Source organism: aff. Roholtiella sp. LEGE 12411 (assembly GCF_015206995.1).
Classification (GTDB): domain Bacteria; phylum Cyanobacteriota; class Cyanobacteriia; order Cyanobacteriales; family Nostocaceae; genus Komarekiella.
Map to the genome: position 1 here is coordinate 1 of NZ_JADEXR010000018.1, position 57,671 is coordinate 57,671.

Sequence of the window (57,671 nt, forward strand, 5' to 3'; positions counted from 1 at the left end):
TAAAGTGTTTGGGTGCAGTCCAAGCCTTTTAACTGCTTCTCGTAGTGGTACATAAGCCATACCACTATCTTAGCATTTGTGAGTATATATAATCTATTGTTAGCAAATATTTAGCTATTCGCTAACCTCCAAAGGGGTATTTTACGAATGACGGGCCAACAGGCGCAATAATACTGAGTTAGTGACGACGCTAACAGAGCTAAAAGCCATTAACGCAGCAGCACCAGATGGGCTAAGGACAAAACCCAGACTAGGTAATAAAACACCTGCTGCTAGAGGAATACCAATTGTATTATATGCAAAAGCCCAGAATAAATTTTGGCGAATTTTGTTAAAAGTGGCACGACTTAGCTGAATTGATTCGACCACATCTGTTAGACAATCACGCATCAGGACAATTTCAGCAGTTTCTATTGCCACATCCGTTCCAGAGTGTAAAGCAATTCCTACATCTGCTTGAGATAAAGCTGGAGCATCATTGCTACCATCTCCTACCATTGCGACTACTGAGTGCTGAGTAGAGACGCGATTAATCGCGTCTCTATAAATAAGTGAGGAGTGGGGAGTCCCCTTTTTCCCTGCTCTTTGTAGAGCCTCAATTGCAGCTGCTTTTTTAGCTGGAGGGACACCCGCGATTACATCAGCGCTATCTAATCCTAGTTGTTTGGCAATAGCACTAGCTGCTTCTAATCTATCGCCACTGAGTAGCATTACTCGTAAACCCATCTGGCGTAACTCGTCTACGGTGGCTTGGGCATCTGGTCTGAGGGGATCACGAACAGCAATTAGCCCCGCTAAGGTTCCTCCAACTGCCACGCAAACGACTGTTTTACCATCTACTGCTAGCTCCTGCGCCACTTGTTGTGCAGTTTCGTTAATAGGAATTCCGTGCCAACTTAACCAGTCCCAGTTCCCTAACAGTACGCATGTACCTTTGACCACAGCAGACACCCCTAATCCTGGTTCCGTGTGAAAATCCACAGCATCGGGGATAGATAACTTTTGCTGTTGCGCTTCTTGTTGAATAGCTTTTGCTAGGGGATGGTAAGTGCCACTTTCTACGGCTGCTGCTAGTTGGAGGAGTGCAGAAGAAGTGAGAGGAAGAGGGAAAACGCTTAATAATTTTTCCTCTTCCCCACTTTCGTCCTTTCCCACTCCTTTAATTGGCAAGCAATCTGTAACTGTGGGATTACCTGTGGTTAGAGTCCCAGTTTTATCAAATACTACAGTGTCTAGCTGATGGACTCTTTCCAAAACGTCGCCGCCTTTGATCAACAGACCGCGTTCTGCACCCATACCAGTCCCCACGAGAATGGCTGTTGGTGTAGCAAGTCCCAAAGCACAGGGACAAGCAACTACCATAACTGCGATCGCTAGCTTTAAGCTGGTTAACAGTGCTGTTAGCGGTAGCGGGGCGTAATCCGTACTGAGTGTTGAGTGTTTGCCATGTGCGGAGTGGCTGAGCATTTCTATGCCGCCAGGCATAGTGACATCAGGCCAGATGTGAGTCCCGAAAAAGTACCAAAAAGTAAATGTCAGTATGGCTGCTGCTAACACTCCGTAGGTAAAGTAACCAGCTACTCTATCTGCTAATTTTTGTACCGGGGCTTTCCGAGTTTGGGCAGCTTCCACCAGGGCGACAATTTGAGCTAGAGTTGTATCATTTCCGGTACGCGTTGTCTGGATAGCGATCGCCCCGGACTGGTTTAGTGTCCCCGCTGTCACCATATCTCCTGGTTGCTTAATCACTGGCACTGCTTCCCCAGTCAGCATTGACTCATCGACTGTTGTTTGACCAGCCACCACCTCTCCATCAACGGGGATTTTATCTCCTGGTAGTACCTGCAACCATTCACCAACACGCACCTGCTTAGCTGGAATCTCTACACTAAAAGACCCCGCGGCTACTTTTTCTGGGTTAGCAATCAATCGCGCTACCTGTGGCTGAAGTGCCAGCAATTGTCTAAATGCAGCAGCAGCACGACCTCTAGCTTGTCGCTCTAATGTCCTTCCCAGGAGAATAAAACCCAGCATCATCACTGGTTCGTCAAAGAAGCACTCCCAACCCATCTGGGGAAAGAGTAGTGCCACCAAACTAGCGGTGTAAGCTGTTAGCGTTCCCAATCCGATTAGAGTGTTCATATTGGGCGCATTTCGCCGCCAACCTAGCCAGCCATCTACTAAAATAGGGCGGCCAGGAATTAGCAGCGCTACCGTTGCTAGTCCACAGTGAAACCAGATATTATTCAACACTGGCGGCACTGAGCTACCAAAATGTCCCATTCCAGACAGTACCAGCAGTATCCCAGCAATCACCAACTGCCTCAGTGAAGAGTGCATTTCTTGGCGTTGTCGTTCTGCGGGGTCTTGTAAAGCAGATGTTTCATCGGCTATGCCGCTAGCTGTTCGGGGTTGAGTCGGAAACCCAACGGCTGTTAGTCGTTTTGCTAGTGAATCTGGATTTACCGCACCAGCTTCCGACTCTACGACTGCTACTTCTGTCGCCAGGTTAACACAGACGCTCTTGACTCCTGGATATTGGCTGAGCTGTCGCTCTACTGCATTCACACACGCAGCACACTTCATGCCCCCAACATCCAGAATAATTTTCTCTGGGATTGGAGGAATTTCTGGGGTAAGCTTAGTTTTTGGGACAAGTTGCATGGCAAGTGTTTAGGTTCGCTACGAAAATTCAACGCCTGCTAAAAGCGCCTCTAATTCGAGCTTAGGCGAAATATCGAACTACGACTGAATGTAAACTATATTAACTTTATTAAGTTATGGAAATTAGCTATGGGATTCCTATTTGATTTTTGAAAAAACTGCGTACACCTCTAACTCCGTTTTTTCCTATTCCCCATTGCCCCTTCGCCCCTAATCCCCAAAGAGCGCCACGTGTTCCCCAGAGGGGGCCCCGAATTCCCCATTTCCCATTCCCTGTCTCTACGAGTCAGTTCACGAATCAAATCGGATTACTATAAGTGTCAACGATAGTTCCAGCGGATGTAAGTCACATAAATAATAGCTCCAAACTGTATTGGCATGATGATAATCAGGCTTCTTAAGAAATAGTTAATTTCCAAATGCGACATAGCACTAAAATATCCTAAGCCAAATAAGAGAAACATGACCCAGGTAAGCTGTTTAGGTTTAAGTGTGAGCATATAGGGATTAAAACCAACCCTGTTTATTCACAAAGTAGGTATCAACGAATTCTTCATGAGGCTTGTTTAAATAGATCATGCCTTCAATCAAACCAACAAGTTGCATAATTATCAAGGTAAAACCATAAGTGAAAGAACCCCCGATTACAGAAATTGCCAACATTATGAAGCCTTCTTGGGCATATCCTAATATAAATTTATGAACACCAAAACCGCCGAAGATAATGCCACAGTATCCAGCTAGAAGTTGTTTGGTAGGGTGACTGGGGTTAAGATTTGCCATATAATTGTTTCTCCTTGATAAGTCAGATATAAAATTAAGTTTTTTATTGTAAGGCAAGCAAGTAGACATATTTGCTAATTGAATATATTGTGACTTGTTTGCATTAGAAGAACGTCCTAAGATCAACCAATAAATCCAGTGTGGCAATATTCTCAAGTTAAAACTGGAAAGATTATAACGAAAGATAACGCTCAATATAGCCTGAAACTACTGCGCTTTTAGATGACTGTTAGTAGGTTTAATTGCAAACCTTGGGACGTCAATTTTGCTGATTTTCAGGCAAGAGATTTATCTTGAGAAGAATCAACCTCAATAATAGGCAAAAATTACTATGTCACTGTCTACGAGTTCATCAGTATTATTTCCGGACTTTTGTTTGAGATTGTAGCAATTACGAGAATAGCCATTTTAGGAAGTGCAAACAGAGATACGCAAAAGGTATCTTCAATTTTTCACTTCCTTTTAGGTTGCTTATTCCTACTTACATAAGTGCAAACAGAATTTGCAATTTACATAATTAACAGTAATAAATGACTTGGCAAGGCAATAACATCCTGACAACGGCTAAATTAACTTAGACGATACTAAGTGCTGAGCTAGATAGTTGGTTATCTACTTAACAGCATTGTTGGAGTTACTTTTGCCACCAGCATATTTGGCGCTAAGTTAGCATTTCTTATGCTTATTACTAATAATAACCAGTAAAATATTGCTACATATTGAGATAAAATCAGATATTTCAATTTTTGGCAACCGTGGATTAAAGTACTAATTACTACTGCTTCCCAAGAGAAATAAACTCAGTAGTGTACCACTATTCCAGAGGCTGTGGAGAAGCATAGGAGCGAAGAGGTTGCGCGATCGCGTGTAAACTATTCCCAACACGATGCCCAATGCGGTCAGCGGCAGAATTTCCGACAAGCTAAGGTGAGCAATGGCAAATAACAAACTACTCACAAGAATTGCTCCCCACACAGGTAAGTAACGAGTCAGGGAGGGTAACAAAAAGCCGCGGAATAGAAGTTCTTCAAAAAATGGAGCTGCGATCGCAGCTGTAAAGAAAAATATACCAAGTGCTACACTATCTTGGCTTTCTAGGGCCAGTTGCAACAGGGGGTTACTACCACCCTGCCCTTGCCATAATTGTTGATTTATCAGTGACACTACCACAACTATGGGTATAGCTGCACAATAGCCCCCCAGTCCCCACAAAAACCACTTACCCTGAAATTGAAAGCGAAACCAGAATTCTGGTAAAGGGAAAAAGCGCTTGATAGAGAAATACAGAACCGACAGCGCCCCTGAAGCCACTAGCAGATAACTGACCAAGACATAAACAGCCTGAATTCGTACATTCCCAACGGGACGCTGGATGGGGATTAAAGATAACACCAAAGGCACAAAAAGTTGTCCCATCAAGAAAAAGCCGAGGACGAAAACCTGCAAAATCGTTTCCGCATCCCAGGGCGTAGACCAAGTTAAATCAGCATTTTGAGCTAATAAGGCGGCTTTTCCCTTCACCAAGCGCTGACCAACTAAAAAAATCAGCAGCATCATCCCAATCAAAGCTGCTAACGTAGGAATAGTGCCAATAATTGCTAATTTAAACAAAGCTTGGGTTGCGGCTTCTTGTTCTACGGCTTTAATTGCTGATAGCGCTTCTTGACGTTGCTGAAGTTGGTATAGTTGAACCAAAGCGCTATAGCGAAACCAACCTTCTAAATTTTTTTTAATCAGTTGTTGAGCATTGGGTAATAGACGAGGAGGATTACTCCACAGTCCGAGCAACACAGCAGCAGTATCCTGAAATTCTGGATTGATATCTGAGCGTTGCTGCAAATCTGTCCAAGTCTTGAGAGCTGTATTCGTCTGTCCTTGCTGTGCTTGTAAAATTCCCAACCGCAAGTCCAATTCGCCTAGTAATTTTTGCAGTTGCTGGAGTGACTGCTTTATCTGTTGCTGTTGGATTGGGCCAGAGGTATTAGTCGCAGGAGAGACTTCCGTTAGAGGTTTAGGAGGCGTGAGAGTAGTCTGAGATTGAGAACTCAATTTTGCCAGTTGATTTTTGGCTTTGTCCAAATTAGTTTGAACCGATTTACGCGCTTCTTGATACTGCGTCGTAGCGTTTTCTAGAGGTTTATCGCCCAGTATTGCTTCTTGAATTCCTTGAAAATTATCGTTGTTGCTATCCTCTGCTTGCCACGCTTGTGCTTGCAGCCCTATATTTGTTTGGTACAGTTCCAGGCGACTTTGGAACTGAGGTTCTTGCCAACTGCTGAATAAAGACACACCGGAAGACCCGATCGCTATCAGTGTCATTACAATTAAAAGCAACCGCTTGATTGTCATCTATCCCCCTTTGACTAACCAGTGGAGAGTGCGTCCCCCTTGGGAATTATCGCAAGAAAAAGTCAGAGGTGGATAAATGTTATCAATATTATGAATCTGCGTAAGCTTTTAGCGATCGCTCCGCACATCCCTACCATGTTAAATTACAACCCGTTGCACTGCTTGCCCTCAGCCGAGGATCTGCCCGACTCTGACGATGAACCTGTAGATAATGAACTACAAGATTTGATTCCTAGTTTGCTCAAAGCTATTTTGGCTTGGATATGGGCAAACCGGATGGATTGGTTTTTTGGCGTTGATATGGGTATTTACTACGATCCTGAACAACCACCAATTGTGCCTGATGGATTTTTGAGTTTGGGAGTCGAGCGAGTTTTTGATGAGAACTTACGCTTAAGTTATGTGTTGTGGGAAGAAAAGGTGATGCCAATTATGGCGCTAGAAGTTGTTTCCCACAGGCGACGTAGTGAATACACCAGCAAAAAGAAACTTTATGCTGAGATGGAGATTTTATATTACGTTATCTATAATCCCCAACGTCGCAAAAAACCGCCCTTAGAAGTTTATCGCTTAGAGAATGGTGAATATGTATTGCAGCCAGGAAATCCTGTTTGGTTAAACGAGGTAGGTTTAGCTATTGGTTATGAACGTGGAACCTATCAAGGAATCACGCGGGATTGGTTGTACTGGTATGACGCACAAGGAGTCAGATATCTGACGCCAGAAGAAAGGGCTAGTGTTGCTGAACAACGCGCCACTAATGCTGAACAACGTGCTCAAAGACTGGCGGAAGAATTACGAAGGTTGGGGATAAATCCTGATACTTTGAGTTGAGTGTTGTTGGGCGATATTTGCTATGCTAATAGCGTTGAGCAAGAAGAATTATGTAAAAGGCTTTCTCCGAGTTCAGTAAGGAGATTAAATTAATAGATTACAAGCTTTTAATAGTTTTTATAATAATTAGTAAGGTGGGACAAACCCACTTATTTACTAGCAGAATATTCCCCCAAAAAATAAAATTTTATTCATATTTTAATGGTTACGTCCAGTATTTATAATAAAAATATTTACTAACTTATCCTATCTTCTCCCGCACCCAAGCGCGAAATGATTTAAGCAAAGCTATTTCCCCAATATTTTTACTTTGCTCAATGAATCTGCTGATGTCATTCCTTGATATGAGAGGAAAAGCAATACTAGACTCACACTCGACATATTGCCCCTCTACTAACTGATAAAATTTTAAATCTTGCCCGTTATATCTCCAAAGTTCAGTTATACCTAGCGCTGCGTAAATACCAAATTTGTTAACGGAACTGCTGGTAATGTCGATTTCAATTGCCAAATCAGGCGGCAGATCTGTTTCTAAATCTAAAGTTTCTCTACCTCTAATAGCTAGTTCATTCTGGATATAGTAGCAAGTATCTGGTTCTATTCCCCGCTTTGATATTTTCCTTTTCAATGTTGTAGAACCAGCACTTCTAATTTCAATTCCTAATTCTTCAGCTAAAGCAATGATAAAATTCCCAAAATTACTTTTGGGGTTTTCGTGTTCAAAAAGTGGGGTCATAATTTCTAAAGTGCCACAATCATAAGCAAACCGAGAGCCTCTATCTTCAGCTGTATCTCTCAGCAAGGCTTCAAAGGTTTCCCAGCTAACGTTATGTAGCACTGTTCTTTGTTCAGCAGGCGTTGACTTGACAAGCATATTAAAATACTTCTTCCGTCATAATATTAGATAAAATTCCTAAAATTTTACCTACGTCACTAATATAATATTCACTCAAGTCGATTTCAACTACTTGTCCAATGAGCTTCAAAAACTTCCAGTTAGTTCCAGTGGTAACAGTACCATAAATTGTCTGAATATTATTGCCTTCACGTTCATTAAACAATTTAGCTGCTAACATCTCTGCTACACACTGACCTAATCCGGCATTGATATTTTCTTTTTTAGCTTCTACAATTGTGACAACTGGTGCGTTAAGAATTAGTAATTCTGGCGAACGGCTAATAATAAAATCGCAATTCCCATTTAAGCCTTGTGCTATATCAACACTAAAATCTATGCCTGAAAATAAACTTATTTGATTATTTAAATATTTTCTAATAGCGATTAAAATCGGCGCGATAATCATTTCCGAACGAGATTTTTCAGTATTACTAGCAAGAGCCAAAGGTATATTTTCACGCAATACTTCTGTAAGTAATAGTGGACACTCTACTTCAGTTACAGATGCAAATATATCAATTTTATCAGCAATAGTTAAACCAAAGGTTTTTCTAACTTTGTCTAGAGTGAAATCACTGTATGACATTTTTGCTGCTCCTGTAAATAACTCAGGTAGTTAAATTATGCCAACTATAAGTATCCATAATTGGCACAATTAGCATCTAAACATGGTCTAGATCTAACTTGAAAAACCAGCAAAAAAGTCAAGGGTTTCCTTCAATGCTTTGATAAAAATATCAATTTCCTCACGGGTATTGTAAAAAGATAAACTTGCCCGTGCGGTTGCAAGAAGACTTAAGTAACGGTGTAATGGTTGAGTGCAGTGATGTCCAGAACGAATGGCAATGCCTTCTTGATCTAATAATGTAGATAAGTCGTTGGCGTGGACTTCTCCTGCTGTGAATGCAGCTAAAGCAGCTCTATCTTGCCCTTGAGCATTTGGTTTGGGGCCGTAAATCCGAATTTGAGGGATTTGCTCTAGTTCTTGGAATAAATAAGCTGTTAATTCAGCTTCGTAGGCGTGGATTTTATCCATACCTATGTTGGTAAGATAATCGATTGCAGCACCAAGAGCGATCGCTTCCCCAATTGCAGGTGTACCGGCTTCAAATTTATGCGGTAATTCTGCATAGGTAGAATGGTCTAAAAATACCTCTGCAATCATCTCACCACCACCAAAAAACGGGGGCATAGATTCCAACAATTCCAACTTGCCATACAAAAAGCCTATCCCTGTTGGAGCACACATTTTGTGCCCAGAAGCAACCAGCCAATCACAGTCTATCAGTTGCACATCTACAGGAATATGGGGGATACTTTGGCAAGCGTCAATTAAAACTTTAGCACCGTATTGATGAGCGATCGCAACAATCTCCTGCACTGGGTTCATACAACCCAAAGTATTAGAAATATGCACCGTTGACACCAATTTTGTTTTGTCAGAAATCAGCTTTTTAAACTGTTCTAAATCAAAAGTTTCATCTGGTGTTAGTTCCACAAATTTCAACACTGCACCAGTCTTTTGCGCCACCAGCTGCCACGGTACAATATTACTGTGGTGTTCCATCACCGACAGAATAATTTCATCGCCCTGCTGCAAATTGTCCATTCCCCAACTGTAGGCTACCAAGTTAATCGCTTCACTTGCGTTGCGGGTGTAAACAATTTCCTGACGCGATGCAGCATTAATAAACTTGGCAACTTTGTCTCGCGCACCTTCATAAGCATCAGTAGCTTTGGCACTGAGGGTATGAGCGCCTCGATGCACGTTAGCATTATATTGCTCGTAGTAATCGCGCAGGGTATTTAATACAAGCAAAGGTTTTTGCGATGTTGCAGCATTATCGAGATAAACCAAAGGTTTCCCATTGACTTCCTGACGCAATATCGGGAAGTCAGCGCGAACTTTATCAGCAAGAGTTTTTGTAGGAGTGAAAGTCATTGGTAATGAAAAACTAGTAATTAATAATTAGTCATTAGTCATTGGGTAAAGACTTGAGACTATTGACAGTGTTTAACAGGATTTTTTGCACAGACAGAACTGGTATTTGGTTGATAACTTCGGCGGCGAAGGCGTTAATTAACAAATTGCGAGCATCATTTTCATCAATTCCTCGGCTTTGCAGATAGAATATTTCATCATCCTCCAACTGGCTAACGGTAGCACCGTGAGCGCATTTAACATTATCCGCTGTAATTTCCAATTGGGGTTTAGTATCAACTCTGGCTTTAGATGATAGCAGCAGATTCCGATTCAATTGAGCTGCATCTGTCAACTGTGCTGGCTTCGGAACAAAAACTTTGCCGTTGAACACTGCATGAGCGCGATCGCCTACAATACACTTATGTAATTGCTTAGTTGTACCGTGAGGATAGTTGAGTGCGATCGCACTGTGAGTATCCGCCAACTGCTTACCAGAAATCATCGTCAAAGCGTTGAGAATAGTTTGTGTTTGCTCACCAGTTTGCAAAATCTCTAAATTGTGCCGCGACAGTTTTGCACCTAAAGTTATTGCATGACAAGTATATCGACTATCCAAGCTCTGAGCGATCGCAGTCTTCCCTATATGAAAAGCCTCTGCACCTTCTTGCTCAACCCTAGTGTGACTTACCTGAGCATTTTCACCAACCCAAATCTCCGTAACCGCATTTGTGAGGTAAACCTCTTCTTTCTCCGCGCTCTTTGCGCCTCTGCGGTTCGTATATTCTTCAACCAAAGTCACACTACTACCCATCTGCGCCACCACCAAACAACGTGGCTGCGAAATCGTCGGCGTCTCACCAGCATCCGAAATAAACAGTAGATGAATAGGCGTCTCAACTACTACATTCTTCGCCACCCACACTACAGCTACATCAGTTATCCCAGCGGTGTTGAGAGCAGTAAATACTTCCTGCGCTCCCTCAGCTTGAGCCAAATACTGTCTAACACCTTCCTGCTCAGATTCAGACAACCCAGCCAAATTACTTATTACAACACCATCTGGCAAATCTGCAACTGCTGATAACTCCGGCGCATAAATCCCATTAACAAACACTAAACGGCTGTTAGCAGCTTCTGGTATCAGCGCCGGGATATCAGTTGGTATTGATTGCGTCTTTACATGAAATTGCACTTGTTGCAGAGATGACAAATTGGTAAATCGCCATTCTTCCTCACGAGTAGTGGGGATAGTCGAGTGACGTACCCAATTAGCAGCGCCATCGCGTAATTCCTGCAACCACCCCTCTGTTCTAGTTGTGATTACTTGATTTAATAATCCAGTTAGATAAGCATCTTTATCCAACAGAGTAGATGTCAAACTGACAGCATCCGAATTAGGAATGGGACTAGGAGATACTTGAATAGTCATCACACACCCACCTCAGTCGCAGCATCTTTCAAAATCCAGTCATAGCCACGGGCTTCTAATTCCAACGCCAAATCCTTACCGCCACACAAAAGAATCTGCCCGTTTGCCATCACATGCACGTAGTCTGGAACAATATAGTTAAGTAACCGTTGGTAGTGGGTAATCAAAATCGTGGCATTTTCTGGACTTGCCAACTGATTTACCCCATTAGCGACAATTTTCAGCGCGTCAATATCCAAACCCGAATCAGTTTCATCCAGAATTGCTAATTTCGGTTCCAGCAAGGCCATTTGCAGAATTTCGTTCCGCTTCTTCTCGCCACCAGAAAACCCTTCATTCAAACTGCGACTGAGGAAAGCGGGATTCATCTTTACCACATCCAGCTTTTCCTCAATTAAATCGTCAAAATCAAAGGCATCTAATTCTTCTAAACCCTGTGCTTTGCGGCGAGAATTGTAAGCCACTCGCAAGAAATCTAAATTGCTGACACCCGGAATTTCTAGCGGATACTGAAACGCCAGAAACACACCAGATCTTGCCCGTTCTTCTGGTTCCAATTCCAGCAGATTTTGCCCTTGAAAAATGATCTCACCACCAGTCACCTGGTATGCTGGATGTCCAGCCAACACTTTAGAAAAGGTACTCTTACCAGAACCATTCGGCCCCATAATTGCATGGATTTCACCAGAACGTACCTCAAGATTAAAACCCTTAAGAATCGGTGTTCCATCAACTGTAGCTGTCAGATCCTTAACCGACAGCACAACTTCGCTATTTTCAATAATCATGTTCTCTCTCTTTTCTGGTTCGTAGTAGGCGCTAAAGCGCCTGTTTGCAGTCTGAAACTGCTGACTACAAGCGTTAATCAACTGAATATTTTTGTTTCGCAGTAGATGATTTAGCGCCTTTCCTAGCACTCAAATACTAACTACAAGCGCTACCCGACACTGCTTTCTAACTTCAAACTCAACAGCTTATCAGCTTCCACAGCAAACTCCATCGGTAGCTGGCTGAAAACATCTTTGCAGAAACCGCTAACCATCATCGAAATTGCATCTTCTGAAGATATACCCCGTTGAGCGAAGTAAAACAGCTGATCTTCCCCAATCTTGGAAATTGAAGCTTCATGCTCCACTTTCGCAGTATTATTTTGCACTTGGATGTAGGGGAAAGTGTTCGCGTGGGCATTATCCCCAATCAACATCGAGTCGCACTGAGAATAGTTTCTTGCCCCTTGTGCTTTCGGGTTTACTTTCACCAAACCCCGGTAGCTATTGCTAGATTTACCTGCGGAGATTCCCTTAGAGATAATCGTACTGCGAGTATTTTTGCCAACGTGAATCATCTTAGTGCCAGTATCGGCTTGCTGATGATGATTTGTCAGCGCTACCGAGTAGAATTCACCCACAGAGTTATCACCCACCAACACACAGCTGGGATACTTCCAAGTAATCGCTGAACCTGTTTCTACTTGAGTCCAAGAAATCTTGGAATTTGCGCCCTGACACAAACCGCGTTTGGTAACGAAGTTGTAAATACCGCCTTTACCATTAGCATCCCCAGCGTACCAGTTTTGCACAGTGGAGTATTTAATCTCGGCGTTATCGAGGGCGACGAGTTCCACTACAGCTGCGTGTAACTGGTTGCTATCGTACATTGGTGCGGTGCAACCTTCGAGGTAGGAAACATAGCTACCTTCTTCGGCAACAATCAGTGTCCGCTCGAACTGTCCTGTATCGCCGGAGTTGATACGGAAGTAGGTAGACAGTTCCATCGGGCATTTGACGCCTTTAGGAATATAGACGAAGGAACCATCGCTGAATACGGCGGCGTTCAAAGCAGCAAAGTAGTTGTCTGCAACGGGAACAACGCTACCCAGGTATTTTTTTATTAGTTCTGGATGTTCCTGCAATGCTTCGGAGATTGAGCAGAAAATAACCCCATCTTCTGCTAGCTTTTCCTTAAAAGTAGTGGCAACGGAAACACTATCGAAAATTGCATCAACAGCAACGTTTGACAGTCGCTTCTGCTCAGACAAGGAAATGCCTAGCTTCTCGAAGGTTTCCAAGAGTGTTGGATCAACTTCATCTAAGCTGTTCAGCTTTGGTTTTTTTTGTTTTGGAGCTGAGTAGTAGATGATATCTTGATAATTTATTGGTGGATACTTGACACTTGGCCAAGTTGGTTCCGTCATTTTTTGCCACTGGCGATAAGCTTTGAGGCGAAATTCCAGCATGAACTCTGGCTCGTTCTTCTTAGTGGAGATCAAGCGGATGACGTCCTCGTTTAGTCCACGCGGGATAGTGTCGGCTTCAATGTCGGTGACAAAGCCGTACTTGTAGGGTTGGTTGACTAAGGTTTTGACAGTGGCACTCATCGGTAGTAGTCTCTTAACGTTCTGTGTTCAGTTGAATCTCTATGGCAGTCGCTACAACTTTGGGAACTAAAGGAACGCGCTGCCTCTTAAGGATGGGAGACGGGCTTGTTTTTAGCCGATTCCCATCTCGCGTTACGGAATGGTTACACGGCTGTTAGAATGGAGTGGAGAGTAAAACAACAACGCTGTTGTTTAATGTATCTTCATTTTACGCTAAATTAACAACAACAATGTTGTTAAAGTCAAATTTTCAAAGAAATTTTTGGAACGTTCGCGAGCGTCTCGCAGAGAAGATGGCGACTACCCACCAATCCTCAACAAAGCAAGATATCCTAGAATATCTCCTGAAACACTCACAAGCAACGGCTTTTGAGCTAGCCGAAGTTTTAGATGTTAGCCCCCAAGCAATTCGTCGCCATCTTAAGGATTTGGAGGCGGAGGAACTGGTTTTGTACTCGTCGGTGCAGGCACAAAAAACTCAAAGCGCCGATTTACAACCTAGACGCCCAGGGGATGGTGAGTCAGCGCTGCAAAGCGTTGTCGGAACTTCAAGCGGCAATCTAAACTTTAGAGAGGGTTTTCCTCACCAAGCGACTGCGAACCTAAAAGGCTTACCCCAAGCATCTGAAGTTCGAGGGATGGGACGTCCACAGCACGTTTATCATCTGAGTCGTCAGGGACGCGATCGCCTGCAACGAACAATGAATGATCGCCAAAGCGATCGCTATGGTGAATTTGCCGTTTCTCTGCTGGATACATTAGCAGAAACCGTAGGGCGTGACCAAGTAAGTTCGATTTTACGAAAACAGTGGGAGCGCAAAGCACAAGAATATCATGACCGCTTGGGTCATGGTTCACTACAAGAGCGTGTGGCTAACTTAGTTAAACTGAGAAAAGCTGAGGGTTTCATGGCTGAGTATCACTCTGTAGATGCTGACTCCTCACCAAACGAGAGTTCTGAGAACACGTTATGCGATCGCTTTATCTTAACTGAGCATCACTGCGCGATTTCCAACGTTGCCGAGTCTTTTCCCAGCATTTGCGGTCATGAACTAGAAATGTTTGCCGCCGTTTTACCAGATTGTACAGTAGAGCGTACCCACTGGATTATCAACGGTGAACATCGTTGCGGCTATTTGGTGCAAGCTCGCAACCAAAAGTGTAATGAATAAATAAATTCGTGTTCATATTTCAGTTTAATATACAGGTAATAACTAAGTGGTAAATCCTATTACTAATTAGTTATTACGCATTAACTATGAACGACTAAGTTATAGATAAAATTTATTTTATGGATTTGCCATCACAGCAACCGTCAGCACAGTTTTTAACCCTGGACGAATCAGCAAAAGTAGACGCTGCTTTGTTATCTTCTCCAGAAAAGTTTTTAACAAGATTGACAATTTCATCACTGAAGCTGTTGAAGCATATTGCTCAAGAGTACAATATTGCCATTGAGGATTTGACCACACAGCAAGTAATTGCCTGGTTTGAAAAAGATAGCAAAATTAGGAGAGAGCAGGGAATTGAAGCTTCATATCTCAAATGGTAAAGTTAATTTAAAATAAAAAGCACCTTGAACCAGGTGCTTTTAAAATTCATCACAATTGCGTTTCCAGACAATCATTTTAAGTATTATAAGTGTTAACACGTGGACTGCGAGCTCCAGCGACAGCTCCAATCATTGACGCTACTAAACCCAGCAAAGAACCGAACACAAACCACCACAATCCCGAACGCAAATTAGCTGCTGTTTCACGAGCTTGTTGGGCAGTTATGTTTGCTTGCGGTACATTGACACCACCTTGCTGTTGTACCTGGTTTATCACTTCCCCAGCGTTAGAAGCAGCAACACCGAAAGCACCAGTCACTCCACTCGCGAGTAGCCATGAGCTAACTGCCAAAGTTGTAGCCCAAAGAATTGCGCCGTTGAGAAGAGCTGTATTACGGTTCATCGGCCCACAAGCACGGGCTGTAACCCAACCACCAGTAAATAGGGAAATTAACAAAGCGATCGTTGACCAAAGCCCCGCATTACCCGCAGCATTAGGTGCAATCGTTCTGGGCGCACCCGAACCTTCAACAGCACCGGCTGCAACTGCACCAATAATAGCACTCAAAATTAATTGAGTAGCTAATGAAACTAATAAACCAGAAATAATAGGCCCCCAACGAACAAGATCATGATATTCAGTTACTCGACTCACGACCGCAGGCTCAGGAGGAATAACATCGCCTGCCCGATTTACATATGACATAATCTAACTTCTCCGTTGCTGCTTCAGCAAAACTTTCTTCATCTGGTAATTGATGCTTATGTTTAAAATTAAGTTGCTGTCAGGGGTTTTAACATCTATCAATAGAAATAATTCATAACTATATCTCTAGACAATTCATAACTATATCTCTAGGAATAAAAATTATATATACATTAAAAAACTAACTAAAACTCATCTTAAATATTTATCTTTTCTTCATAAAATTTGCAAGCAAAATTAAGTACATTTATTAGCTGCTGTAATAAAATCAATTCGCAATTCGCAATTAATTCAGCCACCCACAAGGGGTAGGGTTTTTATCTACCTTGAGAAACAAGGATTTTTTCGCCCACTAGGGGCGAGGTTTTTAACAACCGCTTTTTCTGATAAACACATTCAAATATTTGAATTTTGAGTAGATGCAAAATTTTGTAGATATTTGGAATAAAAACTATAAACAAACTAATTAGAAAACCAAGAAAAGATTAACGCATCTTCACGGCAGTGCCTGTAGCAGTAATCAGCAATAAAACTCCTGACTGATCAATATTAATTGTGCCAGTATCAATTTCAATTCCGATCACAGCATTTGCTCCTAAACGTTGTGCTCGTTGTTCTAATTCTTCTAGTGCCTTTCTTTGACCTTGTTCAAATAGACGCTCATAGCTAGCAGTGCGTCCGCCAATAATATCTCGAATACCAGCTAAAAAATCTCGTAGAAAATTACTGCCATAAACTATTTCCGCTGTCACAATGCCTAAATATGAGTCAATAACGGCTCCTTGAATCACATCAGTAGTAGTTATAATCACAACTTAGCCTCACAGATATAGGTTGATATTTTTTGTCAAGCGGTTATAACAAATCTTGAGCAACTGTAACTCACGGTTACACATACAAAATTTCCCTGTGCGAGTTTCAAAACCTCGATCAAGCTTGGCTTAGTAGACTTGACTCGTAGAGATAATACCTTCGGTGAGTATAGGAGTAGACAGATTTTATCAACATTTTCTCACACAATTTTAGATTAGTATCGTCACTATAATCTCATATTTATGATCATTTTAAATAGAGATCAGAATTTAAAGGAACATTTTACTTTTTAGATTGCTCTGATCGTTTAATGACTAAAAAAGGATAAAGTATAAGTAATTAAAAAGGTGGAAAAAATCAGATACAGAGTTAGTCAGTTATCAAGTTAAATAACAAACAAGAGTTAATGTTGAATACTTTTATAAATAGGCGTCTTGTCTTTCTCAAAGGAAGTAAGATACCGATCATTTTTGTCTAAATAGCAAGTAAAACTACGGATTTAATTAAGTATATTTTTGGCAGAACCTGAATGATATGATCAGGTATACCTAATACTTAAGATTTCAGTAAAAACTCGTAATTATAGTGCCGCTTGTAGGAAGGATAAAGATAGGATGAATTATTAACATTTCATAAATGCGAATAAATACAGTTTTCAAAGTTGAATATTTTTGTTTTAATGTACAAGAAAAAAATTCACTACTAGATCGGGAAAATTACAGTGTACAAGCCGAAATCATTAGTATTTAGTGTTTTTTTATTAGGATGTTTTGCCGTTACTATACCAGCGATCGCTCAAGCTCAGGTATTGGTGGTGCAAGCCAGAAACCCAGAGTTAAAGCAACTACTAGAGAACGGACGCAGGTTAGTAGATACTGGCGATTACAGTGGTGCGATCGCTGTTTATCAACAAGCAGCTACCATAGATCCCAAGAATGCCAAAATTCATTCTGGTATTGGTTACTTATACGCTCAACAAGGAAATTACCGAGCGGCATTAGCTGCTTATCGTCGTGCCATTGGCATCAACCCTAATAATAGTGATTTTTACTACGCGGTGGGTTATATCAAAGCCAATTTAGGAGACACGGCTGGGGCGAAGGAAGGTTATCGTCGTGCAATACAACTAAACCGCAACAACGTTAATGCCTATTTGGGATTAGGTGTGACGCAATCCCGTCTAGGAGACTATGGTGCAGCAGCCTGGGCATATCAGCAGGCTGTCAACTTAGATCAGAACAATGCCCAAACTTACGAGTTAATGGGGTCGATGTATAAACAGCGACGGCAAACTAAACAAGCAAGCAGCGTCCTCCAAAAAGCTCGTGACTTGTACAAGCGCCGCAATGATCCAGACGGCGTAGACAGGGTAGAAGCCATGCTCAGACAGTTAGGGAGATGAGTTTAATCTAACTGGCGTCCCGTTAATTCCACAAAAATATCTTCCAGGTTAGAGGGACGCGCCATCATTCCGGTTTTATCGGGCTGTTCATTCAAGTAGTTGTTTGCTTGTTCCAGAGAGGGGAAAAACAGGTATTTCCAGTTACGTGCGCTATCACTTCCGGCTTCGCTAATACCCAGTTGCTTCATCACCAAACCTTCACCGTGAGCAGAACGCAGCTGTTTTAGCGTTCCCAAAGAAATTAGTTTACCGCCATCCATGATCCCGATTCGTCCTGGCTGATTAGAGCCAAAGGCATCACACAAAAATTCCACCTCATCCATGTAATGAGTCGTTAGTAGTATCGTCATCCCTTGCTTATTTAAATCTCGAATAATTTCCCAAAGGCGTCGTCTGGTTTGAGGGTCTAATCCTACTGTTGGTTCATCCAAAAACAGAATTTGCGGTTGGTGCAATAAAGCTCTCGCTATTTGTAACCGTCGTTTCATACCCCCAGATAGGGTTTTTACCAGATCATCGCGTCTGTCTACTAACTCAACATACTCTAGCCATTGACGAATTAGTTGCTGTCGCTGCGGGTTAACTATGTGATGTAGCCTCCCATGCAACTCCATATTTTCCCATACGGTTAAATCAGTATCTACACTGATTTGCTGCAAGACTACGCCAATACTTTGTTTTGCCAGTATGGCTTGACTCACTACATCATAACCACTTACTTCTATCCGTCCTTGGGACGGTTTTGTCAGTGTAGTTAGCATCCGAATTGTAGTTGATTTACCCGCACCATTAGGGCCAAGCAGAGCAAATATTTCCCCCGCTTCAATTGTAAATGAGAGGTCATTCACTACAGGGACGTTGTTGTAGAATTTGTAGATGTTTTCTAGCAAGACAGCAGCAGTCATTTATCCCTTAGCTCAAAAAGTTGATAAGTCACAGTAAGAGTATTGTGTCAGATGCGATCGCACCTTACTAGCCTGTTGTGTAAATAAATACGTTTATCAAGCAAAAATCGTTATTATTTATAACTAAATTTTGCTCAATTTTTTATACAAAAATACTTCAATAATTATCAAGGTATAAAACTTAACTATGCTTTAGAAAAAAATTATTAGCAGATTAATTGTGTAAATAAAAAATCAGAAATAATATATTTTTTTTGATAAAGAAGTTTCATGGCTGTTGCTTTTTTAAAGCGATGAATCACATGTAGAGACGTTACATGTAACGTCTCTACAGGGTTTCGGGTTTTATTTTAGCTTACCTTATCGTGGGAATGTCTTCACTAAGTCATCCCCAGGAATGACTGTAGTGTAGAAAAGATAGTCATTATTGGCTAAATAACGGCGGTCTTGTTTAATTATCGCCATAAACTCTCGATGTCCCTCACGCCTACGTCCTACTAAACAACCTGCACTAGCATTCTTGATATCATTTGCAGGCGCATCATAACCCCAGTGTTGATTTACTAGGAAAAGACCTGTATCAAGTTTGTCGCCAGTTCGTTGAAAGTCTTTATTGAAATCTCGGTGAACAGTGATGGGCGCAACTTGTACTAATGCTTGATGACGATCTGCATTGCCATGCCAGCCCACAGCCCAAGCTTTATATTGCCCAAATTTAATTCTGGCAGCTCCTTCAGTATTCATCGGATTGAAGGTATAGTATCTGCCTGGTTCAGTTGTAGCTTGCCAGTGATTTACAATTTTGGGAATACCATCTACTACTTCAATGACAATCCGCCGATCATTAAATTGATTGGGTGGGTCACTGTTGAGACTCCAGTCTTCATTGATTCCTTCTATATAGACAATATTGTATTCTCTTAGGTTTGTAAACACCTGATAACTTTTTGCCTGCATGTATTTAATAATCCTGCTGGCAATATCACTACCTAATTTTAAAGGCGGTTTAGGTAGTTCCTCTGGTTTAGTTTCAATTAGTTTTTTAGCTGTAACTTTTCCTAAAAATTCGCTTTCTTCAGTCTTTGTTAAGTCTTGAAATTTTTTGAGAGCTGCCACAGAAACTGGGCCAAACTTACCATCAGATGGAGGTTCTAAGAGTCCCAAGCCAATTAACAGTATTTGAATCTGACGAGTCAAATCTACGTCTTGAGCGATCGCCTCAAATCCCCATTTATCTTCTTTTCCCAAAAAATCTTGTAGTTTCATATTGCACCTGTCTTCATTTACCTACTCCTAGGTACAAACGTCATTTTGGCAATTGACGTTGTTTGAAACTATACTCTTATATAAGAGAGTATGTCAAAATTTTTACTATAAGACTCTAAAAAAATTAATATTTTGTATAAAATAAAGTCAAATTGTTAAGGTGAGTTATCTCAGGATACTTTTGAGAGTATAGCAGTATCTTGTACTTGTGCCCATAACAGTTACGATAGGTATCACTGAATGTGGTTAATTTATCGTAGATAATTTTAGCGATCGCACATAGAAAACATCTAGTTTTTGCCAGTGTCTTTAAACTTCAAATTTGCTGAATCAGCAAATATTCTGTATCTGAAAAATTCACATTACTATTGATTATATAGTAATCCGATTTGATTCGTTAACTGACTCGTAGAGACAGGGAATGGAGAATGGCGAATGGGGCATGGAGAAGAAGTAATAAAGATGTACTGAATTTTTTTCACAAATCAAATATGATTCCTATAGTAATCTGATTAGCGTTGAGAATTAACATCAATTTGGAAAAATTGATGAGTCAAAATAATTAGTAACCTGCTTTTTTATCTACCAAAATTTTTAATAAATATTTACAATACTACTTTAAGGCGATTGGAAATCGCGGCTACACAAAGGTTCGCCAATAGCGTCTCGCAGAGAAGTCCGCCGACGCGGACTCTCCCAAACCCGCCTGCGCGGGTTTAGTTTGTATAGCCCCAGACTTCTAGTCTGTTCGCGTAGCGTGCGCCTTAGGGCAGGGCGATCTGCCAAAACAGGATACTCCCTTCCCTCATTTCCCCCCACTCCTCCTAAAAAGCAGCAATAGCCCTGTAACTCTGATTGAGTACGGTAAACCGTATTTGTTCGTTAGTTCACAAAGATTAATTTAATTGTTAAGTTTAGTTACATAAATTAAAAAATAGCGACTAACCAGGAGAACTTATGAAAAGCAGTAGTAACCTTGACGAGCAAAGCAGATTAAACAACTTTGCGATGTTTGACGACAAGACATTTAGCGCACGCGTCTACGCACCTCAGCCTGAAATGTATGTCAGACAACAACCTCAGCTTGGTTTTACTGAGTATGCCGAAAAGTTAAATAGTCGCTTGGCGATGATTGGGTTTGTCTGTTTCATAGTTCTGGAAGTTCTGACTGGTCATGGTGCGATTAGTTTTTTGACCAGTTTTTAATCAAGTTTCTCAAGCTCCGCCAGAAATAAGATTTACTTAGTATTGTTTAATATTGTCATGGAAGCTACAAAGCAATTGGTTCGTTTTTTAGAAGAAGAGTTAGGCATATCTGGCAAAGCAATTTCTCTCGCCTTGCGATATTGTGAGAAAACCCCCAACTTATTGCCCATGACCCTCTGGCAGTATGGACTAGTGACGCTGGATCAATTAACCCAAATTTTTGACTGGCTGGAAACAGTGTAAGCAACTAATTCAACTATTTGAGATAGAAACGCCTTTTCGACAGTTTTAACAAAAAAAGCAAGAATTCTATAGAGAACATTGAAGCTCTATCCCTTTATTAAGTGGGATTCTCCTAACTTCTGATTCTTGACTTTTCTCATCATCATAGGACTAATATTTGATTTTTGAAAAAAATTCAGTAGACCTTTATTACTTCTTCCCCATCCCCCATCTCTATCGTAAGGATTGGTAACATCAATGACCATTAAAGAACAGCCAAAGCCGCCTCGGTTTCGGATTATTGCAAACATATTGCTATCAGTATCAGGATTATTCCTGCTTTTAAATCTGTTTTTGCCTGGTTTATTTGCGTCCGGGCCAGCTGGCGTTCCCTATAGCTTATTTATTCATCAAGTACAGGAAGGGGAAGTTAGCCGTGTTTCTGTCGGACAAAATCAGATTCGCTACCAGCTAAAAACCGAGAATGCTGAACCGGGTGCGGTGTTTGTAACTACACCAATCTTTGATTTAGAGTTGCCTAAACTGCTTGAGTCAAAAGGAGTTGAGTTTGCTGCTGCGCCTCCGCCTAAGAATACTTGGTTTACAACTCTCCTGGGTTGGGTCATTCCACCATTAATTTTTATTGGTATTTGGCAATTCTTTATCTCCCGTGGTGGTGGTGGACAGCAAGGCGTTCTCTCTATTGGTAAGAGCAAAGCCAAGGTTTATGTTGAAGGCGAATCGGCAAAAATTACCTTCGCAGATGTAGCTGGGGTTGAAGAAGCTAAGACTGAGTTAGTAGAAATTGTAGATTTCCTCAAGACTCCGGCACGTTTTACCCAAATTGGGGCGAGGATTCCTAAAGGCGTCCTGTTGGTGGGCCCTCCAGGGACAGGTAAGACACTGTTGGCTAAAGCCGTAGCCGGAGAAGCAGGAGTTCCATTCTTTAGTATCTCTGGTTCCGAATTTGTAGAATTGTTTGTCGGTGTCGGTTCTTCCAGAGTGCGCGATTTATTTGAGCAGGCAAAGAAACAAGCTCCCTGTATTGTATTTATTGATGAATTGGATGCGATTGGTAAATCTCGTAGTAGTAATGGTTTCTACGGTGGTAACGATGAACGGGAGCAGACCCTCAACCAGTTATTAACGGAGATGGACGGGTTTGCAGCGGGGGATGCAACGGTGATTGTACTTGCAGCTACGAACCGCCCGGAAAGCCTTGATCCTGCTTTGCTACGTCCAGGTCGCTTTGACCGCCAAGTATTGGTAGACCGTCCTGATTTATCTGGTCGTGAGGCAATTCTCAAGATTCATGCTCAAAAGGTGAAATTAGGAGATGATGTAAACTTAAAAGCGATCGCAACTCGTACTCCCGGTTTTGCTGGCGCAGATTTAGCAAACTTGGTGAATGAAGCAGCATTATTGGCGGCTCGGAATCAACGTCAAACAGTTGCTCAAGAAGACTTTGCCGAAGCTATTGAGCGCGTAGTTGCAGGTTTAGAGAAGAAGAGTCGGGTGATGAACGATACCGAGAAAAAGATCGTCGCTTACCACGAAGTCGGTCACGCAATGGTGGGAGCGTTGATACCCGGAAGCGGTCGTGTAGAAAAGATTTCCATCATTCCTCGTGGTATGGCAGCTTTAGGCTATACTCTGCAACTACCAACCGAAGACCGCTTTTTGATGAATGAAGAGGAACTGCGGGGTCAGATTGCTACTTTGCTAGGAGGACGTTCCGCCGAAGAGATTGTGTTTGGCAGTATTACAACAGGCGCTTCCAACGATTTGCAGCGGGCGACTGACTTAGCAGAACGAATGGTGACAACCTATGGTATGAGTAAAGTATTAGGGCCACTGGCTTACCAACAAGGTCAACCAGCAATGTTTTTGGGCAATGGTGCGCCCAATCCCCGCCGAGCCGTGAGTGAAGACACAGCCAAAGCCATTGATAGCGAAGTCAAAGAAATTGTGGAAAAAGCCCACGAACAAGCCCTACAGATTCTCAAGCAGAATCGAGATTTGTTGGAGGCGATCGCCACTCAACTCCTAGAAACAGAAGTTATTGAAGGCGAGAAACTACACAGTCTACTCAGCCAAATTCAACCTGTAGATAAGGCAACTGCTGGTTCTGTTGCATCTTAGTTCAATCAACTCACTTCACACGCTGATTGCAAAACTAGCGGAATCCTTGTATTGGATTCCGCTTTTCAGTATGTTTTGTTATACACAAAGGGTCAAGAGTCAGAGGGGAAAAACTTACTGCAACTTCCCCCACTCCCTAGGGGCAATTTATTGGATTGAGTAGACGCGTAATCCTGCAAAAAAGCACGTCACACCGAGCGTCTTACCACAGGCTTGAGTAGAGTGACGGCTTTCCGTACTCAACGAGAGTGAAAATATAAAATAATAGATATATGAACAAACGCTATTTTCTTGAGGCTAGTGCAGCAATAGTTGGCACAGCACTGTTATCACGCTATATCAATTGGGGTTCAGAAAAAATGACAACTTCTAAGAGTGGATTTGAAATTACCAAACCTGAAGAAGAGTGGCGCACAATTTTAACGCCAGAACAGTTTCAGGTGTTGCGTAAACATGGCACAGAACGCGCTCACACCAGCCCACTCGATAAGGAATATGATCAAGGCACTTATGTGTGTGCCGCTTGTGAATTGCCACTATTTACATCGGACACTAAATTTAATAGTGGTACTGGCTGGCCCAGCTTTTTTAATCCGATTGAGGGAGCGATCGCTTTTACTGTAGATAGGTCGTTTCTCATGACCAGAACTGAAGTACATTGCAGTCGCTGTGGTGGTCATCTGGGCCATGTGTTTGATGATGGCCCTGCACCCACTGGTAAGCGCTACTGTATGAACGGTGTTTCGCTGAAGTTTACTCCCGCCTAATGAGATGCGATCGCTCTGTCCTATATCTGAATATCTGACGATTTAGATTGGCGGTGCGATCGCTTGACGTAATTACAAATTCAACTCAGATATTTTTTTGGTGGGGGGAAAGAGCGATCGCCCCGAACTGATCACAGTGTGGACACAAGTTCCTTTAAGCGATCGTGTCCATCCCGGAAGACTGGCCAACCATCTCCCACTAGCACCGCTTCGACTTGACTCAGTTGGGCCAACCTGCGAACAGAAGCAACTGCCTCTTCTCGATTCATTAGTTTATCATCTGGCAAAATCGTTAAGCTACCTGCTTTGCGTGCTCGCACTAAATCTCCTGTAATCAAGGTTGTTTCCTCCAGCAGTAAAGCTAGTTCACCGGGAGTTTTGGAGCCTTGGAGTTCAATTACCTTGAGTCCTGGTACTAATTCTTCACCATCACAGAGCCAGCGATCGCAAAATACAGGGAAAGAATCTTTTTCTCCTACAGGGCCAGCTATCTTGGCATAGGTTTGATCGGCAATTTCTTTAGTCGCCCTGACATGCTCGGAGTTGGTTAGTACAATCCAAACTACACCACCGAGGGATTTCAAGTGATTCCAATCATGGTTTGATAGGGCTACTGGGTCAATCAAGATGTTGCCATCGGAACGAATCCAGGCAATCCCATTGAAATCAATATTTCTTGCCGGATTGAAATTAGACCAGCCATATAGATCAGGACGGTGCAGAGATTTCATGATGATTTTGGACTAGTACCTTCATAGTTGACTATTAATCTCAATAATTTAGTATATAGATTAACGGTTACATTCCGTCTAGATCTGGAATTTGAGTATACTACTATAAATATATCAAGATGGTGAAAATTCTCAGATAACAGCAACATAGATAACGCTTAGGTACTTCCAAATAAAAAAACATCCCAAAACTGACACAAAACCCCTCTCATTAATCCAACATGAAACATCCATAAACACATATCTCCCACAACTGACAAGGAGAAACTATGACAACTTACGACAACATTTTGCAAGCAATTGGTAGAACTCCATTAGTCAGGCTTAACAGCATTACACAAGACATTCATACTATTTACGCCAAAGTAGAATATCTCAACCCTGGCGGGAGTACTAAAGACAGAATTGCTCTCACCATGATTGAAGCCGCAGAAAAAACTGGTCAATTACAACCAGGTGGCACAATTATTGAAGCTACCGCAGGCAATACAGGTGTAGGACTAGCATTAATTGCAGCCGTCAAAAAATATCGCTGCATTTTTGTAATGCCTGATAAAATGAGCCAGGATAAAATCAACTTACTCAAAGCTTATGGTGCAGAAGTAGTTGTTACTCCCACATCTGTAGCACCTGACTCACCAGAAAGTTATAACGGTGTAGCAGAAAGACTTGCCAAAGAAATACCAGGAGCTTATAGACCAAATCAATTTGAAAATCCACATAATCCTTTAGCTCATTACTTAACTACAGGCCCAGAAATCTGGTCAGATAGCAATGGTAAAATTGATGTTTTTGTTGCAGGTATGGGCACAGGTGGCACCATTTCAGGAGTTGCCAAATATCTCAAAGAGCAAAACCCAAATATAGTGATTGTTGGTGCAGATCCAGAGGGTTCAATTCTTTCCGGTGACTCGCCTAAATCTTATAAAATTGAGGGAATTGGTGAAGACTTTATTCCTAAGACTTTTAATCGCCAAATAGTTGATGAAATGATTCGAGTTAGTGATAAAGAGTCTTTTAATATGGCTCGTCGTCTAGCACGAGAGGAAGGCTTATTAGTGGGAGGTTCCTGTGGTACAGCGGTAGCCGCAGCCCTAAAATATGCAGCTCGATTATCGCAGCCCAAGTGTATTGTAGTATTGTTACCAGATACGGGAAGAAACTACATTAATAAAATCTACTCTGATGTTTGGATGCAGGAAAATGGTTTTTGGGAAGGAAAAACAGTAAGAGCGATAAAAATTGGCGAAATTTTAGCTCAGAAAACAGATTTTCCCTCTATTGTTGCTGTTAATCCCCGCGATACTTTAAGTAAAGCCACAAGCTATCTGCAAAAGCTAAATATATCTCAGTTACCTGTAATTGATAATAACCATGTAGTCGGAAGTCTCAATGAAGCATCTTTGATGAAATTTCTTCATGATGGGATCAATTTTTCTAATCAGGAAGTTTCCGCAGTTATGGGTAAACCGCTACCGATTCTTGATGAAGAAGTCGAGGTTTCCGAAGCTTATCGAGTGCTTCTATCGGGGACAACAGCAATTATTATTACGCGACATAGTGTTCCAATTGGATTAATTACCAGAGCCGATTTAATTAGATATTGGATTAGTCTAACCCAGGAATAAGTAAGATAAAAAAATGGAATTTGAAACTAGAGCAATTCATGAAGGACAGCAACCAGACCCCCAGACAGGTGCGGTAATTGTTCCCATTTATTTAACTTCTACATACCAACAAGATGCCATCGGTAAGCATAAAGGATATGAATACTCTCGCACTGGAAACCCCACCCGTACAGCCTTAGAAGAGGCTTTAGCCTCAATTGAAAACGGTCAATTTGGCTTAGCATTCGCCTCTGGTTTAGCTGCTACAACAACGGTATTAAGTATGCTAAAAAGTGGCGACCACATTGTGGCTGGCGATGATTTGTATGGTGGTACTTATCGTTTATTAGAAAGGGTTGTGAAAAATTGGGGAGTAAATACTACCTATGTAGATATTGATCACATTGCTGATTTTGAAACTGCTATTCAACCTAATACCAAGTTGATTTGGATTGAAACTCCCACAAATCCTTTACTAAAAATTATCGATATTGCAGTAGTGGCAAATATTGCCCATAAGAATAACATTATCTTAGTAGTTGATAATACCTTTGCTAGTCCTTACTTTCAAAAACCGTTAGATTTAGGCGCTGATATTGTAGTTCACAGCACAACTAAATATCTAGGCGGACATAGCGATATTATTGGTGGCGCAGTTATCACCTCTAACGAGCAACTATACACTGAACTGAAGTTTTATCAAAACGCGATCGGAGCAGTTCCCAGTCCCTTTGATAGCTGGTTAGTGCTGCGAGGTATTAAAACCCTAGCTGTAAGAATGCGTGAACATGAAAAAAATGCTTTATTTTTAGCTAAATTTTTAGAAAAGCATCCCAAAGTCGAGCGAATTTATTATCCAGGTTTGCTGAGTCATGAACAACATCAATTAGCAAAAGAGCAAATGTCTGGCTTTGGGGGGATGATTAGTTTGGAATTAAAAGGCGGCTTTGCTGAAGTGGAAAAATTTGCTTCTCGACTCAAGTTATTTTTGTTAGCTGAAAGTTTAGGAGGGGTAGAGTCGCTGCTTTGCTATCCCGCAAAAATGACCCACGGTTCTTTACCAGAAGCAGAAAGGCTAAAACGCGGAATTAACGATAATTTAGTCCGTCTTTCAGTCGGAATTGAGCATCTGTTAGATTTACAAGCTGATTTAGAAAATGCCCTATCTTCAAGTTAATATAAGTTTATAAGTTATTATGTTTAGCAATCCTTTATCAAAAAAATAAGACATAATTCCTGAGTAATAAATAAGCATAAATTTTGCTCTCCAGGTTAAAAGCTCGCCATCTGGAAAAATCCCTACTTCATCAGGGGAGTTTGTAAGCCTTAATGTGTAATAATTTCCGTTAAAAAGGCACTAATTGTATGTGAGATTAGTTCTAATTTCCGGTAATTATATCGGGATAGTAGGCTTATAAATCTGAGATAAAAAATACTATTGACTCCTTAAAAAGATAGGACTAGTGTTGTAAGTAGTCCTTCTAAGGACACTCTCTGTGCATCAAAAAATCAAGAGGTATTTCCTATGATGATGATGATGACCGAATCCATGACTACCGAAATGCAAACTTGCATGAAAGCTTGCATGGAATGTCACAAAATGTGTATGGAAACTATGGCTTACTGCATGAGCAAAGGCGGTAAGCACATGGACATGAGCATGATGAGCATGATGCGCGATTGTTCTGAAATGTGCATGATGTGCATGAACATGATGATGGGCGGCTCTGAGTTCATGGGACGCACTTGTATGCTTTGTGCTGAAATGTGCGATCGCTGTGCAATGGCTTGTGAAAAAATGAGCGATGATCAGATGATGATGGAATGTGCTGCCGCCTGCCGCAAGTGTGCAGAATCTTGCAGAGCTATGCAAATGATGCCCGCTTAATTCCACTACCCAGCAGAAGTTTCTCTGCAACCTAATATTCAAGCGCTCAGGCTCATCGAGTCTGGGCGCTTGAAGTTTTTAAGGGTTGATGGATACGCACAACTCAAATTGTCATTAATTATTCTCTTCCCCTGCTTCCCTATCTCCCTATGGTTTCCAACCTGCTAGTAAATTCGGGTAAGCGGTTGGTGTGGGGAAAATTTTCTGGAAGCCAGTCTGACGCTCTTGGGGCTTTTCTTTGCTCATGTTCCAGAGGCTTTCATAGAAAAAGAATGATACCCCGGCGAAGTTGCGATCGCGTATTTTTTGCACTTGTGTCTGAATTTGTTGCATTGGTACAGATCTATTTTTCAACCCAGCCAAAATACCAACACTCACTGGGATATGGCTTTTTGCTGCTTTCACTTCTGGATACTCTAATTCGCTGATAAAGACATTCAAGTCATCTCGATATATCTGCAAAACCAGTTCTTCGATAATTCCCAAACGTTCCCATTTTTGCCAGTCGGCTAAAAAGTAGTCGTAGGAAAAGCGCTGCGGATTAGGCGCAACAGAAACCAGACAATCTTTTTTAGTGGCTTTGATCGCTTTAAATACCCGCTTGGTAAAGTTGGTAATTTTGTTAGCTCTCCAACGCACCCATTCTGGATCTTTATAGTTTTTCGAGGGTGCTCTACCACGGTGTTCTTTTTTGTAGAGTGCTACTGTGTAAACATCGTATCCTAATTCTGATGGCAAGCCGAAATGGTCATCAAATTGAATGCCGTCGATATCGTAGTTTCTGACGATTTCAATGATTAAATCTTGGATAAATTGTTGTACTTCTGGGCGAAAGGGATTTAGCCAAACGCGGTTATGTGTCCCTTCCTTAACAATCCGCGTACCGTTGCTGCGACTGGTGAGCCATTGGGGACGATTTTTAGCTAATAGAGAATCCGCTGGTGCCATGAAGCCAAATTCAAACCAGGGAATGACTGTTAATCCTTTTTGATGTCCCACATCGACAATTTCCTTGAGTATGTCTCGTCCTTGCAATCCGGGTGTGGGATCGAGCGATCGCCCAATTACTTTGGCTGCAACTTTGCTGGGATACAATGTATACCCCCAATTCCAAACCGCTGGGTATATAGTATTAAAATTGAGTTCATCAAGGCGTTGCAAAGAACCCTTGAGGCGATCGCTCGAAAACAGCACATCACTATCAATGTTTGTTAACCACACGCCTCTTAACTCAGATGCTGGCGATCGCGGAGGAATAGTTTCAGCGTTCAAGGGAAACGATAGCATTACCGTAGCTACCATGCTCAAGGCAACAATCACGGCAAACAACCTGGGCTTTATATCTTGAGGAACCTTCCACCAAGCATATAACTCAGCACACCACTTTACAAACCTTTTTATCATTAGCTACAGACATCATCAAATTATGAACAATGACTGGGACATCTAGACAGAAGTTGCACACAGACACAAAGCGTCTTCTCTTTATAGATCACTTTACATAGACCGGTAGTTAGTTAAGTTTTCTCCTACTTCCTGAATGTTTGTTGTTAATTTTTTACTGAGTAAATATTTTAACTAAATTCACTAAGCTGCTACTAAGTTGCTTTTATATGTAACAAACCAGAGGATACACTGATAACTTTACTGCTCACCCTCTGCCTGTTTCCTCTCGTTCATTGAAAGCGACGGGGCGACAGGCTTCGGGCATTGGTAGCTTATTCCCCATGCCCCATGCCCCATAACAAATGCCCTTGTGAGTGAATTTTTTTATACTTTGTTGATATGATCTCCTCATTATTCCTTAATAGTAAATGTGAGATAATACACAATATCTTTGATTATTAGCCGATACGTAAGATTATGCTAAGTATTACAGAGAAAATTTCATCAAAATTATGTAGATCACATTTTTAAATAAAAGTTAACAGAGTAGAGTAACGGATATTACTCAGCTATTTTTAAAATAAAAGCAGGATTTTTAATGATCAGCTTAAGGAATTCAGAAGACAGCAGAGTCAGCACCACAGTAGCCATCAAGCGGCTCGCAAGAGCGATGACAGTTTCGGCTGGAGAGTTTTCACTGGTATTAGCATGTTGTAACTGTGTTAAAACTCAGCAGCAAATATTAAATTCGTTAATAGAATTTTCACCAGCAAACATCCAAGACATTCTGCTCACACCTGAGATTGAGACGCTGTATACAACTATCAAAACTAAAATTGGCGATACTCAACCTGAAGCTTTAATGGTGCGGGGTTTAGAATCTGTGTTAGCAATTAATCAACTAATCACCAGTACTAATCTTATCCGAAATGAGTTTCAAAAAAAGTTTCGGTTTCCTTTGGTGTTGTGGATCAATGATGAAATTCTTCGTAAGCTAGTCTGGCTAGCACCTGATTTCAAAGACTGGGCGGCCAGCACTATTAGATTTGATGTAGCGAGCAACCAATTAATTGAATTTGTTGTAAAGGCTAAGGAACAAACAATCAGTACATCTGCGTCTATCTATACATCAGCCGGTGAAGACAGATCCCAATTTAATCCTAGCTAGTTCAGTATTGGGATATCTACTTTTTTGGGTATTGCTGAATCATGGAAATGATGCCAATAAATGTAGATTTGTTGCGAAGCAGCATAAACCCCTAAGTCATCTCCGATAAGTTAACAAAGATTCAATTCAAAAAGGTCAAATTTTATAAGTATGGCTGGCTGAAAACACTTTAGAGATAGCCGCTTTGGCGAGGTTTCTCATACTTTAGGTAAGTGATGAAAGCCGCCGAGGTAGGCTTTAGCTTACTATGATGTTTTCTTTTTTAGGCTCAAGTAAACTGTCAATCTACTCATCTACAAGGCTTGTACAAAGTGCCTTGGCAAAGCCTCTCGTAGAGAAGACTGCGGCTGCTTTACCTCCTGCCTTCTTGTTTGACTAAATATATGCTAATTACTGGTTAATCCCAAATTTGGATTATATTACTATGAAATATCTCTTGAAAGGTAACTACACCAGCAATCAAGGACGAATTGTCACTGCTTGGTTTTTGACTGCCATTTTGTCTGCTGGTAGCGGATTAACACTAATTAAAAGTGCCTCCGCTGCTTCTGCAAACCTCTCGCCAGAAACTGGGAGTTCCTTGCGCTTAGCCTCTACAAAGAATCCTACTAGCAACCTACCAGCAAATTTACCACAATCTGTCAAAAACGCCGTTTTGCAAGCTGCCTCTGTACGTTTGCAATTGCCAATATCTCAACTAACTATTACCGAAGCTCAAGAGCGAACTTGGAACAATGGGTGTTTAGAATTGGCTAATGCTGATGAATTGTGTACCGAAGCTTTGGTACCAGGTTGGCGGGTGGTTGTTGCGTCTGCTAACCAAACTTTGGTGTATCACACCAATCAAACAGGTTTCGCAATCAGACTAAATGAAAAGGCTAGCGAAACTAAATTGGCCCCTGTGCCAATTCCCACAAGTGAGTTACCACCACCATTAGACCAAGGTATAGTTTTTCGGGAAATCTCTAGTGGAGGTATAGCTGGTAGAACCTACGAAACTGTTTTACTCAATGACGGGCGCTTGATTCGGGTGCGAATTGGTGATGCTAATGATTCTGAGCGTAGTGTTCGCCGCATTTCTGTGCAACAGGTAAAACGGTTTGAACGATTACTAAAGAGAAGGGAATTTAGTAAATTTAAAAATCTGAGTTATCCAGCACCCAGCGGTTCTGCTGATTTTATCACCTATACCCTCACCAGCCAAGAGGGTACAGTTCAGTACAACGATATTTCTCAAGAGCACTTACCGAGGAAGTTAAGAGCAGTAATCACAGTTTGGAATCAGATTAGAAGTAACGCACAGTAAACTACCCACCAAGCTGAATACAGCTATTGTGGGAGTCTCCTGGAGGTTTGAGATGATGTTTGAAAAGTATTATTGCTAATATCAAAACCTCAGAAACCTACCCCCCCTTCCCTACAACGGAATGGGGGTTTCAAAGCCTCTCGACCTTTCGGGAATATTTAGTTGAAGCGGGAGCAACAGATAGATTTCCTTTTAGCCTATAGCGATAGAACGAACGCCTCAGTAGTTGAGAATGATGTCAAAAGCCTAAGTTTTTTAAAGTTATTTTGGCAGACTACTAGTGTAAATATGCTAAACCACCTGAAAGGTTATTGGTGGGAGTTTAGCACCAAGTTAAATGAATCTGGGTTTGCCTGTGGTGAATGATATTTCGTAACTGAAAGTTGTGCAACCATCTCTGCACGAGATGAAACCTCAAGCTTACGGAACATTCGTTTTAAGGCTTGCTTCACTGAATTTTCAGTAATCCAAAGTTGATTCCCAATTACTGCGTTAGTTTGCCCTAAAGCAACCAATTCTGCAATTTGCAACTCACGAGGGGTTAAGCGATCGGTTTTGAAAGATTGGTGCTGCAATTCTCCTGCGGAAATACCTTGTGAACCAACTGTTGCAGCCCAAACAGATAAGTGCAAACAGATGGCACTCAAATCGGTTAGATTTGGTGTATCAAAGGCAGGCATTGACTTTTCACGGGTGCAACCCACTACGCCTACTAATTGATTGCGATTGACGATCGGCCCCGCCATCACATGCCAATGATCGGGGCGGGGACAAATGGTTTTCCAAGCCTTTGGTGATGTCACTAATGCTTCGTGGACAGGCGCATGACGCTCCACTAAATAACGCGCCACAGGATTATGTTCAATGGATAGTACAATTTTCAGAATTTTCTGAAGATTGCTATCGGCTAAGGGCAGTTGATCAAAGAAAAAAATTCCCCATCGTTTCGCAGCAAAATACTCACCAATTTTGGGCACGACTTGCGATCGCAGATCATGCTCACTACAGGCTTGGTTGATGGCTTCAAAAAGAAGCTTCAAGGGACTTGTCATAAGTGAAGTTGACTGAAGTGTACCCGATCGAGGTCTAGAAGCATTGCAGTACTCAGCCTATATTAGCTTTAATCTCAACAGCACTTTGACATGACAGTCAATTCGGAAGTCCATTCCGTATGGCGCAGTTTATCGCCCATCCATCAGCAAAATGAGCAAGTTTAAGAGGTAAAAATGAGCCAAGATAAAATCTTTAGCCCCTTCTTCGCATCAGTGTTTTTGACACTCCTGGTCTGGGTGTATATGTACATCCGCCGTATCAGTTTCATCATAAGTAGAAAGATCAGCTCGCAAGACCTTACTGTATCTAACACACTAGCGCAAATCTCGCCCCCATACGTATCCAATCCATCCGATAACCTGAAGAACCTGTTTGAGATTCCGGTAATTTTTTATGCGCTCGTACTATATCTGTTCATCACGAAGCAGGTGGATGCAGTGTATGTAAACGCCGCGTGGGTCTTCGTTGCGTTTCGCGTATTGCATAGTGCTGTGCATTGCACATTCAATCTAATGTTGCTTCGGTTCTACCTCTACTTATTTGCCACGCTTGCGGTGTGGTTCATTGCGATCCGCGCAGCCCTTGTCCACTTCAGCGCATAAGTATTAATCTACCAATTATGTTTTCATAGTACACAGCGATCGCACTCTACAGAATTATGGGGCATTGGGCATGGGGCATAAAGCACTCGATTTCTTCAACCAAGCTCTGCTTCTTTTGCGTGCTGTGGGCGATCGTTACTGGTGAAGATGGATATTTAAAAAGTATTATTGCTAACATCAAAACCTCACAAACCTAACCCACATAGCCCCCATTACTTTGTAGGTAATGGAGGTTTCAAAGCCTCTCTCCGTTTGGGGGAAGGGAACTAGAAAAGCTAACTCGCTGCTAAGTTACCCCAACTTACATAGGGCAGTTTGGCAGCCCTTGCGCGAACTTGGTTGACATTAGCCACCAACTGACCGCAAGCGTCCCAAGTCCCAGAAATGAATGTGCTTCTAGTACCTTCACCGATCGCAACTGAGGCAGTGTAATCACCAATTTGCACTTGCAAGGTTTCCAAGTTTATGGTGATTGCTGCTTGAGAATTGGCAGCTACTAGTTCTTGAACTTGTTTAACAGTAGCAGCATCAGCTGTAACGCAGGGTATTCCCATTGCGACGCAGTTACCGAAAAAGATTTCCGCGAAGCTTTCGCCTATCAAAGCTTGGATTCCCCATTTAGCGATCGCCTGGGGTGCGTGTTCCCGTGATGAGCCACAGCCAAAGTTTCGATTGACTATTAAAACTTTTGCCCCTTGATACTGTGGTTGGTCAAATGGATGTTCACCGTTTAATGCTTTGCGATCGTCGATAAATGCGCCTTCGCCCAAACCATCAAAGGTGACGGCTTTTAAATAACGAGCAGGAATGATGCGATCGGTGTCTATGTCATTACCCACTAAAGGTACACCGCGCCCGGAAACCATCTTAACTTCACTCACCATAAACTTCACCTTTCATAGCCTGTTAGCTTTTACAAATACCCCATGCCCCATGCTCCATGCCCATTTAAAATTACAGCAACTCTCGCACATCAGAAACTTCGCCTTGAATCGCAGCAGTGGCGACCATCGCCGGACTCATTAGCAATGTGCGACCGGAGGATGAACCTTGTCTTCCTTTAAAATTGCGGTTGGAGGAAGAAGCGCTAATCTGCCTTCCCTGTAGTTTGTCGGGGTTCATGGCTAAGCACATAGAACATCCCGGTTCACGCCACTCAAATCCGGCTTCCTGGAAGATTTTGTCCAATCCTTCAGCTTCCGCCTCTTGCTTCACCCGTTCGGAACCGGGAACAACAAAGGCTTTAATTCCCTGGGCGACGTGACGACCTTTGGCGATTTTGGCAGCTTCCCGCAGGTCGCTAATTCTGCCGTTGGTGCAGCTACCAATGAAGCAGACATCAACTTTAGTGCCCTTAATGGGTTGACCTGGTAACAAATCCATGTAGCGGTAAGCTTCTTCTGCAATGAATCGGTCTTCTTCAAGCAGTTCTTCCGGCTGAGGCACTAACTGGTTGACGCCGATACCTTGACCGGGAGTGATTCCCCAAGTAACTGTCGGCGGAATATCATTAGCGTCGAATACCACCACATCATCGTATTCAGCATCACTATCACTCTTGATGGATTCCCACCAAGTCACTGCTTGATCCCATTCTGTCGCTTTGGGGGCAAAGTCTCTACCCTTGAGGTAATCGTAAGTCACTTGATCGGGATTGACATAGCCGCAACGGGCACCGCCTTCGATCGCCATATTGCAGACTGTCATCCGTTCTTCCATATTCATTTGCTCAAAGGTAGTACCTGCAAATTCGTAAGCGTAGCCCACGCCACCTTTGACGCCAAGTGTGCGGATGATATGCAAAATGACATCTTTGGCGTAAACACCGGGGTTCAAAGTGCCGTTGACTTCAATTTTGCGGACTTTCAGTTTGGCAAGGGCGAGAGTTTGGGAAGCCAAAACGTCTCTGACTTGGCTAGTACCAATCCCAAATGCGATCGCCCCAAATGCCCCATGACTCGAAGTATGGCTATCTCCACAAGCGATGGTCATTCCTGGTTGAGTTAGTCCCTGTTCTGGAGCGATGACGTGGACTATACCTTGACTGCCAGAGCCAATATTGTAAAAAGTTATGCTATTTTCTTGACAATTTTGCTCAAGTGCTTGGATCATTTCTTCTGCCAAGCGATCGCTAAACGGGCGTGCCTGATTTTCTGTGGGCACAATATGATCGACTGTGGCCACAGTCCGCTCTGGAAACAGTACTTTTAGACCCCTCTCGCGTAGCATAGCAAAGGCCTGTGGACTGGTGACTTCATGAATGAGATGCAGTCCGATAAATAGTTGCGTCAGCCCTGAAGGAAGTGTAGCAACGGTGTGTAAGTCCCAAACTTTGTCAAACAGGGTTCCTTTGCTCATACGTCAATCGGTGTTTAAAGATTCGGATCTCTTATGGTATCAAAAAAGAGCCGAGCATCTTCCATAACAATAAACTTCTTGCAAAAGTCCTAATTTCAGACTCTTTCTCTGTGTGAGGTAAAAAAATTTATGCGATAAGTCTAATGAGCATCTGTCCTCAGAAACCTTAAACGTAGAATTAATAATGTATAAGATTTAGGCTAGACTAAATCTTTGCATATTTAGCAGCCAAATCTCCTAAATGCCATTAGGGGATTTGTTAGCAATAGATTATATTCCCTAAAACTCCAAGCCATGCCTGAAATGGATTTAAGCGTTCAGATACCAGAGGTAAAACTAATTACAGATTTGGGGGAGATAGAAGCAGCCAATCTACATTGGAATAGCAAAGTTATTCTTGGTGATTGTCTGAAAGTATTGCAGCAGATGCCAGAGGGCATAGTTGACTTGATTGTTACTTCTCCTCCCTATGCTGACAGCCGCAAGAAGACCTATGGTGGCATTACACCAGATAAGTATGTTGCTTGGTTTCTACCAATCTCTCAAGAATTAAAAAGAGTTTTAAAACCAGGTGGAACGTTTATTCTTAATATTAAAGAAAAAGTTGTTAATGGACAAAGGCATAACTATGTAATCAAGCTAATTTTAGAAATGCAAAATCAAGGTTGGTTATGGACTGAAGAGTATATTTGGCATAAAAAGAATAGCTTCCCTGGTAAGTGGTCGAATCGTTTTAGAGATTCTTGGGAACGATGTATACAATTCAATAAACAACAAAATTTTGAAGATTTTCCTGATGACTGGGAACATTGTATCCAGTTCAATAAACAAAAAAAATTTAATATGTATCAGGAAAGCGTTATGGTTCCTATGGGTGACTGGGCTAAGTCTAGGCTGAAGAACTTGAGTGACACTGATAAAAAAAGAGATAATTCTAAAGTTGAAAGCGGTTTTGGTAAGAACATATCAAATTGGTTGGAAAGAAAAATGGCTTATCCAACCAATGTTCTACATTTATCAACAGAGTGCGGTAATAAAAATCATAGTGCGGCATTTCCTAAATCTCTACCATCTTGGTTTATTAAATTATTTACTGAGCAAGGTGATACAGTACTAGACCCATTCCTCGGTTCTGGTACAACGTGTGTAGCAGCAAAAGAGTTAGGTAGAAACTATATAGGTATTGAGTCACAGAAAGAATATTGTGAGCTGGCTGTTTCAAATATTGAGAAAGCAAAACTCAACACTCAACTTACAACCTTGACACCATCTATGAGTACTAAAGACCAAGATAATGTTAATGCAAACTATGAAGATTATTATGAATATCTGATACAACATGTTCTCACTCCCTTCTATGACAAAAGGTTTGAGAAGCTGAGTAAACTTAAACTTAAAAGTATTCTCAAGCGCAAGAATCCATATCTATTTAAGGCAAAAAATATAGAATTTGCTAAAGATTTCGTTAAGGGTATTGTAGATGCTTTTCTTTCGTCTCAAGAAGAAACTATTTTTGGCAATTTATTAGAAGAATTTGCCATCTATATATCTGAAACATTATATGGTGGTTTTAAATCTAGACTTAATAGTGTTGATTTAGAGTTTCAGAGAAATGGAATTTACTATGTAGTAGGAATTAAGTCTGGAACTTATTGGGGTAACTCTGACCAGATAAATAGGATGAAGGACAATTTTAAAAAAGCTAAACAAGCTTTAAAACAGCAAGGTGTGACAGATGAAATTATTGCTGTCAATGGTTGTATGTATGGAAAAGACCGTAATCCTTTCAAAGAAGATGCAGATATAGATAAATCTTATTATAAGTATGCTGGGCAGGAATTCTGGAACTTTATTTCAGAGGATGAAAATCTCTACCAAGAAATAATCGTACCAATTGATCAGGAAGCTAAGAAGAAAGATGAACTATTTAAGACTACATACCAAACTAAAGTTAATGAAATGACCTTTGAGTTCATGCAATATTTCATGAATAATGGTCAGATAGATTGGGTTAAGCTTGTAAATTATGTTTCTAAGAAAGGTGATATGAAATTAGAGCCTTCGCCTAAACAAATGATGTTGGATTTGGAAGAAGAAACTTCAGATTTAGAAGATACATTAGACTTTGCAGATGTTTTAGACTCCGAAGAAGCTTAGATGTCCAAACCAAACTCGAAAATATTTACCGTAAATCAGGTGCGATCGCAGGAAACTTCCCAAATTCACACTCAATCCAAGCAGCACGTTTGCCCTGCGATCGCATAAATTCAACGACCTTACCCCAAGTCGTCCATTCGATGGTGCGATCGCTTTAAAATAAAACAGCTTTTAGCTTCTGATACAAGTAAAACCCAACATCATGTTTAGGTTAACGTTGGGTTTCACTCAATTTAACTAGGCTGGTTATCTGGTGGTATTTGTTCCGGTGGTACTTCTGCTGGGGGAGCAAGTACCGCATCTGGAGCAATTTCTTCTACAGGAATCGGTGTTTTATCCTCAACGTCAGCATCTGCTTGAGCTGCTTGCACCAATTCAGGAGATGGGGGATTGGGTGGAATCGCTTCCGGTATACTCTCGATTTTTGCTTCGGTGTCGGTAGTAGCAGCCGCGTCCTCTGCTGGTTGTTCTGGTATGGGAGTAGTTTTGTCTACAATCTCAACAACAGTTTGCTCTGTTAGTACAGAGGTAATATCTTCAGGTTTGGGAGTGGGTATTTTTTTACTTGCATTCTGTCGCACCTTGCCTTTAACGCCACCGAAGGTATTACTAAGACCCTGTTGCAACTGAGCAACTCGTCCCTGAACAGACAACTTATTGACCTGTTCCTGAATGCTAGTTTTTACTGTCTCAGAACTCGGTACTTGGGTTTGTTGTAGCAGTGGGGTTAGTTGCCGACGTAATGAAAGAGTTTGCCAGCCAAACCAAACCAAAAGAGCCACACTAGCCACATGACCCAGCAACAACCCTCCAGAAATGCGTGGTGCAAACACCCATAATACTAGAGCGTAAAAAAGTCCTACACCGCTCCAGATAAAGTCATTCTTACGGTGGATTTCTGGAAAAAAGAAAGCTGCCATGTAAATGGCTAAACTACCAAGACCGACCACTAAAGCTAGGACATATGCCAGCATTATTTGGTTACTCCTTATTGCGTCTTTTGACTAGGGATTGGGTATTGGGTATTGGGTGTTGGGTATTGGGTGATATTAGGAAGAAAAACTAACTTTAATGAATTAAATTTCTTCCTAGTCCCTAGTCCCCAGTTCCCAGCCCCCAATCCTCAGTCTCATAAATAACAATTTTGCAAGTCAATTGTTGATTTAGATACAAATTAAAATTAATTATCTATGTTAATTGTGGATTTTTGTCGTTTATATCAACTCTTAAGGTCTTCTTTAGGAGAGAAGCGAAAATCTCGGACTACCCTTAAAGATAAAAGGATCTGCAAGAGTTAGCCAAACATAGTTTATGACACTACAAAGCTTTGGTGTGATTGGTTTAGCCGTAATGGGCGAGAATATTGCTCTAAACGTCGAGCGTAATGGCTTCCCAATTGCAGTTTATAACCGCTCCAGAGAAAAAACGGATGCGTTTATGGCGCAGCGTGCGCCAGGACGGAACGTCAAAGCCGCCTTTACCCTAGAAGAATTTGTCGCAGCATTGGAACGTCCTCGCAAAATCCTGGTGATGGTGCAAGCTGGTAAGCCAGTAGATGCGGTGATTTCTCAACTCAGACCCTTACTAGATGAAGGCGATATCATTATTGACGGTGGCAACTCTTGGTTTGAAGATACAGAACGACGCACTCAGGAATTAGAACCCGCTGGGCTTCGGTATCTTGGCATGGGTGTCAGTGGCGGTGAAGAAGGGGCGTTAAATGGCCCTTCTCTAATGCCTGGAGGTACCAAAAGCTCCTACGAGTATCTATCGCCAATTTTCAACAAAATTGCTGCTCAAGTCGATGACGGCCCTTGCGTCACGTATATTGGCCCTGGTGGTTCTGGTCACTACGTGAAGATGGTACATAACGGCATTGAGTACGGCGATATGCAATTGATTGCTGAAGCCTACGACTTGCTGAAAAATGCCGCTGGACTTGACCATACTCAGCTACATGAGGTGTTTACTGAATGGAACACCACCGATGAACTAAATTCTTTTTTGATTGAGATTACGTCCAATATTTTCCCCTACATTGACCCTGAAACCAATCTACCCTTAGTCGATTTGATTGTTGATGCAGCAGGTCAAAAGGGAACTGGACGCTGGACTGTACAGACTGCGTTGGAATTGGGAGTTTCCATTCCGACAATTACAGCGGCGGTGAATGCCCGGATTATATCTTCTATTAAAGAAGAACGGGTGGCAGCATCCAAAGTTCTTACAGGCCCAAATGGCAAGTATGATGGACAAATCAAGGATTTTGTCAACAAAGTGCGGGATGCTCTCTACTGCTCAAAAATCTGTTCTTACGCTCAAGGGATGGCGTTGCTATCTACAGCTTCCAAAACATATAACTGGAATTTGAATCTGGGTGAATTGGCGCGGATTTGGAAAGGTGGCTGTATTATTCGCGCTGGCTTCTTGAATAAGATTAAGAAGGCTTTTAGCGAAAATCCAGCGTTACCTAACTTGCTATTAGCTCCCGAATTTAAACAGACTATTCTCGACAGACAAACAGCTTGGCGAGAAGTGATAATGACAGCAGCAAAATTGGGAATTCCAGTGCCAGCATTTAGTGCATCATTGGATTATTTTGACAGCTATCGCCGCGATCGCTTGCCCCAAAATCTGACTCAAGCACAACGCGACTACTTCGGCGCACATACTTACCTGCGTCTTGATAAGCCCGGAAGCTTCCACACTGAATGGGTTCCTATTGCTGAATCCGAGAAGTAACCCTTCATGTCTCAACATCCGCAGATAGTGAAAGTTTAGAAAGCTTCAAAATTTAGATTTACCAGTGGCTCTGAGTTTCAGAGTCACTTTTTTTAATAGTGCTGACTACTTAATTGCTGTTAGCGTAGCCCCAGGGCGAATTACGTTAGCGCAGCAGGAGCGTCATTACGAATTACGAATGAAAAATTGGTACTAGGAGTTGTTATTACCAAGATATTTAGCTTTTAATTCCTCTAATTCTTCATCTAATTTGGTGGTGCTGGAAGGCTGAGGTGTTGGATTTGGCGATTGTATTTTATTTGATTGTGGTTTTGCACCACCCAAGAATTGAGTTTTTATTTCCTCTAATTCTTGGTCTATTTGACTAGGAGATTTCGTGACAAAGGGAGGTGGAGAAGGTGGGGATTGATTGATAGGTTTTGCTGGTATCCCTGGCGTAGCAGCTACTGGTGAATGTTGATTTAAATCTTTGAGGACTTCATTTGCTGTTTGATAACGCCGAATCGGGATACTTTCGAGCATCTTGTCGAGAATGCGACTCAACTGATTGTTGAGCGGAGTTTGCAAGTATTGCTGCCAAACCCATTTATCGTTGTTGATATCATACGAGTCGAATGGCGATCGCCCAGTTAATAGATTAATACAAGTCGCGCCTAAGCTGTAGATATCACTAGCAAAAACAGCCCTACCTCTAATTTGCTCAGGGGCGACATATTCGGGACTACCTATACTAGTTCCAGTTCTATTTAGAGCAGTACTGGTGGCAGATTTAGAAGCACCAAAATCTACTAGAACCAATTTGCGATCGCTCTGGCGTAAAATAATATTTTCTGGCTTAATGTCGCGGTGAATGACTTGTCTGGCGTGACAAAATTGCAGCACTGGCAATAAATCATTCAATAATTGCCGAATTTGCGTTTCACTGAAAGCACCTTTTTGTGCCAATTCTTGGGCTAAGTTTTGCCCATCTATAAATTCTTGTACAAGATACTGCCGATCATCTTGAGTAAAATATGCTAGCAGTTCGGGAATTTGGGGATGTTTACCCAATTCATCCAACTGTATCGCTTCTTGGGTGAATAACTCCACGGCTTTTTGCACCGTGTTAGTACCTTGGGCTTGGGGATAAAATTGTTTAATTACACAGCGGGGTTTGGAGGGTTTATCCTCATCCACAGCTAAGAAGGTTCTACCAAAACCGCCTTGTCCTATCGGTTTGATGGCACGGTAGCGTTCTTTAAGCAGTAACTTGACACCACAAGTCAGGCAAAACTTGACATCATGAGAATTTTCCGGTTTTGAACAACGGGGATTAAGGCAGTAACTCATACAGGCGTAGACACCAAGTGGCTTGTCGTCAGACATCGCTTATGTCTTTATTTTGCCCTGTTCCAGACCAAAGGTAGTTTATTAATGGATCTAGTTAACTTTTATATTCGCCAATCATCCAGCTTCAGGCTGTAATAGTGTTTTGGCAGAAATATTTTACAAATAATGATCACGTAAATAATGGTAATATTTTTTACTATTGTTTACCCTGCACTCGATCTGCATGACTGATGATCAGATTATCACTTAAGGAAGCTAAAACTAAGCGTGTCCACAAGCTATAAAGTATGTGTAGATAAAAGAGCGAGTATTTTGAGCAAAAAATCTGTATGACAAGCTACCAAGAATCCCTAACTAGCGAAGAGTTGACCAATAACTTAATCGCCGAGACGACAAGCATGAACTATGTAGAAATAATTGAAAATGTCATCGACTCTCTAGAACAAGATGACAGTGCGATGGTTAGCCACACCCCAGAGGGTGGCTATCTCTGGAAGTTTAAATACGGCAGTGTAGAAGTATTTATACAACTTACTGGGAAAAGCGATGAAGACACTATAACAGTTTGGTCGGTGGTGCTTCAGTTACCTGCTAAAGATGAACCCAGGTTGCTGCGATATCTATTGGAGTTGAACTGCTCTAGCACCTTTGAAGCCCGGTTCGGTATTATTGAAAATCGGATAGTTGTCATATCAACACGTACCTTAGCTGAGTTGTCGCCTGGTGAAGTATCTCGGTTGATTACCATTGTGGCCACGATCGCTGATGACAACGATGAAGCTCTACAATCTGAGTATGGTGCAGCTTAAGCAATTTTAAATTTTGCGAAAATCCGCACGCGACTAGCTCAACTTTTCAAGACGTATTTCATAGATGGGAGTCTGCTGCATCGGATGCATAGCAAGCAGGTTTGGCGACTAATTCCTTTACTAGAAGCTACTGGCAATGTACAGATGGGGATCGACCGTTGGTTACTAGAACAGCACTATTCCCGAAAGTATCCCCCAACTCTGCGCTTTTATACTTGGTCGCCACCCGCCATTTCTCTCGGCTATCATCAACGTCAATATCCTGAACATTGGCAACATTTGACTTGGGAAGGCAAAAAACTGGATTTAGTGCGGCGTCCTACGGGAGGACGAGCAGTACTGCACCAAGGTGATTTAACTTACGCTGTCATTACATCTGGACTAATGGGTAGTCGCCTCCAAGTATACGAAAAAATTTGTGAGTTTTTGATTCAAGGCTGGCGATCGCTCGGCGTAGAATTACATTACGGTACAGCTGGGCGAGGCTATATCCACAACCCTAATTGTTTTGGTACTGCTACTGGTGCAGATTTAGTTTTGCCAGATGGCGCTAAACTCATTGGTAGCGCCCAACTGCGACGTAGAGAAGCAATTTTGCAACATGGTTCCATCCGTTTACAACCAGACGCGGAACTATTTGATCAAGTATTTGGTACAGAATCTTTTACCACCGTACAACTGCCTCAAAGTTTGGATATTGAAACGATTATTGCAGCTTTAATTACCGCAGCTAGTGATTGTTTTGATATGCAAATAGTTGTCCAACCTCTTTCTGAGCATGAGTGGCAAGCAATTTTGGAAAGTAGTTCTCAGGTCATTTGATAGAAAATAAATATCACAAAATAGGCTTACCTTGTTATTTTTCTCTCGTACCCCGGATTATTGATCCGATACCATTTTAACTCATATAACCAGTCTAATGAGCGACAGCGCCACCAGCCACTTTTACCTTTTTGAAGAATAGAATAGCAATTCCACTGAGTAATAAAGCAATGCCAATAAAGTAAAAACAGTCGTTAAAAGCCATTACAAAAGCTTCCCGACGGACTAGATTAGAAATGGATGCGATCGCCTGATTTTGTGCTGTACTAAAATCTGCTCCTCGACTAACAAAATACTGTGTCATTTGGTCAATTCGCTGTTGAGTTTCTGGGTTAAATAGAGATACTGCTTCACCTAATCTATTTGAATGAAATTGCTCTCTATTAGTTAATAAAGTTGCTAAAGATGCAATTCCTATAGAACCACCCATATTACGCATCATATTAAATAAACCACTCGCTGAACCTGCTTCTTTTGGACTCAAACCGGTAGTGGCAATAGAGGTAAGCGGCACCATAATTAGCGGTTGTCCCATTGCTCGCACAAGTTGAGACCACCTTAATTGATCTAATCCTGTTTGATAAGTCATTCCTGCGTTCATAAATGCACTTATAGCGAACAAACTTACACCGACAGCAACCATTAAGCGCACATCAATGCGTTGCATCAATTTGGGTAGAAACGGAATAATAAATAATTGAGGAATACCCGACCAAATTAATACTTCACCAATTTGCAGTGCATTATATTTTTGAATTTGGGCTAGATACAGCGGTAATATATAAATTGATCCATACAATCCTACTCCTAAAGACACATTTACAATACTAGCTAAACCAAAGTTACGATAACGCAAAAGGCGCAGGTTAATAAATGGTTGTTTACGAGTTAATTCGATAAAGAAAAATAGCGTTATAAATATTGCTGCTATCACGCTTAAACGTATAATCAATGTCGAGCTAAACCAATCTTTGCGGCTACCTTCTTCTAAAACAACTTGTAAGGAACCTAATCCAATCGCCATTGAAATAATTCCCCACCAATCGCCTTCTTTTAACAAATTAATTTGGAGTCGGTCTTGCCTAATTCCATACCAAACGCCAGCTAGCATCAATATTCCTGGAATTACATTTATATAAAAGCTATATTCCCAACCGAAGTTTTCTGTTAACCAACCTCCTAATGTAGGGCCAATTGATGGTGCAAAAACTGCTGTAATAGCAAAGGCAGCTAATCCAATTGCTTGCTTTGATGGAGGTAAAGTGGTTAAAACAATCGTCATAGCAGTCGGGATTAAAACACCTCCTGCAAAGCCTTGCAAAGCACGGAAGATAATCATGGAATTGAGATTCCATGCCCAAGCGCAGCATACTGAAAAAAAGATAAATAGTACAGTATTGACTAATAGATAACGCCGTAGGGAAAACACCCGTGATAACCATCCCGTTAAGGGAATTACCACAATTTCTGCGACTAGATAAGCAGTAGAAATCCAAGAACCTTCTTCTAGAGTTGCTCCTAAAGTTGCTTGAATATCTTGCAGTGAAGCGTTGGTAATCTGAATATCTAAAATTGCCATAAATGCGCCAAGCATACTGGCTAATACACCAATCCAGGTTTTCAGCGGTACATGATCTGGCGGTACAGCAGGATTTTGTCCTTGCTGACGAATTGCACCGGCATCAGCCATATTATTGCTCCAGTTTCAAAATTAAGACGAAAAAAGGTAATTAAATCTTAAGCAATATTAAAAATCCATAACTTACATATTAAAAAAATATTGCGTTTCGTTTTATTAACAGATAATTATATTTATCTGTTTGAAGGCAATTTGGTATTACTTGACTTCTACAGCAACTTCCGCAGACATCCCAGGAGTAATCCGCGATTCGTAGCCTTGAATGCTCTTTTGGTCAAAAACTACTTTTACAGGGATGCGTTGTACGATTTTGGTAAAGTTACCCGTAGCGTTATCTGGTGGCAATAAGGCAAACTGAGCGCCGGAAGCAGGCGAAATACTATCAACATGACCAACAAAGGTGTGATGAGGGAAAGAATCCAGCTTGATTTCTACTTCCTGTCCTGGCTGCATCTTTTCTAGTTGGGTTTCTTTGAAGTTCGCAATTACCCAATACTCGTTATTGACAATCGCCATTAGCGGTGTTCCCACTTGTAGTCGGTTCCCAACTTCCACGTTTTTTCTGCCCACGCGTCCAGCACTAGGGGCAGTAATGTTGGTGTAAGATAATTGCAATTGTGCGTCCTTGAGAGAAGCTTCAGATTGGGCGATCGCTGCTTTTGCCGCTTCGTACTGACTGCGTTTTACTGTTGTGTCTTGTCCGCCGGCAGTAGCTTGTTGCAATCCTCCCCTAGATGCTGCCAATTTAGCTTGGGCGTCAGTTACATTTTCTTGTGCTTGTGCCAGTTGAGACTGCGCTTTAGCTACACCAACTCTCACTGAAGCTAACCTGGCTTGTGCTTGTTCTACTCCCTGAACAGCGGCGCTTTTTTGCGCTACGGCTACATCATAACCTGCCCTAGCTGTGTCCAACTGCTGGCTAGGAATTGCACCTTCTTTAAATAGGCTGTTGTAACGGTTATAGTCAGCTTGCGCTTTTTCTAAATTGGCATTTGCCTGAGCTACTTGCGCTTGAGCGGTGGGAATTCCAGCTTGGGCTAACTTAACTTCAGCTTGTGCTGCTGGTATCCCTGCTTGTGCTTCCTGTACTGCTGCTCGTGCGGTAGAAATCGCTGCTACAGCACTGCTGACATCCCCCTGCGCCTGAGCTGTCTTACCAGTGGTTGTTTGTGCAGTTAAGGCAATATTCGCTTCTGCGGCTTGGGCTTGACTACGGGCATTCTGTAAGGCGGCTTCTGCTTGCTGCACCTTACTTTGATAGTCTTGTGGATCAAGCTTTACTAACAATTGTCCTGGTTGCACTAGTTGGTTATCATTCACCAGCACTTGATTGACGGTTCCCGGAATCTTACTACTAACTTGGTGAATGTGTCCTGCAACGGTGGCGTTGTCTGTTTGCTGGTGGGTAGAGGCGTATTGCCAGTAGTGATAACCAAAAGTTCCTGCGGCGATCGCACCCACTCCTAATCCTGCCAAAATCAAAGCGATGGGTTTTTTACTTTTTGGTTTAACCTCTTTCCTCACCTCTGGCTGGGGATTTACCTCGGTTGCAGGGGCTTCACGAATTACAACGGTTGCTTGTGCGCTTGTAGATGTCTCATCTGCTAAAGTCTCTGAATTAGTAATCATTTGTTTTTCTAAAATTGCAATTTTGTTTTTGTTGCGTCCGTTTAAATTAGTAGCGCCCATGACTGTTAACTCACTTGTTTGATTGATGGTTATTTAGAATACGTAATATTTAATCAAGAAATTTTCTTAGACGTTTCCTTAGTATGCGTAATATTTTTTCATAATAAACCCTAATAGCGCTTCCTCCGGTCGGGTGATTGTGGAATGCTTTTAAAAGAGGTTAGCGATCGCCTGATTCAAGAGTTGCGAAAACAGTTCACGATCAGCCAAGGAAATACCCTGCATTGCTTGATCACGCAATTCTACCGAAATTGGGGGTAAAACCTTTTCTAGTTCCTTGCCTGCATCCGTTAGCCATATCCGCCAAATGCGGCGATCGTGAAGGTCGCGTTCTCGACGCACTAAGCTGCGTTCTTCCATGCGGTCTAGTACACCAGTTAAAGTCCCTCCCACCTGTTTAAGTTTATCCCCAATACAAGAAGTTGGTAATCCATCTTCTTGCCACAAACAGCATAATACTAACCAGTGAAATGGCGTCAGTCCAAACGGTTCTAGCTTCTCAGTAAACTTGCGACTAAGCAACTGTGATAACAATTTAATTCTATAGCCCATACTGTATGGTGCTAGAACTTGCTGCCATGACTCCACAGTTTGGGAATGATCGGATGTAGAAACCATTTCAGAAATTGCTTAGCGTACGTATTATTATGATAACTAGACTAATGGATTATGGCAATAAACCTCAGCTACTGCCTGTTATATCTCTATAGATAAAGGGGGGATGCTCGCCGCTATGTTGGTAAACTAGTGTCTCTGTACCTGCTTGATTGTAACGATGTACCCACTCCATTATTGTCTGAGGGTTCAGCTTTGAATCTTCAGAGCTGGGGTTTCTTTAAGATACCATGCTGTCAGTCGGTTAATTTGCACCTGAATTTTCGATTTTGAACCGCAGCTAATTATCCAAAAAATTCTAGCGAATCTGCAAGGAAGTTTTCTACATACCAATCAAAAAGCGTCTGGGAGTGTTGCCGTGTTTCCACCCCAGACGCTTTTTGTTCTCAACTTGCTCCTCACACAAATATAAAGTAACACTTGTTCACTCAAAAGTGAGTATATATAAGTGACACTTTCAAAAGTGTACATACAAATAATCTAATTTCTAGTAATAAATTAAAAAGCGCTTGGGAGTGTTGCCGTGTTTCCACCCCAGGCGCTTTTTATTCTTAACTTGCTCCTCACACACAACTGTAGAATATCACCGATTTATTTAAAGAGCAAGTATATTGAGTGACACTTTCAAAACTGTACAAATAATCTTATTTTTAGTAGCAAATTAAAAAGCGTCTGGGAGTGTTGCCGTGTTTCCACCCCAAACGCTTTTTATTTCTTAACTTGCTCCTCACACACAACTGTAAGATATCACTGATTTAATTAAAGAGCAAGTATATTGAGTGACACTTTGCCAACTGCACATCTTACAGCCAATAACTTAGTGTAAAAAGTGACGCATTGATGTAAACACCATCACTAAACCCAGTTCGTTAGCAGCTTTGATGGAATCTTTATCCCGCAAACTTCCCCCTGGTTGAACAATGGCAGTAATTCCTGCTGCTGCTGCTGTTTTGACTGAATCATCGAAGGGGAAGAATCCATCGCTAGCTAGAGTTGCGCCTTTGGCTTTGTCTCCAGCTTTTTCCAAGGCAATTTTCACTGAGCCGACGCGGTTCATCTGACCAGCACCCACACCCAGAGTAGTGCGATCGCCACTTATAACAATTGCATTCGATTTAATATGTTTGCATACTTTCCAAGCAAATAGCAATTCTGCTAACTCACTAGCGGTGGGTTGACGTTCGGTGACAACTTGCCATTGACTAGTATCAGCGATCGCATCATCAGCAGCTTGGATCAGGAAGCCACCGGCGATCGTTTTTACTGTTTCCTTGGGGCCACTGCTTAAATCTGCTAGAGTTAAAACCCGTACTTTCGATTTAGCAGCCACAATTTCTTGAGCATCCGCATCACAACTTGGTGCAACCACACATTCTAAAAATGTTTTGGTTAACTCGCTTGCTGTATCAGCATCAATCGGACGGTTCAGGGCGACAATTCCACCAAAGGCAGAAACAGCATCAGCATTAAAAGCCTTTTGGTATGCTTCCACAATCGTCTTGCCTAGTGCTGTACCACACGGATTTGTGTGTTTGATAATTGTAGCTGCTGGGGTATCGGTGAACTCAGCAATAATTTGGCGTGCGGCTTCCAAATCAACTAAGTTATTATAACTGAGTTCTTTGCCTTGGAGTTTCGTCGCGTCTGCCCATCCCGTTGGGGTAGTACCAGTTTGATACCAAGCGGCGCTTTGATGGGGGTTTTCGCCGTAGCGCAGAGATTGCAATTGTGTACCGCTAAGGGTGTAGTTTTGTGTTCCTGCAAGGTAAGATGCGATCGCTTGATCGTAACTAGCAGTGTGCGAAAATCCTTTTAATGCTGCCTTTTGGCGAAACTCTAGGGATGCTACGCCCTTATTTTGCCGCAATTCCTCCAAATACTCGTCATACTGTGCTGGATCGCATAATACAGCAAGATGGGCGAAGTTTTTCGATGATGCCCTTAGCATAGCAGGGCCACCGATATCAATTTGCTCAACCGCTTGGGATAATGTCACCCCTGGTTTAGCGATCGTTTCCTCAAAAGGATATAGATTCACCACCACTAAATCAATCGGGCGAATTTGGTTATTTTCTAAATCTGTAATATCTTGAGGAACATCTCGCCGCGCCAAAATTCCGCCATGAATTCGCGGATGTAGGGTTTTGACTCGACCACCTAAAATTTCTGGAGAACCCGTGTAGTCAGCAACTTTCGTAACTGGTAGCCCCGCATCTTTGAGAGCTTGGGCTGTTCCCCCACTGCTGATTAAATCAAATTCAAATTCTTCAACCAAGCTACGGGCTAAGTCAGTTAAACCAGTTTTGTTAGATACACTCAGCAGGGCTAGACGCGCCATTGATCAATTCCTTAAATGTAGGCTATGAAGCGAAGGATCTCAAGTTTTGCATAAGCCTTGGTTCACTTCAAGACCATTAGGAATCATTATGAGGTACGGTAGTGGCGTAGCTAATCTAATTATTTAAAGGTTAATTTCCAGTGTAATTGAACAGTTTGAGCTAGCAAAGTTAACGATGAATCCTTACAGAAGAAGGATAGTTCTGATGAACCTTAGAACAAAATGAAATAGAGTATAGTCGCCTTAAACGTAAAAAATGCTAAGGTAATATAATTCACCAACCTGCAAACTAAAACCCAGATCGTGATCTCTTCCACCTTCAAGCAAAGATTTCAAGACTTAGCAAACAACATTGAGCAAGATTTCAAGTTGCTAAAGGAATTCGAGGATGCACTACGCTACGAAACTAATCCTCGTGTTAAAGCTGCATATCGCCATGATATTAAGCAATTGAGAGAGTCAGCAATTCTCTACCAGCAAGAATATGACGAACTTCAGGAAATTATAACTACTGATGAATCAGTCACAAATATACAGAGTCTAGAAATACAGTTGCATCAGATAGATACCAAGTTAGATATTTTGTTGAATGGTCAGGATGATGTCTCTGAAAACCTTTATCAAATGCGACAAACATTGTTAAATCACTATGACGATGCTGAAATAGCGATGATTGCATCAATTGCAGAGCAATTAAGCCAGACACAATTGACCATAACACAAACTTTTGTGGATGCACTAGAGGGCAATCAATTATCGGAAGTACAAATTCAGGAGATGTTGGCAGTATTGGAAAAACAGATCCCTTCTCTACCTCCTAGTCAGGCAGTAGTTGCTGAAATTATCAAAGCAACTGAGCTAGATGCCAAGCATAAACTAAAAATTACTCTGCCTATAGTTCCTTTTATTATTGATTACGAAGGTGAGTTGGAAATAGGAAGCGGGTTCAATGTCAAATTAGCCTGGGAACACTTAGTAAGCAAGTTACGAAATAAGTAAGCCATGGATTTTCATAAACATCTTGAAGAACAATTGAGCGAAGATTTTAAGCTGCTGAAAGAACTAGAAGACAGGCTACGTTCTGAAGATGATCCGCGTCGTAAACGCAAATTTAACGATGACATCAAAGAAATCAAGCAGCAGATTTTTCATAGACAAACAGAACTGAATTATCTGTCTATTTCTTCTATTGGTGTCCCTCCATCAGAATTAGCAACTAAAGAAATTGATATGCAGCGTTTTACTAATAATGTGTCTATAGTCAGTAATAAACTTATGTCGGTGGAACCTAATCAAGCTATCGAATTATTTTATTGCTATGCTCACGAAGATGAAAAATTGCGAGAGCAGCTAGAAAAGCATCTTAGTAGTTTGAAACGAGAAGGAGTAATCACAGACTGGCATAACCGAAAAATTGGAGCAGGAAAAGAATGGCAAAATGAGATAGATACTCACCTAAATACATCTCATATAATTTTGCTACTTATTAGTCCAAATTTTATGTATTCAAATTATTGCTGGGATGTTGAAGTAAAACGGGCTATGGAACGGTATGAAGCTCAAGAAGCTAGAGTTATCCCAGTAATTCTTGAATCTGTTGATTGGATAAATGCGCCATTTGGAAGGCTTCAACCCCTGCCCGAACGCGGTAAACCTGTGAAAAAATGGGGAAATCGCAATGACGCATTTTTAAGTGTTGCTAAAGGTATTCGGATAGCAGCAAAAGAATTAGCAGAAAATTTATAAAAACATACCTATTAAAATTGCATTATTAGAATTGAATAAATTATCAGTATATGAAAACAAGTACTTTTTCAATATAAAAGTAATTTTTAGTTAAGATTAATAGGTAATAATATCAATGCCGTTGAATAAGCTTGTCAAAGTTTTTTACTGCTGCTCCGACTCTGTTCAAGATGAACAAATGCGGCAAAAATTAGAGAATCATCTCAAAGATTTGGAGCGACAGCGTGTGATTACTAAGTGGCATAGAGGTATGATTAGCCCTGGAAGAGAATGGGAAGTAGAGATTGATACGCAATTGAAAACGGCTGATATAATTTTAGTGCTAATTAGTTCGGATTTTATGGCTTGCGATTATCATTGGGAAGTTGTGATAAAACAGGCTATGCAACGCCATAGGACTAGACAGGCACGGGTTATCCCTATTCTCCTTCGCCCCGTGCTTAATACTTGGAAAGTTGCATTAGATAATCTCACTGCCTTACCAGAAGGTGAGAGAGCTGTTACTTGTTGGAATCCGTATGATAATGCTTTTGCCAATATTGCTCAAGGTATAAAGAAAGTAGCCGAGGAACTTACCGATCCTACCTTCCATATTAAAAAATATTCTCAGCAGACCAGAGAAGTTGTAATACCTGTTCTAAAGGCTGCTGGGAATGCTTTGATATACATAATAAGAGAAACCTTTTTGTACTTATTTCAACCATCAAGAACTCGTCGGCATCGTAGAGTAAGCAAGATTCCCATAAGACTACTTGTTTTAATTGCAGTATGTGGAATGTTTATACGCTTATTTTTTCAACAATCTAATCTGTCAGGAATTTCTTCATCAAACATCCCTGAAAGTTTTTTATCAAAACCTAATTCTACTTTAGATTCAACACAAAAAGTAAATTATACGGGATGGATATGGTTAGGCATAATTAAAAATAGTTCCGGTAGTTTATCTGTTGGAAAACCACTAATTGTTAAACAAGAAAATATTGAAGAATATCCTAGTATTGATCCTCCTGTTGTTCCATCACCAGGAGCAATAGTAACCCTTAAATACATTGTAAATTTAAGAAAAGAAAAATCTTTTGCTTCGGAGATACTTAATGAACTGCAACGAGGAGAGAAACTAGTCATACTTAAAATAGAGCCAATAGCAAAGCCTACTAGTAATTCAGCCTATATTAAATTGAGGGCACAAGTTCGTAAATGTAATCACACTTGTGATAAGTAACAATTAGGGTGCTATCGAATATTGCTGTTTATTCGTTATAATTGCACTCTTGTACAATAACCAAGTGCGATTTTGGCAATTTTTGCGTAAGTCGTGAAAGTCTAAGAGATTAACCAAGCTTAGAGAGCGATCGCACGTTAAAATCTCTTACGGAAAAATGTGGACAGCATTACCGACTATGGATATCTGCACTCGTGTACCTACAGATAATGCCACATCAGTCGTCGTCCGCGCATGGAGTTCTTTACCAGAGGGAGTTTGCAAACAATATTGGTACTCGCGTCCTAAAAAGCGGCGGGTGCGGATGACTACGGGTGCATTATTGGTTGGTTTTAAAATAAAGTCTTCTTGGCGGATCATGATTTCGCCAGTATCGTGGGTGTGGTTAGCTGTTAGCTCAAAACTACCAACTTCTGTTTCCCATAAATTACCTTGACGGCGAGCGGGGAGGAAATTAGCTTGAGTGACAAATTCCGCCACGAATCTTGATGCTGGGTGAGTATAGATTTCTTCTGGTGTGCCTATTTGTTCTAAATGTCCTTGTCGCATCACACCCACTATATCCGAAATAGCTAGCGCTTCTTCTTGATCGTGGGTAACAAAAATTGCTGAAGTACCTGCTGCTTTGAGAATGTCTCGGACTTCTTCGCGCAACTGCAACCTCACTTGGATATCAAGATTGCTTAAAGGTTCATCCAAGAGCATGAGTTGAGGTTGGGGTGCTAGGGCGCGGGCGAGAGCAACCCGCTGCTGCTGTCCTCCAGAAAGTTCGTAGGGATAACGTTTTTCTAAGCCTTCAAGTCTCACTAGAGCAATGGCTTCGGTTGCACGTTTTTGTATTTGCTGTTTAGTGAAATGTTTCAACCCAAAAGCCACATTTTCTGACACATTTAGATGAGGAAACAGTGCATAATCTTGAAAAACGATGCCGATGTCGCGCTGTTCTGTAGGGATGTAAGTAAAGGCATCGCAAACTATCTGTCTACCAATTTTAATTTCTCCTGTTTGCAGCCGCTCAAAACCAGCAATCAATCGCAACAGCGTAGTTTTACCGCAACCAGATGGGCCAAGCAATCCCAATACATGTCCTTGTTGCAACGTCAAAGATACCTTATCTACAGCGGCAGAGGCATTTTCTAAAAACCGCTTGGTGACATTCTGTAACTGTAGAATTGCTTGTTGCATAAGTAGATAAAAGGGGGTGGCTTAAAACTTTGTTTGTGCTTGGGTTTTATTTATTACTTTCTCTTTTTTGACGTTTTCTTGGGATAGCACCAATAAAGTTGAACCCATAGAAACCAATAACATAGCTAGTGAAGCAGCCGCAGCATCGGCAAAATCAACATTTTCTGTGGCTTGCCAAATTTGTACTGCTAAAGTACTAAAACCTATGGGTGCTAGCAGCATAGTTGCAGGTAGTTCTTTAATCGCTGTCAGAAACACCAACACTGCACCACTCAATACACCAGATTGTACTAGAGGTAAGGTAATTTCTCTTAAAGTTTGCCAAGCTGTCCTACCTAAGCTGCGTGCTGATTCTTCTATTTGGGGATTTACTTGTAAAAGACAACTGCGTACTGTTCCTAAGGATTGCGGTAAAAATAAAACTAAATATGCAAATATCAGCATTGGTAAAGTTTGGTACAGTGCTGGCAGATAATTTGCCCCAAAAAATACCAGGGATAAGGCAACAACAATTCCTGGTACACCAAACCCGATGTAAGAGCAGCGTTCAATAATGGCGGTGATTTTACTTGGAAAACGTACTGATAAAATTGCGACTGGTAGGGCAAAAATAGTAATAGCCAAAGCCGCTAGTCCAGATGCCCCAACTGAGTTGAGAATGCTAGGTAGCAAATTAGGAAAGTTGTAGCCATTGCTGAGTCCGCGAATTAGCCAAAATAGGGTAATGCCCACTGGTAGCAGCACACCCAAGCTAGTAATGCTTAGACAAAAGCCGAGAGCGGGCCATTTCCAAATTCCCAACTTGACAATTTTTGGTGGACGTAGGGAAGCAGAACCACGACTATAATAAGCAGCACGCGATCGCATTCGATATTCTAGCCATAAAATTAGCAGCACCAGTGTCACCAACATTAAAGATAAAGCTGCGGCTGAGTTACGGTTAAAACTAGCTTTGTATTGCAAAAAAATTGCCCTTGTAAAAGCATCAAACCGCATCAATGAGGGTGTACCAAAGTCGCGCAAAGCGTACAAAGCTACTAATAATCCACCTGCAATTATCGATGGTTTCAACTGTGGCAAAACCACCCGTAAAAAGGTTTCTCTACCGCCATAACCCAAACTGCGGGCAGCTTCCTCTAAGGATGGATCTATACCTTGTAAGCCAGAGCGTACACTCAACAGCATATAAGGATAGGTAAACAAAGTGATTGCCAAAACTGTCCCAGGAAAACCATAAATGGAAGGTAGTTCTTCTACCCCCAAAGGTTGAAGCAACAACTGCAAAAAGCTACCCCGTGGTGCTAAAGTCGCAATTAGGGCAAAACTGCCTACATAGCTAGGAACTGCTAAGGGCAATGTTGTCGCCACTAACCAAAAGCGTCGTCCTGGTAAGTCTGTCCGTACGGTTAAAAATGCTAACGGTACGGCAATTAGTGTTGAAAATAACGTTACTGTTGCTGCCATCACCGCACTGTTGAAAAAAATCATGAGATTGCGAGGACGAGAAATCAATTCCCAGAACTCTTCCCCGCCAATACCCATCGTGCGGATGACTAAGTATAGTAATGGCAGAGCAATGGCAATTGCTACTACTGCTGCCGCTAAGGTGAGAAATAATGGAGGACGAACCGATTTCAACTGCTTGCTCAAAAAATTTCTTTTTTTCCTGCCTTAATAGATGACTCTCATCAAATAACTTGTGTTTGCTGCAAAAGCTTGAGTGTTGCCTCCAAATCGCTGAGGTTACTCAAGTCAATTTTTTTACCTTGTTTTTGAATTTGTTGGAGAGATTTTAATTGACCTTGAGGGGCAACTTTTGAAGTTAGAGGATATTCATAAGTCTTATTAGCAAAATAGTTTTGGGCAGTTTCATTTAACATGAATTCTACAAACTTTTGGGCAATGTTGGGATGTTTGGCACTGTTCAAAATCGCTACGCCTGCTACATTTACCAACGAACCAAGATCATTCGTAAAATGATGTGCCACTGGAACTTGCGGATTTTTTTGTTTGAATTGTTCTAAATAATAATGATTAACAAATCCTACAGCAATTTCGCCACGGGAGAGAGCTTCTACTATTGATGTGTTATTAGAATAAACTTTGGCGTTGTTAGCTTTAATACCTTCTAACCACTGCTTAGCTTTCTCTTCTCCTTCTATAACCCGCAAGGCTGTAACAAAAGATTGAAACGAACCATTTGTGGGTGCCCAGCCAATTCTTCCTTTCCATTTGGGTTCAGTAAAGCCAAAGATAGACGCTGGTAATTCCCCTGGCTTTACTAATTTAGTGTTGTAGTCTACTGTACGAACTCTGCCACTAATACCTAGCCATTTCCCGTCTGGTGAACGATAGGCACTATCTACTTGATTCAGAAGAGACGTAGGTAACGATACTGCTTTATTTGCTTTTTCAATAGCTCCGAGTGCGCCCGCATCTTGGGCAAAGAAGACATCTGCGGGACTGTTTGCTCCCTCTTCCAAAATCGCTGATGCTAACTCAGCGGTATCGCCATAGCGGACTTGTACCTTAGCGCCAGTTTGTTGCTCAAACTGCTTAATTAGCCCCCCGACAAGTTTTTCGTTACGTCCTGAGTAAACGACTAGCTCTTTTTCGATTTCACCGCTAGCAGTCGTACCAGCTGGTGTAGTCTGTAATGAGGGCGATTCGGTAGTATTTGTGGGAGTTTGATTAGGATTACAAGCGATCGCTAACCCACCACTAACAGTTGCTAGTCCCACTAAATAGACAAATTCGCGACGCTTCATAACCTTCCTCCACTAGAACCAACATTATTGAAGTAATATCTTTATTGAAGCTGATTATTATTAATGCATAGAATTTACATCACCACACACTGAATTATGAAAAACTCCATCCCCTTGTGGATGGAGTTTTTGGGCATGGGGAACTTGCCCCCCTTTGGGGATAAGGGTCAATGGGGGATGGGGCATGGGAAAGAAGCAACCAATGCCCCATGCACTATGCCCATAAATCAAAAATCTTGCCTGAAAGCAACTACATACAAATGAGAATTATT

At 41.6% G+C, this 57,671-nt stretch carries 51 protein-coding genes; 23 read left to right on the plus strand and 28 right to left on the minus strand.

Features of this window, described 5'->3' with window-relative positions; all coding sequences use genetic code 11:
- Positions 1-141 precede the first annotated feature (141 nt).
- The 3 genes from IQ246_RS06230 to IQ246_RS06240 form a co-directional block, all read right to left on the minus strand.
- Entirely contained in the window at positions 142-2,664 is a 2,523-nt protein-coding gene (locus tag IQ246_RS06230) for a cation-translocating P-type ATPase (RefSeq protein WP_194001140.1), read from the minus strand.
- A 507-nt stretch (positions 2,665-3,171) separates the two neighbouring features.
- Positions 3,172-3,447, minus strand: a complete 276-nt coding sequence (locus tag IQ246_RS06235) for a TM2 domain-containing protein (protein ID WP_194001142.1) — start codon at positions 3,445-3,447, stop codon at positions 3,172-3,174.
- Between the two features lie 768 nt (positions 3,448-4,215).
- Positions 4,216-5,796 carry a CPBP family intramembrane glutamic endopeptidase gene (locus IQ246_RS06240; RefSeq protein WP_194001144.1) on the minus strand — a complete coding sequence of 527 codons (1,581 nt, stop codon included), beginning with the start codon at positions 5,794-5,796 and terminating at the stop codon, positions 4,216-4,218.
- Between the two features lie 135 nt (positions 5,797-5,931).
- On the opposite strand from IQ246_RS06240, the gene IQ246_RS06245 reads away from it, so the two are divergent.
- The gene (locus IQ246_RS06245) at positions 5,932-6,630 is read left to right on the plus strand and encodes a Uma2 family endonuclease (protein ID WP_194001228.1); all 699 of its coding nucleotides are present in this window, start codon (positions 5,932-5,934) and stop codon (positions 6,628-6,630) included.
- Between the two features lie 241 nt (positions 6,631-6,871).
- Here the strand turns inward: IQ246_RS06245 and IQ246_RS06250 are convergent, their stop codons facing one another.
- From IQ246_RS06250 to sufB, 6 genes are all read right to left on the minus strand, one after another.
- Entirely contained in the window at positions 6,872-7,504 is a 633-nt protein-coding gene (locus tag IQ246_RS06250; RefSeq protein WP_194001146.1) for a Uma2 family endonuclease, read from the minus strand.
- Between the two features lies 1 nt (position 7,505).
- Positions 7,506-8,114, minus strand: coding sequence for a hypothetical protein (locus IQ246_RS06255; RefSeq protein ID WP_194001148.1), 609 nt, complete (start codon positions 8,112-8,114; stop codon positions 7,506-7,508).
- A gap of 93 nt (positions 8,115-8,207) precedes the next feature.
- Positions 8,208-9,470, minus strand: a complete 1,263-nt coding sequence (locus IQ246_RS06260) for a cysteine desulfurase (RefSeq protein ID WP_194001150.1) — start codon at positions 9,468-9,470, stop codon at positions 8,208-8,210.
- A 34-nt stretch (positions 9,471-9,504) separates the two neighbouring features.
- Positions 9,505-10,881 (minus strand): Fe-S cluster assembly protein SufD, encoded by a 1,377-nt coding sequence (gene sufD, locus IQ246_RS06265; RefSeq protein WP_194001151.1) that lies wholly within the window; start codon positions 10,879-10,881, stop codon positions 9,505-9,507.
- A complete protein-coding gene (gene sufC / locus IQ246_RS06270; protein WP_194001152.1) occupies positions 10,881-11,669 on the minus strand; it encodes a Fe-S cluster assembly ATPase SufC in 789 nt (262 codons plus the stop codon). The genes sufD and sufC overlap by 1 nt, the downstream gene beginning before the upstream one ends.
- A gap of 149 nt (positions 11,670-11,818) precedes the next feature.
- Positions 11,819-13,258 carry a Fe-S cluster assembly protein SufB gene (gene sufB / locus IQ246_RS06275; protein ID WP_194001153.1) on the minus strand — a complete coding sequence of 480 codons (1,440 nt, stop codon included), beginning with the start codon at positions 13,256-13,258 and terminating at the stop codon, positions 11,819-11,821.
- Positions 13,259-13,551: 293 nt separating this feature from the next.
- Between sufB and sufR the strand changes: the two genes are divergently transcribed.
- Together sufR and IQ246_RS06290 are read left to right on the plus strand one after the other, a co-directional pair.
- Complete coding sequence (gene sufR / locus IQ246_RS06285; protein WP_244141944.1) at positions 13,552-14,430, plus strand: iron-sulfur cluster biosynthesis transcriptional regulator SufR; 879 nt, start codon at positions 13,552-13,554, stop codon at positions 14,428-14,430.
- A 119-nt stretch (positions 14,431-14,549) separates the two neighbouring features.
- Positions 14,550-14,810, plus strand: coding sequence for a hypothetical protein (locus IQ246_RS06290; RefSeq protein ID WP_194001154.1), 261 nt, complete (start codon positions 14,550-14,552; stop codon positions 14,808-14,810).
- Between the two features lie 76 nt (positions 14,811-14,886).
- On the opposite strand, the gene IQ246_RS06295 is transcribed toward IQ246_RS06290, so the two are convergent.
- Both IQ246_RS06295 and IQ246_RS06300 read right to left on the minus strand, forming a co-directional pair.
- Complete coding sequence (locus tag IQ246_RS06295) at positions 14,887-15,516, minus strand: hypothetical protein (protein WP_194001155.1); 630 nt, start codon at positions 15,514-15,516, stop codon at positions 14,887-14,889.
- Between the two features lie 485 nt (positions 15,517-16,001).
- Positions 16,002-16,328: a YbjQ family protein gene (locus IQ246_RS06300; protein WP_194001156.1), complete on the minus strand. Its 327-nt coding sequence runs from the start codon at positions 16,326-16,328 to the stop codon at positions 16,002-16,004.
- Between the two features lie 722 nt (positions 16,329-17,050).
- On the opposite strand from IQ246_RS06300, the gene IQ246_RS06305 reads away from it, so the two are divergent.
- A complete protein-coding gene (locus IQ246_RS06305) occupies positions 17,051-17,731 on the plus strand; it encodes a tetratricopeptide repeat protein (RefSeq protein ID WP_194001157.1) in 681 nt (226 codons plus the stop codon).
- 2 nt (positions 17,732-17,733) lie between these two features.
- Here the strand turns inward: IQ246_RS06305 and IQ246_RS06310 are convergent, their stop codons facing one another.
- The 3 genes from IQ246_RS06310 to IQ246_RS06320 all read right to left on the minus strand — a co-directional run bounded on the left by IQ246_RS06310 (position 17,734) and on the right by IQ246_RS06320 (position 20,688).
- Positions 17,734-18,636, minus strand: coding sequence for an ABC transporter ATP-binding protein (locus tag IQ246_RS06310; RefSeq protein ID WP_194001158.1), 903 nt, complete (start codon positions 18,634-18,636; stop codon positions 17,734-17,736).
- A gap of 360 nt (positions 18,637-18,996) precedes the next feature.
- Complete coding sequence (locus IQ246_RS06315) at positions 18,997-19,902, minus strand: peptidoglycan-binding protein (RefSeq protein WP_194001160.1); 906 nt, start codon at positions 19,900-19,902, stop codon at positions 18,997-18,999.
- Positions 19,903-20,520: 618 nt separating this feature from the next.
- Positions 20,521-20,688 carry a hypothetical protein gene (locus IQ246_RS06320; protein WP_194001162.1) on the minus strand — a complete coding sequence of 56 codons (168 nt, stop codon included), beginning with the start codon at positions 20,686-20,688 and terminating at the stop codon, positions 20,521-20,523.
- A 171-nt stretch (positions 20,689-20,859) separates the two neighbouring features.
- On the opposite strand from IQ246_RS06320, the gene IQ246_RS06325 reads away from it, so the two are divergent.
- From IQ246_RS06325 to msrB, 4 genes are all read left to right on the plus strand, one after another.
- A complete protein-coding gene (locus tag IQ246_RS06325; RefSeq protein WP_370588458.1) occupies positions 20,860-21,108 on the plus strand; it encodes a high light inducible protein in 249 nt (82 codons plus the stop codon).
- A gap of 57 nt (positions 21,109-21,165) precedes the next feature.
- A complete protein-coding gene (locus IQ246_RS06330; protein WP_194001164.1) occupies positions 21,166-21,351 on the plus strand; it encodes a DUF2949 domain-containing protein in 186 nt (61 codons plus the stop codon).
- Between the two features lie 237 nt (positions 21,352-21,588).
- On the plus strand, positions 21,589-23,472 hold the full coding sequence (gene ftsH4, locus IQ246_RS06335) for an ATP-dependent zinc metalloprotease FtsH4 (protein WP_194001166.1): 1,884 nt from the start codon (positions 21,589-21,591) through the stop codon (positions 23,470-23,472).
- 272 nt (positions 23,473-23,744) lie between these two features.
- Positions 23,745-24,239, plus strand: a complete 495-nt coding sequence (gene msrB / locus IQ246_RS06340; RefSeq protein WP_194001168.1) for a peptide-methionine (R)-S-oxide reductase MsrB — start codon at positions 23,745-23,747, stop codon at positions 24,237-24,239.
- Positions 24,240-24,370: 131 nt separating this feature from the next.
- On the opposite strand, the gene IQ246_RS06345 is transcribed toward msrB, so the two are convergent.
- Entirely contained in the window at positions 24,371-24,970 is a 600-nt protein-coding gene (locus IQ246_RS06345; RefSeq protein ID WP_194001170.1) for an MBL fold metallo-hydrolase, read from the minus strand.
- 269 nt (positions 24,971-25,239) lie between these two features.
- Here IQ246_RS06345 and IQ246_RS06350 point away from each other — a divergent pair, with 269 nt between their 5' ends.
- The 3 genes from IQ246_RS06350 to IQ246_RS06360 all read left to right on the plus strand — a co-directional run bounded on the left by IQ246_RS06350 (position 25,240) and on the right by IQ246_RS06360 (position 28,465).
- The gene (locus IQ246_RS06350) at positions 25,240-26,598 is read left to right on the plus strand and encodes a cystathionine beta-synthase (RefSeq protein WP_194001172.1); all 1,359 of its coding nucleotides are present in this window, start codon (positions 25,240-25,242) and stop codon (positions 26,596-26,598) included.
- 13 nt (positions 26,599-26,611) lie between these two features.
- Entirely contained in the window at positions 26,612-27,754 is a 1,143-nt protein-coding gene (locus IQ246_RS06355) for a cystathionine gamma-synthase (protein WP_194001174.1), read from the plus strand.
- A 348-nt stretch (positions 27,755-28,102) separates the two neighbouring features.
- Entirely contained in the window at positions 28,103-28,465 is a 363-nt protein-coding gene (locus IQ246_RS06360; RefSeq protein ID WP_194001176.1) for a four-helix bundle copper-binding protein, read from the plus strand.
- Between the two features lie 147 nt (positions 28,466-28,612).
- Here IQ246_RS06360 and IQ246_RS06365 read toward each other — a convergent pair whose 3' ends face one another.
- Complete coding sequence (locus tag IQ246_RS06365; RefSeq protein ID WP_194001179.1) at positions 28,613-29,869, minus strand: glycoside hydrolase family 10 protein; 1,257 nt, start codon at positions 29,867-29,869, stop codon at positions 28,613-28,615.
- Between the two features lie 580 nt (positions 29,870-30,449).
- On the opposite strand from IQ246_RS06365, the gene IQ246_RS06370 reads away from it, so the two are divergent.
- Positions 30,450-31,019: a hypothetical protein gene (locus tag IQ246_RS06370; protein ID WP_244141941.1), complete on the plus strand. Its 570-nt coding sequence runs from the start codon at positions 30,450-30,452 to the stop codon at positions 31,017-31,019.
- 424 nt (positions 31,020-31,443) lie between these two features.
- Positions 31,444-32,325 carry a hypothetical protein gene (locus IQ246_RS06375; protein ID WP_194001181.1) on the plus strand — a complete coding sequence of 294 codons (882 nt, stop codon included), beginning with the start codon at positions 31,444-31,446 and terminating at the stop codon, positions 32,323-32,325.
- Positions 32,326-32,633: 308 nt separating this feature from the next.
- Here IQ246_RS06375 and IQ246_RS06380 read toward each other — a convergent pair whose 3' ends face one another.
- Entirely contained in the window at positions 32,634-33,377 is a 744-nt protein-coding gene (locus tag IQ246_RS06380; protein ID WP_194001183.1) for a LuxR C-terminal-related transcriptional regulator, read from the minus strand.
- A 174-nt stretch (positions 33,378-33,551) separates the two neighbouring features.
- On the opposite strand from IQ246_RS06380, the gene IQ246_RS06385 reads away from it, so the two are divergent.
- Complete coding sequence (locus IQ246_RS06385; RefSeq protein ID WP_194001185.1) at positions 33,552-33,980, plus strand: MAPEG family protein; 429 nt, start codon at positions 33,552-33,554, stop codon at positions 33,978-33,980.
- A 56-nt stretch (positions 33,981-34,036) separates the two neighbouring features.
- Complete coding sequence (locus IQ246_RS06390) at positions 34,037-34,177, plus strand: hypothetical protein (RefSeq protein ID WP_194001187.1); 141 nt, start codon at positions 34,037-34,039, stop codon at positions 34,175-34,177.
- A gap of 78 nt (positions 34,178-34,255) precedes the next feature.
- Here IQ246_RS06390 and leuD read toward each other — a convergent pair whose 3' ends face one another.
- Together leuD and leuC are read right to left on the minus strand one after the other, a co-directional pair.
- Positions 34,256-34,864, minus strand: coding sequence for a 3-isopropylmalate dehydratase small subunit (gene leuD / locus IQ246_RS06395; RefSeq protein WP_194001189.1), 609 nt, complete (start codon positions 34,862-34,864; stop codon positions 34,256-34,258).
- 70 nt (positions 34,865-34,934) lie between these two features.
- On the minus strand, positions 34,935-36,338 hold the full coding sequence (gene leuC / locus IQ246_RS06400; RefSeq protein WP_194001191.1) for a 3-isopropylmalate dehydratase large subunit: 1,404 nt from the start codon (positions 36,336-36,338) through the stop codon (positions 34,935-34,937).
- A 294-nt stretch (positions 36,339-36,632) separates the two neighbouring features.
- Between leuC and IQ246_RS06405 the strand changes: the two genes are divergently transcribed.
- Positions 36,633-38,495 carry a PmeII family type II restriction endonuclease gene (locus IQ246_RS06405; protein ID WP_208492032.1) on the plus strand — a complete coding sequence of 621 codons (1,863 nt, stop codon included), beginning with the start codon at positions 36,633-36,635 and terminating at the stop codon, positions 38,493-38,495.
- A 233-nt stretch (positions 38,496-38,728) separates the two neighbouring features.
- Here IQ246_RS06405 and IQ246_RS06410 read toward each other — a convergent pair whose 3' ends face one another.
- Positions 38,729-39,469: a Ycf66 family protein gene (locus IQ246_RS06410; protein WP_194001193.1), complete on the minus strand. Its 741-nt coding sequence runs from the start codon at positions 39,467-39,469 to the stop codon at positions 38,729-38,731.
- A gap of 337 nt (positions 39,470-39,806) precedes the next feature.
- Here IQ246_RS06410 and gndA point away from each other — a divergent pair, with 337 nt between their 5' ends.
- Positions 39,807-41,237 (plus strand): NADP-dependent phosphogluconate dehydrogenase, encoded by a 1,431-nt coding sequence (gene gndA / locus IQ246_RS06415; protein WP_194001195.1) that lies wholly within the window; start codon positions 39,807-39,809, stop codon positions 41,235-41,237.
- Positions 41,238-41,429: 192 nt separating this feature from the next.
- Here gndA and IQ246_RS06420 read toward each other — a convergent pair whose 3' ends face one another.
- A complete protein-coding gene (locus tag IQ246_RS06420; RefSeq protein ID WP_194001237.1) occupies positions 41,430-42,566 on the minus strand; it encodes a serine/threonine-protein kinase in 1,137 nt (378 codons plus the stop codon).
- A gap of 329 nt (positions 42,567-42,895) precedes the next feature.
- Here IQ246_RS06420 and IQ246_RS06425 point away from each other — a divergent pair, with 329 nt between their 5' ends.
- Positions 42,896-43,375, plus strand: coding sequence for a YbjN domain-containing protein (locus tag IQ246_RS06425; RefSeq protein WP_194001197.1), 480 nt, complete (start codon positions 42,896-42,898; stop codon positions 43,373-43,375).
- Between the two features lie 84 nt (positions 43,376-43,459).
- Positions 43,460-44,197 (plus strand): biotin/lipoate A/B protein ligase family protein, encoded by a 738-nt coding sequence (locus tag IQ246_RS06430; RefSeq protein ID WP_194001199.1) that lies wholly within the window; start codon positions 43,460-43,462, stop codon positions 44,195-44,197.
- A 94-nt stretch (positions 44,198-44,291) separates the two neighbouring features.
- Here IQ246_RS06430 and IQ246_RS06435 read toward each other — a convergent pair whose 3' ends face one another.
- The 4 genes from IQ246_RS06435 to purH form a co-directional block, all read right to left on the minus strand.
- Positions 44,292-45,887, minus strand: a complete 1,596-nt coding sequence (locus tag IQ246_RS06435; RefSeq protein ID WP_194001201.1) for a DHA2 family efflux MFS transporter permease subunit — start codon at positions 45,885-45,887, stop codon at positions 44,292-44,294.
- 147 nt (positions 45,888-46,034) lie between these two features.
- A complete protein-coding gene (locus tag IQ246_RS06440; protein WP_194001202.1) occupies positions 46,035-47,525 on the minus strand; it encodes an HlyD family secretion protein in 1,491 nt (496 codons plus the stop codon).
- Positions 47,526-47,675: 150 nt separating this feature from the next.
- The gene (locus tag IQ246_RS06445; protein ID WP_194001204.1) at positions 47,676-48,143 is read right to left on the minus strand and encodes a MarR family winged helix-turn-helix transcriptional regulator; all 468 of its coding nucleotides are present in this window, start codon (positions 48,141-48,143) and stop codon (positions 47,676-47,678) included.
- A gap of 814 nt (positions 48,144-48,957) precedes the next feature.
- Positions 48,958-50,478 (minus strand): bifunctional phosphoribosylaminoimidazolecarboxamide formyltransferase/IMP cyclohydrolase, encoded by a 1,521-nt coding sequence (gene purH, locus IQ246_RS06450; RefSeq protein ID WP_194001206.1) that lies wholly within the window; start codon positions 50,476-50,478, stop codon positions 48,958-48,960.
- 303 nt (positions 50,479-50,781) lie between these two features.
- Between purH and IQ246_RS06455 the strand changes: the two genes are divergently transcribed.
- The 3 genes from IQ246_RS06455 to IQ246_RS06465 all read left to right on the plus strand — a co-directional run bounded on the left by IQ246_RS06455 (position 50,782) and on the right by IQ246_RS06465 (position 53,446).
- Positions 50,782-51,477, plus strand: a complete 696-nt coding sequence (locus tag IQ246_RS06455; protein ID WP_194001208.1) for a hypothetical protein — start codon at positions 50,782-50,784, stop codon at positions 51,475-51,477.
- 3 nt (positions 51,478-51,480) lie between these two features.
- A complete protein-coding gene (locus tag IQ246_RS30185) occupies positions 51,481-52,224 on the plus strand; it encodes a toll/interleukin-1 receptor domain-containing protein (protein ID WP_244141942.1) in 744 nt (247 codons plus the stop codon).
- A 115-nt stretch (positions 52,225-52,339) separates the two neighbouring features.
- The gene (locus tag IQ246_RS06465; RefSeq protein ID WP_194001210.1) at positions 52,340-53,446 is read left to right on the plus strand and encodes a toll/interleukin-1 receptor domain-containing protein; all 1,107 of its coding nucleotides are present in this window, start codon (positions 52,340-52,342) and stop codon (positions 53,444-53,446) included.
- Between the two features lie 147 nt (positions 53,447-53,593).
- On the opposite strand, the gene IQ246_RS06470 is transcribed toward IQ246_RS06465, so the two are convergent.
- Genes IQ246_RS06470 through IQ246_RS06480 form a run of 3 tightly spaced genes read right to left on the minus strand, consistent with a single transcriptional unit; the run spans position 53,594 to position 57,399 of the window.
- The gene (locus tag IQ246_RS06470; protein ID WP_194001212.1) at positions 53,594-54,631 is read right to left on the minus strand and encodes an ABC transporter ATP-binding protein; all 1,038 of its coding nucleotides are present in this window, start codon (positions 54,629-54,631) and stop codon (positions 53,594-53,596) included.
- A gap of 21 nt (positions 54,632-54,652) precedes the next feature.
- A complete protein-coding gene (locus IQ246_RS06475) occupies positions 54,653-56,281 on the minus strand; it encodes an iron ABC transporter permease (protein ID WP_244141943.1) in 1,629 nt (542 codons plus the stop codon).
- A gap of 38 nt (positions 56,282-56,319) precedes the next feature.
- On the minus strand, positions 56,320-57,399 hold the full coding sequence (locus IQ246_RS06480) for an iron ABC transporter substrate-binding protein (RefSeq protein WP_194001214.1): 1,080 nt from the start codon (positions 57,397-57,399) through the stop codon (positions 56,320-56,322).
- Between the two features lie 96 nt (positions 57,400-57,495).
- On the opposite strand from IQ246_RS06480, the gene IQ246_RS06485 reads away from it, so the two are divergent.
- The gene (locus IQ246_RS06485; protein ID WP_194001216.1) at positions 57,496-57,663 is read left to right on the plus strand and encodes a hypothetical protein; all 168 of its coding nucleotides are present in this window, start codon (positions 57,496-57,498) and stop codon (positions 57,661-57,663) included.
- Positions 57,664-57,671 lie beyond the last annotated feature (8 nt).

Bases quoted from the DNA above. Each gene is read 5' to 3' on its own strand.
- IQ246_RS06230 (WP_194001140.1), bottom strand. From the start codon at position 2,664: ATGCAACTTGTCCCAAAAACTAAGCTTACCCCAGAAATTCCTCCAATC.
- IQ246_RS06235 (WP_194001142.1), bottom strand. From the start codon at position 3,447: ATGGCAAATCTTAACCCCAGTCACCCTACCAAACAACTTCTAGCTGGA.
- IQ246_RS06240 (WP_194001144.1), bottom strand. From the start codon at position 5,796: ATGACAATCAAGCGGTTGCTTTTAATTGTAATGACACTGATAGCGATC.
- IQ246_RS06245 (WP_194001228.1), top strand. From the start codon at position 5,932: ATGTTAAATTACAACCCGTTGCACTGCTTGCCCTCAGCCGAGGATCTG.
- IQ246_RS06250 (WP_194001146.1), bottom strand. From the start codon at position 7,504: ATGCTTGTCAAGTCAACGCCTGCTGAACAAAGAACAGTGCTACATAAC.
- IQ246_RS06255 (WP_194001148.1), bottom strand. From the start codon at position 8,114: ATGTCATACAGTGATTTCACTCTAGACAAAGTTAGAAAAACCTTTGGT.
- IQ246_RS06260 (WP_194001150.1), bottom strand. From the start codon at position 9,470: ATGACTTTCACTCCTACAAAAACTCTTGCTGATAAAGTTCGCGCTGAC.
- sufD (WP_194001151.1), bottom strand. From the start codon at position 10,881: ATGACTATTCAAGTATCTCCTAGTCCCATTCCTAATTCGGATGCTGTC.
- sufC (WP_194001152.1), bottom strand. From the start codon at position 11,669: ATGATTATTGAAAATAGCGAAGTTGTGCTGTCGGTTAAGGATCTGACA.
- sufB (WP_194001153.1), bottom strand. From the start codon at position 13,258: ATGAGTGCCACTGTCAAAACCTTAGTCAACCAACCCTACAAGTACGGC.
- sufR (WP_244141944.1), top strand. From the start codon at position 13,552: ATGGCGACTACCCACCAATCCTCAACAAAGCAAGATATCCTAGAATAT.
- IQ246_RS06290 (WP_194001154.1), top strand. From the start codon at position 14,550: ATGGATTTGCCATCACAGCAACCGTCAGCACAGTTTTTAACCCTGGAC.
- IQ246_RS06295 (WP_194001155.1), bottom strand. From the start codon at position 15,516: ATGTCATATGTAAATCGGGCAGGCGATGTTATTCCTCCTGAGCCTGCG.
- IQ246_RS06310 (WP_194001158.1), bottom strand. From the start codon at position 18,636: ATGACTGCTGCTGTCTTGCTAGAAAACATCTACAAATTCTACAACAAC.
- IQ246_RS06315 (WP_194001160.1), bottom strand. From the start codon at position 19,902: ATGAAACTACAAGATTTTTTGGGAAAAGAAGATAAATGGGGATTTGAG.
- IQ246_RS06325 (WP_370588458.1), top strand. From the start codon at position 20,860: ATGAAAAGCAGTAGTAACCTTGACGAGCAAAGCAGATTAAACAACTTT.
- IQ246_RS06330 (WP_194001164.1), top strand. From the start codon at position 21,166: ATGGAAGCTACAAAGCAATTGGTTCGTTTTTTAGAAGAAGAGTTAGGC.
- ftsH4 (WP_194001166.1), top strand. From the start codon at position 21,589: ATGACCATTAAAGAACAGCCAAAGCCGCCTCGGTTTCGGATTATTGCA.
- msrB (WP_194001168.1), top strand. From the start codon at position 23,745: ATGAACAAACGCTATTTTCTTGAGGCTAGTGCAGCAATAGTTGGCACA.
- IQ246_RS06345 (WP_194001170.1), bottom strand. From the start codon at position 24,970: ATGAAATCTCTGCACCGTCCTGATCTATATGGCTGGTCTAATTTCAAT.
- IQ246_RS06350 (WP_194001172.1), top strand. From the start codon at position 25,240: ATGACAACTTACGACAACATTTTGCAAGCAATTGGTAGAACTCCATTA.
- IQ246_RS06355 (WP_194001174.1), top strand. From the start codon at position 26,612: ATGGAATTTGAAACTAGAGCAATTCATGAAGGACAGCAACCAGACCCC.
- IQ246_RS06360 (WP_194001176.1), top strand. From the start codon at position 28,103: ATGATGATGATGATGACCGAATCCATGACTACCGAAATGCAAACTTGC.
- IQ246_RS06365 (WP_194001179.1), bottom strand. From the start codon at position 29,869: ATGATAAAAAGGTTTGTAAAGTGGTGTGCTGAGTTATATGCTTGGTGG.
- IQ246_RS06370 (WP_244141941.1), top strand. From the start codon at position 30,450: ATGATCAGCTTAAGGAATTCAGAAGACAGCAGAGTCAGCACCACAGTA.
- IQ246_RS06375 (WP_194001181.1), top strand. From the start codon at position 31,444: ATGAAATATCTCTTGAAAGGTAACTACACCAGCAATCAAGGACGAATT.
- IQ246_RS06380 (WP_194001183.1), bottom strand. From the start codon at position 33,377: ATGACAAGTCCCTTGAAGCTTCTTTTTGAAGCCATCAACCAAGCCTGT.
- IQ246_RS06385 (WP_194001185.1), top strand. From the start codon at position 33,552: ATGAGCCAAGATAAAATCTTTAGCCCCTTCTTCGCATCAGTGTTTTTG.
- IQ246_RS06390 (WP_194001187.1), top strand. From the start codon at position 34,037: ATGGGGCATTGGGCATGGGGCATAAAGCACTCGATTTCTTCAACCAAG.
- leuD (WP_194001189.1), bottom strand. From the start codon at position 34,864: ATGGTGAGTGAAGTTAAGATGGTTTCCGGGCGCGGTGTACCTTTAGTG.
- leuC (WP_194001191.1), bottom strand. From the start codon at position 36,338: ATGAGCAAAGGAACCCTGTTTGACAAAGTTTGGGACTTACACACCGTT.
- IQ246_RS06405 (WP_208492032.1), top strand. From the start codon at position 36,633: ATGCCTGAAATGGATTTAAGCGTTCAGATACCAGAGGTAAAACTAATT.
- IQ246_RS06410 (WP_194001193.1), bottom strand. From the start codon at position 39,469: ATGCTGGCATATGTCCTAGCTTTAGTGGTCGGTCTTGGTAGTTTAGCC.
- gndA (WP_194001195.1), top strand. From the start codon at position 39,807: ATGACACTACAAAGCTTTGGTGTGATTGGTTTAGCCGTAATGGGCGAG.
- IQ246_RS06420 (WP_194001237.1), bottom strand. From the start codon at position 42,566: ATGAGTTACTGCCTTAATCCCCGTTGTTCAAAACCGGAAAATTCTCAT.
- IQ246_RS06425 (WP_194001197.1), top strand. From the start codon at position 42,896: ATGACAAGCTACCAAGAATCCCTAACTAGCGAAGAGTTGACCAATAAC.
- IQ246_RS06430 (WP_194001199.1), top strand. From the start codon at position 43,460: ATGCATAGCAAGCAGGTTTGGCGACTAATTCCTTTACTAGAAGCTACT.
- IQ246_RS06435 (WP_194001201.1), bottom strand. From the start codon at position 45,887: ATGGCTGATGCCGGTGCAATTCGTCAGCAAGGACAAAATCCTGCTGTA.
- IQ246_RS06440 (WP_194001202.1), bottom strand. From the start codon at position 47,525: ATGGGCGCTACTAATTTAAACGGACGCAACAAAAACAAAATTGCAATT.
- IQ246_RS06445 (WP_194001204.1), bottom strand. From the start codon at position 48,143: ATGGTTTCTACATCCGATCATTCCCAAACTGTGGAGTCATGGCAGCAA.
- purH (WP_194001206.1), bottom strand. From the start codon at position 50,478: ATGGCGCGTCTAGCCCTGCTGAGTGTATCTAACAAAACTGGTTTAACT.
- IQ246_RS30185 (WP_244141942.1), top strand. From the start codon at position 51,481: ATGGATTTTCATAAACATCTTGAAGAACAATTGAGCGAAGATTTTAAG.
- IQ246_RS06465 (WP_194001210.1), top strand. From the start codon at position 52,340: ATGCCGTTGAATAAGCTTGTCAAAGTTTTTTACTGCTGCTCCGACTCT.
- IQ246_RS06470 (WP_194001212.1), bottom strand. From the start codon at position 54,631: ATGCAACAAGCAATTCTACAGTTACAGAATGTCACCAAGCGGTTTTTA.
- IQ246_RS06480 (WP_194001214.1), bottom strand. From the start codon at position 57,399: ATGAAGCGTCGCGAATTTGTCTATTTAGTGGGACTAGCAACTGTTAGT.
- IQ246_RS06485 (WP_194001216.1), top strand. From the start codon at position 57,496: ATGAAAAACTCCATCCCCTTGTGGATGGAGTTTTTGGGCATGGGGAAC.